The organism is Cyclobacterium jeungdonense, assembly GCF_010994275.1.
Taxonomy (GTDB): Bacteria; Bacteroidota; Bacteroidia; order Cytophagales; family Cyclobacteriaceae; genus Cyclobacterium; species Cyclobacterium jeungdonense.
This window is the reverse complement of record NZ_WMCD01000010.1, coordinates 1-57,671: the sequence shown is the minus strand read 5'-3', so window position 1 is coordinate 57,671 and position 57,671 is coordinate 1. Positions and strand designations below refer to the sequence as shown.

32 protein-coding genes and 1 tRNA gene (1 of these 33 running past the window's edge) are annotated in these 57,671 nt (G+C 45.2%); 21 read left to right on the top strand and 12 right to left on the bottom strand.

The genetic code is table 11. From position 1 onward, the window contains the following. The 13 genes from GKS34_RS18075 to GKS34_RS18015 form a co-directional block, all read left to right on the top strand. Window positions 1-346: the 3' portion of a polysaccharide deacetylase family protein gene (locus GKS34_RS18075; RefSeq protein ID WP_163386391.1), read on the top strand. 281 nt of this gene lie to the left of the window's left edge; the window shows 346 of its 627 coding nt (coding positions 282-627); the start codon falls outside the window, past its left edge; it ends in the stop codon at window positions 344-346. 1 nt (window position 347) lies between these two features. Then, window positions 348-1,451, top strand: a complete 1,104-nt coding sequence (locus GKS34_RS18070) for a glycosyltransferase (protein ID WP_163386390.1) — start codon at window positions 348-350, stop codon at window positions 1,449-1,451. A 127-nt stretch (window positions 1,452-1,578) separates the two neighbouring features. Then, complete coding sequence (locus tag GKS34_RS18065; protein ID WP_163386389.1) at window positions 1,579-2,361, top strand: TatD family hydrolase; 783 nt, start codon at window positions 1,579-1,581, stop codon at window positions 2,359-2,361. Further along, entirely contained in the window at window positions 2,351-3,427 is a 1,077-nt protein-coding gene (locus GKS34_RS18060; RefSeq protein WP_163386388.1) for an asparaginase, read from the top strand. Before GKS34_RS18065 ends, GKS34_RS18060 begins: the two co-directional genes overlap by 11 nt. Window positions 3,428-3,589: 162 nt before the next feature. Further along, a tRNA-Ser gene (locus GKS34_RS18055) sits at window positions 3,590-3,677 on the top strand. A gap of 304 nt (window positions 3,678-3,981) precedes the next feature. After that, window positions 3,982-4,800 (top strand): MotA/TolQ/ExbB proton channel family protein, encoded by an 819-nt coding sequence (locus tag GKS34_RS18050; protein ID WP_163386387.1) that lies wholly within the window; start codon window positions 3,982-3,984, stop codon window positions 4,798-4,800. 55 nt (window positions 4,801-4,855) lie between these two features. Beyond that, the gene (locus tag GKS34_RS18045; protein WP_163386386.1) at window positions 4,856-5,185 is read left to right on the top strand and encodes a hypothetical protein; all 330 of its coding nucleotides are present in this window, start codon (window positions 4,856-4,858) and stop codon (window positions 5,183-5,185) included. A gap of 2 nt (window positions 5,186-5,187) precedes the next feature. Then, the gene (locus GKS34_RS18040; RefSeq protein WP_163386385.1) at window positions 5,188-5,826 is read left to right on the top strand and encodes an ExbD/TolR family protein; all 639 of its coding nucleotides are present in this window, start codon (window positions 5,188-5,190) and stop codon (window positions 5,824-5,826) included. 2 nt (window positions 5,827-5,828) lie between these two features. After that, window positions 5,829-6,293, top strand: a complete 465-nt coding sequence (locus tag GKS34_RS18035) for an ExbD/TolR family protein (RefSeq protein WP_163386384.1) — start codon at window positions 5,829-5,831, stop codon at window positions 6,291-6,293. A 139-nt stretch (window positions 6,294-6,432) separates the two neighbouring features. Continuing rightward, on the top strand, window positions 6,433-6,759 hold the full coding sequence (locus tag GKS34_RS18030; protein ID WP_163386383.1) for a rhodanese-like domain-containing protein: 327 nt from the start codon (window positions 6,433-6,435) through the stop codon (window positions 6,757-6,759). Window positions 6,760-6,839: 80 nt separating this feature from the next. Then, window positions 6,840-8,261 carry an MBL fold metallo-hydrolase gene (locus tag GKS34_RS18025; RefSeq protein WP_163386382.1) on the top strand — a complete coding sequence of 474 codons (1,422 nt, stop codon included), beginning with the start codon at window positions 6,840-6,842 and terminating at the stop codon, window positions 8,259-8,261. A 126-nt stretch (window positions 8,262-8,387) separates the two neighbouring features. Continuing rightward, window positions 8,388-8,969, top strand: a complete 582-nt coding sequence (locus GKS34_RS18020) for a YeeE/YedE family protein (RefSeq protein WP_163386381.1) — start codon at window positions 8,388-8,390, stop codon at window positions 8,967-8,969. A 42-nt stretch (window positions 8,970-9,011) separates the two neighbouring features. Beyond that, on the top strand, window positions 9,012-9,503 hold the full coding sequence (locus tag GKS34_RS18015; protein WP_163386380.1) for a DUF6691 family protein: 492 nt from the start codon (window positions 9,012-9,014) through the stop codon (window positions 9,501-9,503). A gap of 44 nt (window positions 9,504-9,547) precedes the next feature. Here GKS34_RS18015 and smc read toward each other — a convergent pair whose 3' ends face one another. Together smc and GKS34_RS18005 are read right to left on the bottom strand one after the other, a co-directional pair. Continuing rightward, window positions 9,548-13,108 carry a chromosome segregation protein SMC gene (smc, locus tag GKS34_RS18010; RefSeq protein WP_163386379.1) on the bottom strand — a complete coding sequence of 1,187 codons (3,561 nt, stop codon included), beginning with the start codon at window positions 13,106-13,108 and terminating at the stop codon, window positions 9,548-9,550. 138 nt (window positions 13,109-13,246) lie between these two features. Further along, complete coding sequence (locus tag GKS34_RS18005; protein ID WP_163386378.1) at window positions 13,247-13,675, bottom strand: response regulator; 429 nt, start codon at window positions 13,673-13,675, stop codon at window positions 13,247-13,249. Between the two features lie 651 nt (window positions 13,676-14,326). Here GKS34_RS18005 and GKS34_RS18000 point away from each other — a divergent pair. Next, window positions 14,327-14,797: a bactofilin family protein gene (locus GKS34_RS18000; protein ID WP_163386377.1), complete on the top strand. Its 471-nt coding sequence runs from the start codon at window positions 14,327-14,329 to the stop codon at window positions 14,795-14,797. Between the two features lie 37 nt (window positions 14,798-14,834). Here GKS34_RS18000 and GKS34_RS17995 read toward each other — a convergent pair whose 3' ends face one another. Next, complete coding sequence (locus GKS34_RS17995; RefSeq protein WP_163386376.1) at window positions 14,835-15,374, bottom strand: redoxin domain-containing protein; 540 nt, start codon at window positions 15,372-15,374, stop codon at window positions 14,835-14,837. Between the two features lie 353 nt (window positions 15,375-15,727). Between GKS34_RS17995 and GKS34_RS17990 the strand changes: the two genes are divergently transcribed. The 4 genes from GKS34_RS17990 to GKS34_RS17975 all read left to right on the top strand — a co-directional run bounded on the left by GKS34_RS17990 (window position 15,728) and on the right by GKS34_RS17975 (window position 19,644). Further along, window positions 15,728-16,228, top strand: coding sequence for a hypothetical protein (locus GKS34_RS17990; protein ID WP_205602099.1), 501 nt, complete (start codon window positions 15,728-15,730; stop codon window positions 16,226-16,228). Between the two features lie 60 nt (window positions 16,229-16,288). Next, a complete protein-coding gene (locus tag GKS34_RS17985) occupies window positions 16,289-17,479 on the top strand; it encodes an Nramp family divalent metal transporter (protein ID WP_240459358.1) in 1,191 nt (396 codons plus the stop codon). 80 nt (window positions 17,480-17,559) lie between these two features. Further along, window positions 17,560-18,576, top strand: a complete 1,017-nt coding sequence (locus GKS34_RS17980; protein ID WP_163386373.1) for an NAD-dependent epimerase/dehydratase family protein — start codon at window positions 17,560-17,562, stop codon at window positions 18,574-18,576. 6 nt (window positions 18,577-18,582) lie between these two features. Then, complete coding sequence (locus tag GKS34_RS17975) at window positions 18,583-19,644, top strand: dihydrodipicolinate synthase family protein (RefSeq protein WP_163386372.1); 1,062 nt, start codon at window positions 18,583-18,585, stop codon at window positions 19,642-19,644. 2 nt (window positions 19,645-19,646) lie between these two features. Here GKS34_RS17975 and GKS34_RS17970 read toward each other — a convergent pair whose 3' ends face one another. Further along, a complete protein-coding gene (locus tag GKS34_RS17970; RefSeq protein WP_163386371.1) occupies window positions 19,647-21,455 on the bottom strand; it encodes a GDSL-type esterase/lipase family protein in 1,809 nt (602 codons plus the stop codon). A 226-nt stretch (window positions 21,456-21,681) separates the two neighbouring features. Between GKS34_RS17970 and GKS34_RS17965 the strand changes: the two genes are divergently transcribed. Then, window positions 21,682-23,811 (top strand): hypothetical protein, encoded by a 2,130-nt coding sequence (locus GKS34_RS17965; protein ID WP_163386370.1) that lies wholly within the window; start codon window positions 21,682-21,684, stop codon window positions 23,809-23,811. A gap of 325 nt (window positions 23,812-24,136) precedes the next feature. Here GKS34_RS17965 and GKS34_RS17960 read toward each other — a convergent pair whose 3' ends face one another. The 8 genes from GKS34_RS17960 to rsgA all read right to left on the bottom strand — a co-directional run bounded on the left by GKS34_RS17960 (window position 24,137) and on the right by rsgA (window position 34,906). Continuing rightward, window positions 24,137-24,838, bottom strand: a complete 702-nt coding sequence (locus GKS34_RS17960) for a 3-keto-disaccharide hydrolase (RefSeq protein WP_163386369.1) — start codon at window positions 24,836-24,838, stop codon at window positions 24,137-24,139. A gap of 173 nt (window positions 24,839-25,011) precedes the next feature. Next, window positions 25,012-26,406: a neutral/alkaline non-lysosomal ceramidase N-terminal domain-containing protein gene (locus tag GKS34_RS17955; RefSeq protein ID WP_163386368.1), complete on the bottom strand. Its 1,395-nt coding sequence runs from the start codon at window positions 26,404-26,406 to the stop codon at window positions 25,012-25,014. Window positions 26,407-26,422: 16 nt separating this feature from the next. Next, window positions 26,423-26,545, bottom strand: a complete 123-nt coding sequence (locus GKS34_RS23630) for a hypothetical protein (protein WP_262888589.1) — start codon at window positions 26,543-26,545, stop codon at window positions 26,423-26,425. A 6-nt stretch (window positions 26,546-26,551) separates the two neighbouring features. After that, window positions 26,552-28,615: a BNR-4 repeat-containing protein gene (locus GKS34_RS17950; protein WP_163386367.1), complete on the bottom strand. Its 2,064-nt coding sequence runs from the start codon at window positions 28,613-28,615 to the stop codon at window positions 26,552-26,554. Window positions 28,616-28,953: 338 nt separating this feature from the next. Beyond that, complete coding sequence (locus GKS34_RS17945; RefSeq protein ID WP_163386366.1) at window positions 28,954-30,330, bottom strand: glycoside hydrolase family 140 protein; 1,377 nt, start codon at window positions 30,328-30,330, stop codon at window positions 28,954-28,956. A 264-nt stretch (window positions 30,331-30,594) separates the two neighbouring features. After that, window positions 30,595-32,235 (bottom strand): FAD-dependent oxidoreductase, encoded by a 1,641-nt coding sequence (locus GKS34_RS17940; protein WP_163386365.1) that lies wholly within the window; start codon window positions 32,233-32,235, stop codon window positions 30,595-30,597. A 177-nt stretch (window positions 32,236-32,412) separates the two neighbouring features. Continuing rightward, window positions 32,413-33,636 carry a permease gene (locus GKS34_RS17935; protein WP_163386364.1) on the bottom strand — a complete coding sequence of 408 codons (1,224 nt, stop codon included), beginning with the start codon at window positions 33,634-33,636 and terminating at the stop codon, window positions 32,413-32,415. Between the two features lie 202 nt (window positions 33,637-33,838). Continuing rightward, on the bottom strand, window positions 33,839-34,906 hold the full coding sequence (gene rsgA, locus GKS34_RS17930; protein WP_163386363.1) for a ribosome small subunit-dependent GTPase A: 1,068 nt from the start codon (window positions 34,904-34,906) through the stop codon (window positions 33,839-33,841). A 714-nt stretch (window positions 34,907-35,620) separates the two neighbouring features. Here rsgA and GKS34_RS17925 point away from each other — a divergent pair. Together GKS34_RS17925 and GKS34_RS17920 are read left to right on the top strand one after the other, a co-directional pair. Next, window positions 35,621-36,193: a TlpA family protein disulfide reductase gene (locus GKS34_RS17925; protein WP_163386362.1), complete on the top strand. Its 573-nt coding sequence runs from the start codon at window positions 35,621-35,623 to the stop codon at window positions 36,191-36,193. Between the two features lie 864 nt (window positions 36,194-37,057). Next, window positions 37,058-57,307, top strand: coding sequence for a malectin domain-containing carbohydrate-binding protein (locus GKS34_RS17920; protein WP_163386361.1), 20,250 nt, complete (start codon window positions 37,058-37,060; stop codon window positions 57,305-57,307). Window positions 57,308-57,671 lie beyond the last annotated feature (364 nt).

Sequence of the window (57,671 nt, the reverse complement as noted above, 5' to 3'; positions counted from 1 at the left end):
ACCCAATGAAGGCTACCTTCAAGATGTGGAACGATGCGAGGAAATCATTCGTGAAACGGTTGGGGTTGGTACACGGGTTTTTAGGCCGCCTTATGGGCGAATAAGTTGCAGGCAAAAGCGAGAGCTCAAAACGTCCTATGAAATCGTTTTGTGGGATCTTATTTCATGGGATTTTTTACCTGGCATGTCCCCGGCAAAATCCCTGGACAAACTAAAGGAGAATACCCATAACGGTTCCATTGTGCTTTTTCATGATCAGCAAAAATCCAGTCAGTTTCTTAGAAACATGTTGCCACACTACCTGGATCATTTAGCCGGTTCCGGCTTCACCACTAAGACTCTTTAGTATGGTGGGACAAGCAGCGTTATTAATACTTTTTTTGGTGATGCTGCAATACCTGATTCTTTGGTTTCGGATTACAAGGAATTTTAAAGCTTACCGCAATTATCCAGCCTTTTTGCCCGCCATTAGCGTTTTACTCCCCTGTCGCAACGAAGCAAAAAACCTTCCCGCATGTCTTAGGTCATTGGAGCAGTTGCGCTATCCGGATCATAAGATAAGGTTTCTTTTGGCAGACGACCACAGCGAAGATGAAACAGGTGGAATTCTGGCAGCATGGGCGAGCCTCAAAAATAACCGGCAATTGATTTCTCTGGACAAAAGGCCAGGAGATGGGGAAAACGGCAAAGCGCTTGCCCTGGCTGCCATGGCGACCAGGGTACCGGAGGGGGAGTTGATGGTCTTAACCGATGCTGACTGTGAGGTACCGGCTGGATGGGCGGAAAACATGGCCAAAGCTTATCGGGACACCTATGGAGCGGTCACCGGAATCACCACCATCTCCGGCAAAGGGATTTTTGCCAGGATGCAGGCCCTGGATTGGTGGCTTACGCTCGGAAAAGTAAAAGTAGTATCCGACTGGGGCTGTACGCTTACGGCAATGGGCAACAATATGTGTGTTGGCAAGCAAGCCTACGAGGAGGTGGGAGGTTTTTATGAAGTAAGGAAAGAAGTAACGGAAGACCTGGCACTGGCCAGAGCCCTCTTTCGGGATGGCAAGCGTCCCATTCATTTGGTGGATAAGGAAGTTCTGGTAAAGACCTTGCCTGAGCCAAGCTTCAGCCGGCTGATGAAGCAGCGAAAACGATGGATGCGCGGAGCCTTTTTATTGCCTTGGTATTGGCAACTGCTTTTGGGGCTTCAGGTGGGGTTTTATCTTGCCTTAGTCCCTGCATTATACCATTTCCCTCTATTGGGAGCGATGGCTTGGACAGGAAAAATCCTGGCTCAGTCCCTATTTATTGGTACATTTGCAGCAAAAACCGAAACTAAAATAAAGCCAGAAGAATTAATAGGCTTTGAAATTTATAACTGGATGGTAAGCTGGTCTACCGTATTGTATTATTTTTGGCCCGGTGCTATCCAATGGAAAAAACGCAGGTATCCATGAAATCGAGCCTGCCTGCGACAGACAGGCATGACGCAATCGACACACGGAGGGATGATTATAAAGCTTGCGAGATTCCACCCCGATAAATCGGGACAAGTTCTGACCGTTGAAAAAAAAATATAAACAGATGAAATTGATTGAAACGCACGCCCACTTGTACAGCAAAAAATTTGATTCTGACCGAAAGGAGGTCATTCAAAAGGCTATGGATGCAGGCATTGCTAAATTTTTTATGCCGAATATCGACCTGGAGTCCATTCCGGGAATGCTGGAAATTGAACGGGATTTTCCGGGGGTTTGCTATTCCATGCTGGGATTGCATCCCTGTGATGTGGGGCCGGATTTTGAAGAGCAACTTTCCCAAATGGAGGAATGGTGGGAAAAGCATCCATTCTGTGCGGTAGGGGAGACGGGGATCGACCTTTATTGGGACAAGACTTATTTTGAACAACAGCAGGAATCCTTGCGAAGGCACATTCACTGGGCAAAACAAAAAAGGCTTCCGCTGGTTTTACATTGCCGGTCCTCCCTGGATGAAACCATCGAGCTGGTGGAATCCATGCACGGGGAAGGTTTGACGGGTATCTTCCATTGCTTTTCTGGCAGTCTTTCACAAGCAAGGCAGGTCGTTGATATGGGTTTTTACCTGGGGATTGGGGGCACGCTTACTTATAAAAACAGCGGCCTGGGAGAAGTAGTGGCAGCGGTAGGCTTGGATCACTTGGTGTTGGAAACGGATAGTCCCTATTTGGCGCCTGTGCCTTTCAGAGGCAAGCGAAATTCACCGGAATACATTCCCTATATTGCCGAGAAGATGGCTGAGTTTGTCCAAACCTCAGTGGAGGAAGTGGCGACAAAAACCAGTAATAACGCGATGACAGTTTTCAAACAGCCTTCCAATGAATTATAAGATTGTCCGCTTAAACACGGCAGCCAAAACGGATATTGAATATGCGGTGTTGATTATTTACACCGGCGGAACCCTGGGAATGGCCTATGATGAGCAAGGGGCGCTGGTTCCGTTTAATTTTGGAAAAATTCTGGAAAAAATACCCAATCTAAACAGCCTGAACATTAGTATCACGGTGATTTCTTTTCCAGAACCCATTGATTCATCCAATATCAACCTGCAGCATTGGGTGGATATGGCTTACATTATTTATGAAAACTACGATACCTATGACGGGTTTGTCGTTTTACATGGGACGGATACCATGGCTTATAGTGCGTCCATGCTCAGTTACATGTTAGCAGGATTAAACAAACCGGTGATTTTTACGGGGGCCCAATTACCTATCAGTGCCATGCGTTCGGATGCCAGGGAAAACCTGATGACTGCCCTGGAAATAGCGATATCCAAGGCAAATGGCAAACCGGTGGTTCCAGAGGTATGTATTTTCTTCAATCACATGTTGCTACGGGGTAACCGGGCGAAAAAAGTGCAAAGTGTGCATTTTGATGCCTTTGAATCGGAAAACTACCCGGCCCTGGCAGAATCCGGGATTGTCATTGATTACAACTATGCATCTATCCGTCCTTATGAGGAAGGTAAAAAATTGAAATACCTGAACCGGTTGGATAATAACGTCATGGTGCTCAAGCTTTTTCCAGGTATTACCAAAAATGTGGTGCAGCATTGCCTGCAGATTAATGGTTTGAAGGGTATTGTACTGGAGACCTATGGATCTGGAAACAGTCCCAGTGAGGATTGGTTTATCCAATCCATGGAGGAAGCAGTGGATAAGGGCTTATTGATTTTTAACGTTTCCCAGTGCAATGGAGGAAGGGTAATTCAGGGCAGGTATCAGACCAGCAAAGATCTCAAAAGGGTAGGAGTTTTGAGTGGAGGAGACATGACCACGGAGGCAGCGATTACGAAGATGATGTTTATTTTGGCTAATGAGAGTGACGAAACCGAAATTAAAAGAAAAATGATGACCCCACTTGCAGGCGAGATGTCAGTATTAAGTCATTGAGCAGGTTCCAATCAATGGTTTGATCGTCAATCTCATAGCGTTTATAACCAAAAAAATCCGTTTAATGGGTAATTTTTTTACATAATAAAAGGAGGCTTTTATTTGCATGGGCTGAATTTTATAATTTTATTTGTTCCTGCATGAAATTTGAATTTCCGCAATAGAGAGGTGTCCGAGCGGTCGAAGGAGCACGCCTGGAAAGCGTGTATACCCCTAAAGGGTATCGAGGGTTCGAATCCCTTCCTCTCTACATTATAAATTAGCTGCTTGGATGCACTTGTTTTCTGTTCTTTGATGATTTCGGTAGCATATTGCAAAAGAAAACGATGGATTTCCTTCTTTTAAGGAGGTGTCTTTCATTGGCAGAAACTGATTTTCAGTTTCATTCCATCAAAATAGCCTGACATACTGCTCTTTCAAGTACCGCCTGAAAGGGTTTTCTCAGAAATTATAATGGAATCATTTGCAATTTGAGCCGAAAAAATTATAACTTTAAAAACTTAATTCGAATTTAGAAACCGTTCAACCTTTAAAAGTCTATTAAAAACTACATTATGAAAAAGTTAATCGCTTTGTTCATGCTTTTCGGAATTTTATTTTCTCCGATGATCACAAAAGCACAAGAAGAAACAGAAGAATCAGAAGCTGACACTACGGAAGAGGCTGCTGCCCCTGCCCCAACTCCTGAACCCGATCCCACTCCCGTCATGACTGACGATGAAATTGTTGTAGATGACCAATCTTTTCATCAGGTAATTAAGGATAAGTTTATAGAAGGGGATCCTACCTACATGACACCGGTATTATTGTGTTTGATTTTGGGTTTGGCTGTTGCGTTGGAAAGAATCATCACGCTGAACCTGTCCACTACAAATACCAAGAAACTATTGGCGAAAGTAGAAAGTGCTTTAGAAGAGGGTGGAATTGAAGCAGCAAAAGATGTAACCAAATCCACCAGAGGACCGGTAGCTTCTATCTTTACGCAAGGATTGATGCGTTATTCGGAAGGTATTGACATGGTCGAAAAGTCCATCATTGCTTACGGATCTGTAGAAATGGGTAGACTGGAAAAAGGTCTTGTTTGGATCTCCCTGTTTATTTCTCTGGCTCCAATGCTTGGTTTCATGGGTACAGTAATTGGTATGATTGGTGCTTTTGATTCCATTGAAGCAGCTGGTGATATCTCTCCGTCTCTTGTGGCAGGTGGTATTAAAATCGCCCTTTTGACGACAGTAGCAGGTTTGATTGTGGCAATTATCCTACAGTTATTCTACAACTACTGTATAGCTAAAATCGACTCTATCGTAAACGATATGGAAGATGCATCCATCAGCTTAGTAGACATTTTGGTGAAACACAAACTGACCAGGTAATTCTGGTCTTTATTTGTGTACATTTAATTGATTATTCACTTTAGATTAAGATATAATGGATACTACTGATATATTTTTATATGCAGGGTACTTGCTGATCGTCGTTGGAGCAGTATTTGCTATACTGATGCCACTGATCAACTCCTTTGGTGATCCCAAAAGTTTGTTAAAGACAGCTATTGGTGTGATTGTCATTGCAGCCTTATTTGGCATCGCTTACTCCAGTGCTAGTGGAGACGTAGCTGCCAAGTATATGGCGGATCCTTTCAATATTACTCCGGAAGGTGCCAAGATGGTAGGCGGAGTGTTACTCACCGTTTACGCCTTGTTTATTCTGGCCATTCTGGGTATTGTCGTTACAGAACTCAATAAATTAATTAAATAATTATGGCTGGCAAGAGAGGTAGAATGAGTCAGGAGGTAAATGCAGGGTCGATGGCGGACATCGCCTTCTTGCTTCTTATCTTCTTTCTCGTAACCACAACAATCGCTTCGGATAAAGGGATTATGAATATCCTTCCACCAAAGCAAGACCCGAATCAGCCACCCCCAGAGGTGGAATTGAATGAAAGGAATATATTTAATATTCTGATTAACGCAAACGACGACCTGTTGATTGAAAATGAATTTCGGAACAATACCGATGGTTTGGCCGATGAAATCAAACAATTCATTTTGAACTTCGGAAATCCAGATGAGGATGCAGTAGCTCTGTATAATAGTTTGCCCCCTTCCCTTCGAGGGATGGCTGATCAAAGCCCGGAATCATCGGATCACCCCATGTCTGGTGGAGCGGTAATTTCGATAAAAACGAACAGAGGTACCAGCTATGAAAAGTATCTGGAGGTATTAGACTTGGTAAAGCAAGCCTATTTCGAGATATATGGAGAACGTGTAGGACTATCCGGTGAAGAGTATCGGACCTTGTCAGGTCAGACTGCCGCTGAAAAGGAACTTATAGACCGTGGAAAAGAGGGTATTCCCATGGCGATTTCCATCGCTGAACCAGATAAAATCGGAAGCTAACTATGTCAAAGTTTAAAAAGAAAACCAAAGCGGAAACCAATATTCCCACGTCAGCATTGCCTGATATCATCTTTATGTTGTTGTTTTTCTTTATGGTTACAACCGTATTGAGAGAGCAGGAAATATTGGTTGAACAGAAGATTCCGCAGGCTACCCAACTTCAGAAAATACAAAAGAAGACCTTGATTTCTTATCTGTATGTTGGACAACCAAAGAATACGTCTTTGTACGGTTCGGAACCACGAATCCAGGCTAATGATGTATTGATTAACACTACAGACATTGTGCTTTGGGTAAACCAGCAAAAAGATGCCTTATCAGAAGCTGAAAGAGACCAGATTTGGATTTCTCTCAAAGCTGATAGGGATGTGAAAATGGGACCTATTAGCGATATACAATTTGAATTAAGGGAGGCAGATGCCCGAAAATTGATGTATGCTTCTGTAGGGAAAGTTGAGAATAACTAAATTCAGGAAACCTATAAAATCAACAAAGCTACCCTTTATGGGTAGCTTTTTTTTTTGCCTTTTTTTCTACTGTGATAAATATTACTTTTTGCTGCCTGAACAACGCTTACTTTTGTTAGGTAATTTAACAAAAGAAAAAATGTTTAATTTATTTCATAAAAAAGCAAAGCAATACACAGATCTGAATGCCGAAGATTTCTATAATGGCATGAGAGAAAAGGATGCGGTCGTCATTGATGTAAGAACCGCAGGTGAGTTTTCCGGGGGAAAACTACCCGGTGCCAGGAATATGGATATGATGTCCCCCGGTTTCAATAAACAAATCCAAAATTTACCCAAAGACAAGGCTTACTATCTGTATTGTCGAAGTGGGAATCGCAGCGGTCATGCCTGTGATACCATGGCAGATTTAGGCTTTGAAAAAGTTTATAACCTGGCGGGTGGTATTATATCCTGGCCCTATTAAGCTTCTTGTGTGACCAAAGTCCTATAACTGCAGGACAAGAGGTCCTATTTTGCATCATCAGTAATTAATCCATTATTCCAATGAAGATAGAACAAATTTATACCGGTTGTCTTGCCCAGGGGGCATATTATATTGAATCCAATGGTGAAGCTGCTATTGTGGATCCACTTCGGGAAGTGCAGCCTTATATAGAGAAAGCGGAACGAAACGGAGCCCGCATAAAATACATTTTTGAAACCCATTTTCATGCTGATTTCGTTTCCGGTCACCAGGATTTATCCGCTAAGACTGGCGCAGAGATTGTATTTGGCCCCACGGAGATGCCTATGGGTTTTGATGCCATTGTTGCCAAAGATAATCAGGAATTTCAAATAGGGGGTGCCACCGTTAAAGTAATTCATACTCCGGGTCATACGATGGAAAGCTCCGTCTTTTTATTGAAAGATGAAGAAGGTAAAGAAGTAGCCCTGTTTACCGGTGACACCTTGTTTATCGGGGATGTAGGAAGACCGGATCTTGCACAAAAGGTGATCAAAGACCTTACCCAAGAAAAGCTTGCAGCTCATCTGTACGATTCCCTACGTAAAAAAATCATGCCATTGGCGGACCATCTGATCGTATATCCTGCTCACGGTGCAGGCAGTGCCTGTGGTAAAAATATGAGTAAGGAGACCAGCGACACGCTGGGAAACCAAAAGAAAACCAATTATGCCTTGCAGGCAATGAGCAAGGAGGAATTTATTAAGGAAGTACTAACCGGATTGACTCCTCCCCCGGCTTATTTTCCTCAGAATGTATTGATGAATATTCAGGGGTACGATAGTATTGATGAAGTTTTGGATAGGGGACAACAAGCATTGTCTCCGGATGCTTTTGAAGCCGCAGCTAATGAAACGGGAGCTGTAGTTCTGGATACGCGATTACCCGAGGTATTTGCCAAAGGATTTATACCAAACTCCGTAAACATTGGTATCGATGGAAGTTTTGCCGTTTGGGTAGGAACGCTGATACCGGATGTGAAACAAGAAATACTGGTTGTTGCCGATGAAGGCAGGGAAGAAGAAATAATAACACGCTTGGCCAGAGTGGGCTATGATCATGCCTTGGGATATCTTAAAGGAGGCTTTGATGCCTGGAAGGCTTCCGGTAAAGAGGTGGATAGCATTCCCACGGTGTCTGTAGATGAGTTAGCAAATCTTAAGGAGGCAAATTCAGAAATAAAGATACTGGATGTCAGAAAGGCAAGTGAACACACAAGTGAACATCTGATTGGGGCGGAAAATTTACCTTTGGATTATATCAATGACACGTTGGCCGAAATTAACAAAGAGCAAACTTATTATGTGCATTGTGCGGGAGGTTATCGGTCCATGATCTTCAATTCTGTTTTGAGGGCGCGAGGTTATGAAAACCTGGTTGATATTCAGGGCGGATTTGATGCTATTAAAGCATCGGGAAAGTTTAAAGTAAGTGAATACGTTTGCCCCACTACGTTATTGTAATCTTAATTTTGGTTGATGTGTTGGTTCATGGCAGGGAAGCCTTCCCTGCCATTTTTATAGCTAACTTCCTTCGGTAACATTGATCACCGGAAAAATGTAAAAAAATAGATTTAAAAAGAAAGAAAAATGGAACAATTGATAGAATGGATCAAGCAACCCTGGCCCTGGTATGTGGCAGGTCCCTTGATTGGATTAACCGTGCCTGCATTATTGATAATTGGCAATAAATCCTTCGGTATATCCTCCTCGCTGAGGCATGCCTGCGCTGCCTGCATACCGGCAAAAATCCCCTTTTTCCAATACGATTGGAAAAAGGAAACCTGGAATATCCTGTTTGTGGTGGGTATATTTCTTGGAGGAGTGATCGCCTCCTTGTTCCTCTCTAATCCAGAGGCAGTAGTGGTGGCAGAAAGTACTCAACGGGATTTAGCCTTATTGGGGATCACTGATTTTACAAGTCTCTTACCGGCAGATATCTTTAACTGGTCCAACTTGTTTACGCTGAAAGGGCTTTTCTTTTTTGTCATTGGAGGTTTCCTGGTTGGTTTTGGTACCCGGTATGCCGGAGGCTGTACATCCGGTCATGCCATTATGGGTATCAGTAATCTGCAGTGGCCATCCATGGTCGCAACCGTCTTCTTCATGATTGGCGGGTTCGTTATGACACACCTGATCCTTCCTTATATCATGGCTTTAGTTGGGTTTTAAAGTTAGGGCAAAGGGAATTAAAACAATTCAAAAAACGACAAAATGAAAGTAAAAGAAAATATACCACAAGCCAATCCAGTGGAATGTGAAGCCCCTAATATGGGGAAGTCCGGAGAGTCGGGATGGAAGCTATTGAGATACCTGATAGTAGGTGTTTTATTTGGGATTGTATTTGTGAAAGCGGAGGTTATTTCCTGGTTTCGAATTCAGGAAATGTTCCGTTTGCAGTCCTTTTTTATGTATGGGGTGATAGGGTCTGCCATTCTGGTAGGGCTGGTTTCCATACAACTCATCAAGAGGTTTGGTGTGAAAACACTAAGCGGTGAACCGATTAAGATTGCTGATAAGGAATTCAGGAAAGGCCAGGTAATCGGAGGGTTTATATTTGGACTTGGTTGGGCACTAACCGGTGCGTGCCCAGGACCATTGTTTGCCCAAATAGGCTTTGGCTACTCGGTGATAGTAGTAACCCTGCTCAGTGCTATAGCTGGCACCTGGGTGTATGGGAAATTTGCCGATAAATTACCTAATTGAGAGGATCTAAGCCGGGCCATTTTAGGTGGCCCGGCTTTTTCAATTTAGAGTTCTTCTCCATCCTCTTCTACCAATTCTCTTAGATCTACGGGTACTACTCTGGATACTCCCGCCTCTATCATGGTAATGCCATAAATAATATCCGTGCTGGCCATAGTCCGTTTATTGTGAGTCACAATAATGAACTGGGATTCGTTGGAAAAGGTCTGGATAATTTGATTGAATTTATCAATGTTTGCGTCATCCAAGGGCGCATCCACCTCATCAAAAATGCAGAAGGGGGCTGGTTTAAGCAGATAGATAGAGAATAGAAGCGAGGTAGCCGTAAGGGTCTTTTCCCCTCCTGAAAGCTGATTGATGGAAAGGGGTCTTTTGCCTTTAGGCTTGGCAATAATCTCAATGCTGCTTTCCAAGGGCATGTCCGGGTCGGTTAATTTTAAATCACAGTCGTCCTCTTCCGTAAAGAGCGACCGAAAGACTTTTACAAAGTTTTCTTTGATTTTCCCGAAAGCATCTAAAAATGTTTCTCTAGCTACCTGGTCGATTTCACTAATGGTGGTGATCAGGGATTCTTTGGCTTTGATCAGATCCTCTTTTTGTTCTGTGATAAATTCGTGCCTTTCCTTGATCTCATCAAAGGCCTCCATGGCCATGGGATTGATCGGACCCATTTTCTCCAACTTGCTTTTTGCCTGCTGCACTTCTTCTTTTAGTGTCGCCTCATCTCTTCCTGCAAATTCTTCACTTTCCTCGGGATCTTCCTGCATAAGCTGATCCAGGTCCAGTTCAAATTCCACATTTAGCCGTTCTTTTATCGCATTTAGTTTCAGATTGATTTCGTTGGCGGCCTGCTTGAACTCCATGATCAGTCCATCCATACGTTCTTTGTTTTGCTGAATTTCACGTATGGATTTATCGGACTGGTCTATTTCTCCTCTGAGGGCATAATAGGCCTTTTCCGCTTCACTGACGCCAGCTTCTATCTGCTCCTTTTCCGTATACATTTCAATGAGTTCATCATCCTTCACTTCATTGTTATCTATCAGGCCCCTAATCTCTTGATCGGTTTGCGTCAGTTCTTTTTGGGACTTTTCTATGCGCTCCCGGCTGCTGTCAAAAGTGCTTTGCTTAAAGCCAATCTCCTGCTCAATGTTTTGGAGTTTATTTTCATGCTGGTGAAAGCGTATGTTTTCTTCATTGTATTGGGAAGAACAACGGGAAAGTTCCTCTCCCGCTTCCAGTAAGTTTTGGTTGATTTCTTGAATTTCCTCCTCCAACGCTGAGAAGACCTGTTTTTCCGTTTGTAACCGTGGACCTAGTTCGTCTAGTTCTTCTGACAGCTCATGGATTTTTTCCTGTATATCCTCTTTTTTATTGGCATTGGAAGTAAGCATCTCAGCCAATTGCTCTTTTTTTGTTTTCACAGAAACGTATTCCTGATTCAATTCATTTACTACCGATTGTTTTTCTTCCAGTACTGATTTGAAGCTGATGGCTTTCAATTTGGAAAGATCAGCCGTTTTCTTGTCCAGGTTGGTTTTAATTTCATTGATGGTTTTTTGAAGGTTTTTGATTTCCTTTTCAAGTTTTTCCAGGTTTTTCGCCCGGCCAATTCGCTTTCCTTCAAAAAGACCTACAGAGCCTCCGGAAATCGTAAAACGCCTATCAATAAACTTTCCGCTTTCAGTAATAAAAATGGCTTCCTGTGTTTTTGGTACCTGGTGAATGTCCCCGTTAAAAATATAGACATCATCCAGAAGGTATCCTACCAATCTGGCGTACTTGCTGTCATATTCGATGATTTCAGTTGCTGGTACAGCTTCCGAAAAAAGTTTGTTTTGGGTGGGACGGAATTTTTCAAACCTCTCCAGAATAAAGAAATTGGCCTTTCCTTTTCCGGCATCACTTAATAATTTTACTGCCTCTATGGCTTCTTTTTCCTGCTCTACCACATAATAATTCATGTAGGTTTCCAGAAAATTCTCTATCGTTACCCTGTATTTTTCATCGGTCGTCAGGATGTCGGATAATAAAGGAGTGTTTTTTCCCCAGCTACTGTTTTTCTTTAGAAATTTGATGGCTTCCGGAAAGCCCTCCAGGTTATCTACCAGGGATTTGGTCAGTTGGTACTCGTTGCTTTTAGCATCTAATTTCCGATTGACCTGAGTGAGTTCCTCGCGTATAAGTTCCTGAGTTCGGGTGGTTGCCTCCAGTTTTTGCTGGTGGGCTTCTTCCTCGGCTTTTATCCGGTGCAATTCCCGCTTCTCTGCTTCTAACTGGTTCTGAATTAGTTCCAGCTTTTCCTTGAAACCGGCGAGATTCTCAACCTGGCTGCTATCGTCGGTTGCGGTTTTTTCGAGTTCCTGCTTTAGTGTGGTGAGCTGGATCTGTTTTATTTCCTGGCTTTTCGAAAGCTGATACATTTCATCCCTTTTACCAGAATAGGTGCTTTGCAGGACCCGTTGCTTTTCCTGGGTAGCGGCATGCTGGGATTTTTTGTCCTCATAAATGGCCTTGAGGTCCTGCACCTGGTGTTCCTTCTCCGCAATCAGTTTTGCTGCAATGGCCTTTTCCTGTTCCAAAGAACGAATACTGAAGCCGGCCCTTTCGTTACTCTTTTTATCCTCATCGATTTGTTCCCGCAATTCCTGAGACTTATCCTGAAGAAAGCGTAACCGCTCATTTTTAATTTTTTTATCACTTTCAAATTGCCGTATTTTGAGCACGTGCTCGTTCAGCGTCTTTTGCCTGCTACCCAACAGTTTTTCCTTAGTTACCATTTCCGTTTTCAGGTTTTCCAGGGCAGCTTCCTTCGCAGCTATGGTAGCGTTTAACTGAACTTTACGGTCACTTTCTTCTTCCAACTTTTGATTCAATTGGATGAGGCCATCTCTGTGTTGGAGGACGCCTTTTTTTGCTAAAGCGATGCTGGAAGCTTTGTAGGCTTTTTTAATCTCGAAATATCGGGCAGCCTGGCGAGCTTGTTTTTCAAGGGATTTCAGGTTTTTTTCTATTTCGTAAAGCAGGTCTTCTACCCGATCCAGATCCGCATCGGTATCCTCCAATTTACGTAAGGTTTCCTTTTTACGAGTTTTGAATTTAGATATGCCTGCAGCTTCTTCAAATAGCTCCCTTCTGGAATTGTTCTTGTCATTGAGCAATTCATCAATCATTTTCAACTCAATAATGGCATAGCTGTTGGAATTAATACCCGTATCCATGAAAAGGTTGGTAATGTCCTTTAGCCGGCAGGTCACGCCATTGAGCAGGTATTCACTATCTCCTGATCGGTAATACCTTCGGGAAATGGTGACATGGGTATATTCGGTAGGGAGCAGGTTTTTGGTATTTTCAAATGTCAACGATACCTCGGCCATGTTTAGGGGTTTCCTGTTTTTTGTACCGTTAAAAATGACATTTTCCATCTTGTCAGAGCGCAGCATACGGGTCTTTTGTTCTCCCAATACCCAACGGATGGCATCTACCACATTTGATTTACCGCAACCATTTGGACCTACGATCCCGGTAATGCCTTTATCAAAATGAATCAATACTTTGTCACCGAAACTCTTAAATCCCCTGATTTCTAATTTGGAAAGTTGCATGTAATAGGTAAGGTTATCGCTTAACAAATTTAACCTAAAGGTTCCAAATAGCAAGGAAGCCAGTGTCGGATATCAATCAAAAAGCCAGTTCAACGAGTGGTTGACTGGCTTTGATAAGTTAGTGGATTCCAGTTAGAATCAATTAATGGCACCTTTGTTTTTTGTGATGACGATGTTCTTGTCAAAAAGATTGTAAATTTCCGTAAATACCTGAGGGTATACGGGCTTTTCCAGGTAACCAATAACCTGCGGGTATTTGCCGGATTTGGCTTTGTCTTCCGGGTCGGTGGAGGAAGTGACCATTACTACCTGGATTTTGTCCTTATAGTCTTTATTTTGGAGGGTGTCCAAAAAGGACCAGCCATCCATTACTGGCATGTTGATATCCAGGAAGACCAAAATATTGTCAAATTCATCTTTTCGATTATCCAACACATCAAATGCAAGTTTACCATTTTCAGATGTATGAATCGGACCTCCAATAGGCGACGTTTTGACTATTTTGCGGATATAATGTAGCGTCAAAATATCGTCGTCCACTATTATGGTTTCAAGTTTTTCTTTCATTCGATTCCTTTTTTTTACTGATCCGGATGTCTCTTTTGCTAAATACTCCTTCTGTCTTCCGAATTTATCATTTTAAACAAGATAAACAAAATGGAAATTAAAAAAATGAGGTTAGGATTTAAATATCTAATTTATTGGGCTTATTATATGAATTTAATATTAATAAGTATTAATAAAAGTATTTTTATAATTTCTAAAAACCTTTCTTTTTCAGGAAATAGGCTTGTATTTGTATTTTGAATTTAGATTAGCTGATTTGATTAATTTGAGTGCTGGTTTTCCAAACGACTGGGTGCTGTTGGGAATAGTAGATTACCTTCTATTATTTTGCAGTTGAAGGCATGGATTTTGTGCTTGGTGTTTTCGGATGTAAATTTATGAAAAAAAATATAAAAAAAATCATAAGTTCCAAATCCCTATTTTTTTTGATCAGCAGATTCTGATTTATTTATGAACTAATATTGTGTCAAAAAAATAAGAACAAAAATATATACGGTAAATTTCACTTGAATTACGAAATATTGCTTTGTAAAGTTTTTTTTGCTCGTTCTTTTTTTTATCTCTATGTTTATACTATTGAAAGAGATACTTGTATTATTTAAATCGTCTACTTATTCAATTTACCATTAATTTTTAAAAAGAAACTTAGTCATGTGGAACGCAGAAAAAAAATCAACACAGTCTTCGATTGAGCCAAACACTACCTCATTTTTTGCTCCGGGATTCCGGATGATAGGAGACATTGAATCCAATAACGACGTTCGGGTAGAAGGGATTATTCAGGGAAACCTTATTACCAGCAAAAGGATCATTATCGGAAAGACAGGGCAGGTTATCGGTAATGTCAAAGGCTGCCATATATCTATTATGGGAGAAGTGGTAGGAGAAGTAATTGCCACTGATATTACAATTATTGGGGAAACCGGAGTGGTGCATGGTACCGTTCTGACTAACAAAATAAAAATTGACCCCGGTGCGGAAGTAGAGGCTTGTATCAAAAAACTCAAGAAGCCAATTGATGCTGAAAACAACCCAAAACATGCCGGTAAGGCTGAGGGAGGAAAAAGGAAAGAAAACATTGTAAATCAACCTGAACTGGCAAAGGTCAGCCTGGAAAATTGAAGCCGGTCGGGGGGCGTTTCCAGAAGTCGCTAAGGGATCAACTATCCCTTAGCGACTGGTTTTTCCCAAATGACTGATCGGCTAATACCAGTTTTGAGGCTTGCTCCAACATTGTCTCTAAATTTTCGCTCGCCGAATGGGAGCCATCCAGAATCATTCGCGTACAACCGTTTTTATCAAGTAAGTAAATGGGGGATTTTAGTGTGATTTTTTCCCCTAAATTCTTCTCCAGACATTCTTTGACGTTATTTTGAGGTTGGTAAAACACCGGGAAAACCAAATCCTCACTCAAATAGGAATTGAGCCAATTGAGCGATTTTAAATGTTCCTCAAAGGAGTTTCTATTGAACCCAATCAGATGGTAGTTCAGCTTTTTTAGTTTGCGTAAAGCATTAACCAATTCATTCGCTTTACTTTCACTGTCTGGAATCAGTTCGGATGGATTGGTATAAACAATGATTCGTTTATCCTGAATCAGCGATTTGAAGTGTACGTTACCATGATGGGTTTTTACGATCACATCTGGAAAAGCAATATCTGTAACTATCAAATAAGAGGTTTGTTTTTCAGTTGTCATTTTAGTGTAGGGTTTTTTAACTCTGTATGGGGGTATTATTTTGTAGTATGAATATACTAAAAATCAGTTGAAATATTACTAGGGTTTTTGACTTTCATAGGTAATACTGATTAAAATCATATACCTATCAAATCTTCATCAGCTACAGATTAGATAAAAAGCATTTTTAGTTTTAAATCGAATGCTAGTTGTCCCCGCACCTGAGTAGGGTATTACCGGAATACCTTCCGTAACATCGGTTGCCAAATGCGATCATCCCCATGGGGTATTCTTTACTTGGGATTGCTGCCCGAGAATAGTACCACAAAACCGATTTATTTTGTACATTCAACTTTCAAATGAAAGGGGAACCTATGGATTCAGGGACTATATTTTATATCATTGCCATTATCGTGTATTTTGTTTACACTTCGTTCATTCAGAAAAAGGCTGAAAAACCGAGTACAGGACAAGAAGATTCGGAAGGTAAGGCTCCTCAGAAGGGACCGTCTTTTGACGATTTGCTGAGGGAAATCCGAAACGAACAGGGGCAAAGGGAAAGAGATATGGATGCATCCCCGGAACCACAAGAGGTAGAGTTCTCTGAGAAAACCACATCAAAAAAAGCCGAGGCGGCGGAGTACCGGGCAGATAATCAAGAAGCATATAAAAACCCCTACCAGGACATCAAACAGCCTTTGGTCAAACTGGACGACCAGGTGGATATAGCAGACGATAAAAAATTACTGGGAGAAGTGGAAGATGTAGCAGACGAAAATCCTGGAACCAGCAAATATGCCCGCATGCTGAAAAACCCGGCATCTGCCAGAGATGCGGTTATTTTGACAGAAATTTTCAACAGGAGACATTTTTAATCTGAATATGCGTTTTATTCCCCCTTCTTATCAGCTACATTTCCCATTAATGCCATGTTGATGCGGTGGTTGAAATCCTTGGGACCGGGGCTGATCACAGCAGCTCTGGTATTTGGTCCTGGTAGCCTGACCATTACCTCCAAACTGGGAGCCATTTATGGTTTTCAATTGCTTTGGGTTGTTGGAATCGCCGTTGTTTTAATGATTACATTTACCGGTATGGGGGCACGAATTGGCCTTTCGTCCGATAGTTCACTAATAAGTTTATTCCGCCAAAAATGGGGAAATCTAGCTGCTTGGATTGCTGGATTGGGAATTTTCTTTGTTACGGCATCTTTTCAGGCCGGAAATACAGTAGGTGCTGGAATGGCATTGTCTGAATCCCTTGGCAGTTCAAATGCGGTTTGGATTTTGATCATTTCTTTTCTGGCTATTTCCCTGCTTTTTTTCAAATCTTTTTACCGCATTCTTGAGAAAGTGATGATTGTGATGGTGGCTATCATGGTAGTTTCATTCTTTTTTACCCTTATTTTGGCACCACCTTCTTTTGAAAATATTGTTTCTGGTTTTATACCTGCCATTCCGCAAGGGGCTTTCATTTTGGTAATAGCATTGGTCGCTTCCAGTTTTTCCATTGCGGGAGCATTTTACCAGGCTTATTTGGTGCAGGAAAAAGGATGGGAAAGAGAACAGAAAGGGGATGCCCTTCGGGAGAGTTTTATGGGTATAGTGGTACTGGGGTTAATTTCTTCGATGATCATGTTAAGTGCTGCGACGATTCTGTATCCTAAGGGCATCGGGGTCAATTCCGCTGCAGATATGGGTATGGCCCTGGAACCCGTTTATGGGAAGTTTTCCTTTATGGTTTTCATGGTAGGGTTGTTTGGTGCTTCTTTTTCATCACTTTTGGGTAATGCCACCATTGGCGGTACCTTGTTGGCAGATGCGCTATCAATGGGAAGGGACCTGAATAGTGTTCCTGTGAAAGTTTTAATCACCCTGGTTATAGTAATTGGGGCTGCTGTAGCCCTGATTTTTGGTCGCCTGCCTTTGGAATTGATCGTTTTTGCCCAGGGGATTACCATTTTTGCTGTCCCTTTTATTGGCCTTGGCATCTATCTGATCGGTAATGATGAAAAAATAATGGGCAACTTAAAAAATGGGATGGGGTCCACCATAATAGGAGCAATAGGTCTGCTGGTTTTATTGACATTGGCAGTCAGCAATGCTTACGTCCTGTTTTTTCAGTAAAAATGTTTCATTTGAGATAAAATGTTTAAAAATTGCAGCCGAAAAGGTAGTAAACCCGAAATAGCTGAACCAATGAATTCATGAAAACCATAGCAGAACTTGAAGAAAAATTAAGTAAGCCCTCTCCCGCATTGGTGAAAGATATCCAAAAAATCGATGGTGATATACTACTGTTGGGGGTGGCTGGTAAAATGGGCCCCAGTCTTGCCAGGTTGCTGTTACGAGCAATTCAGGAGGCAGGTCTCGCGAAACAAGTGATCGGCGTATCCCGATTTTCAGATGAAAGTATAAAACAGGAACTGGAAAACGAGGGTGTTCAGTGCATTAGCGCGGATCTCCTGAATGACGAGGAGCTACAGGCATTACCACTTGCAAAAAATGTGATCTACCTGGCTGGAAAAAAATTTGGTACTTCAGGTGATGCCCACACCACCTGGGCAATGAATACCTACCTGCCGGGCAGGGTTTCAGAAAAATTTAAAGAATCGCGGATGGTGGTGTTTTCAAGCGGAAATATATATCCCTTTGTGCATTACGCTTCGGGAGGTGCTACTGAAAGCACCCCACCCGAGCCCCTGGGAGAATACGCGCAGTCCTGTTTAGGCAGGGAACGGATTTTTGAATACTTTAGCCATCAATATCGGATTCCCATGCTCATTTATCGCTTGAATTATGCCATTGATATGCGATATGGAAACCTACTGGAAATTGGAAAAATGGTGCATATGGGAGAGCCCATTGATTTGAGAAGTGGCCACATGAATGTGATTTGGCAGGGAGATGCCAATGAAATAGCTATTCGTTCCCTACTCCATGTCAGCAGCCCCCCCAAGCTACTTAATGTAACGGGTCCGGAGACCGTAAGCATACGCCAGGTCGCAGAGAAATTTGGTGAACTGCTAAACAAATCGCCGGAATTTATTCATGAACCCGAGCCGATGGCCTTGCTAAGCAATGCCGCTCTTAGCCACCGCTTGTTTGGCTACCCTTCCGTTTCCCTACTGGAGATGATCGAAATGACCGCATCCTGGATACGGCAAGATGGTGCCACGTTAAACAAACCTACTCATTTTCAGGAAAGAGAAGGAAAATTTTAGATTCTTATGCATCAGTTAGACTCCCTAATAGAAAAGCAACTGCAGGAAGGCACCGTCATCCCTGCTCATCCATTGGCATTGACCGAACGCCGCAAGCTGGACGAAAGACACCAACGGGCTCTGACACGTTATTACCTGGCTTCCGGTGCCGGCGGTATGGCAGTGGGCGTACATAGTACCCAGTTTGAAATCCGCGACAAGAAATACGACCTTTTCAAACCAGTTTTGGAAATGGCCATGGAAGAAGTTAAGGCTGCGGAACTTGATAAGCCCTTTATTAAAGTGGCCGGAATCGTGGGGAACACGCAACAGGCCCTCGAAGAGGCAGCGTTAGCGAGGGACCTGGGCTACGATTTGGGTTTGCTAAGTGCGGGAGGTTTGGGCGACTGGTCAGAGAAGGACTTAATCGCCCGAGCGGAAAAAGTAGCAGAAGAAATTCCTCTCTTTGGATTTTACCTGCAGCCTTCCGCTGGCGGTAGGTTATTAAGCTATGACTTTTGGAAAGATTTTGCGCAGATTCCCAATGTGAAGGCAATAAAAATGGCTCCTTTTAATCGGTACCAAACACTGGACGTGGTGCGGGCGGTATGCGCTTCCGGAAGGCCGGACGAAATAGCCTTGTATACAGGAAACGACGATAATATCGTAGCCGATTTATTGACAGATTATACGGTTCTGGTAAACGGGCAAAAGGTAACCAAAAGAATAGTTGGTGGGTTATTAGGGCATTGGGCCGTATGGACTTCCCAGGCTGTATCCCTTCTCAAAGAAGTAAAAAGATGCCTGGAAAATGAGGGAGAAGGAATAAGTGAACTCCTTTCGTTAGGCGTGCAGATTACCGATGCCAATGCCGCCATTTTTGATCCCAAAAATCAATTTAAAGGTTGTATTTCCGGCATTCATGAAGTTTTGCGAAGGCAGGGATTGCTCTCAGGCATCTGGTGCCTGAGTGAGGAAGAACAATTGTCTCCCGGTCAACGGGAGGAGATCGACCGGATTTATGCCGATTATCCCTGGTTGCATGACGATGCATTTGTTCGGAAAAACCTAAACCGGTTTCTTACCTAGTCTCATGGAGCGAGGTAGTATTCGAAAAAAGAATAAATGATTTCATTGGATTCGGGATTGGGAGAATGGTCCGGACGGTTACTCATGCCAACCCTGTTTGTTACTCCAAAAAAATTGTTTGCTCTCAAGCTATAATTCAGCGGAACCCAACGGTCCTGTGAGTCTTCCGAGCCTCCTGAAACCAAAAAAGGCCTTGGAGCCATGAGTACATGCAATTCGTGTAGGTTCATGCCGTTTTTTACCAACTCCGGATACAGCCCTTTGGCAGGGTTTTCCTCGGTAGGAATGCCCCGGTTTCTCCAGGGTCTGGGATGGTAGCCAAGGTACCAGGGCTCCCAGTAGTTAATATCCGTTCTGGTTTCATCAAATACAATACCAGGATCCGACCAGGCAGCTGCGGCGTATTTTTCGAAGAGGCAGGAAGCAAACATTGCCCATTTACCACCGTAGGAATGGCCTGTGATTCCAATTTTTTCTTTGTCAACTTCGGGGAGGGAGGCAAGCAGGTGCCAGGCGTTGCCTGCTGCATAGGCCAGCATGGAGAGGGGTTGTACGGTAGCGCTGTCTATATGCGGATAGTAAATCGAATAGGTTTGATTCTCCGTCGTAGCAGTAGTTCCGAGGGAAAGGGTGACAAATCCCCTTTTGGCCAGCTGAAGGGCAAAATCTCGGTTGGGTTTTCCCTCGCCGATAGCCGTTTCCGGCTCGTAATAGACGGTAACCACCGCCGGCCGGTTTTTAGCTCCATAGGGCAGTAGTAAATATCCCTCAGTCCATTGCCCGGGAACCCATTCGAAACGAATCTTTTTCTGGACGAAGTATTCTTTCTCCTTGGTATCCAAAATTTCAAAAGTTGGCTGCGTATTCATTTCGGGCCATTTTCCCATCATTCCATGCCATTTTTGAAGGATTTCTTTTCGTCGTTCTTTCCAATCGGCCAGATCAGTTACCACATGGCCGTCATCGAAAACAAAAGGGTCGCTGAAATTCCCTTCTACTTCTTCGTATACATAAGGAATGGAAAAATAGGGTGCCAATTCATCCCACTGGACCATTTTTTTAAGATAGGCGGGAAAGGTTTGCCCTTGACTGGTACCACTTCCTTTCACCCCCTGGCCGAAGGTGATGCTATCACCGAAAAAAACCATGCTTTTCTTTTCTCTTATCTTTCCCTTAGCCACTAAAAAGTTAAAAATTTGTTCGGCGATGATTCTATTACCTTCACTGGTCGGATGGACCCCATCAGCTTTACCGGAATTGGCCAAGTTCCGGATAAGCGAGCTTTTCCCCGGGTTGGGGGATTTTCTTGAAACAAATTCCTGATATAGGTCAATCATCGGAAGTCCGTTCACTTTGGCAAGATCGGCGATGATTTCATTTGCCCTTTGAATTCGCGTAAGAGGGGGTGAATCAAAAAAAGATAATTCATACCGACCGGAAATGGCATTGGTATCTACTGGGGTAAGACTCATCAATACCGTTTCTATACCCTCGTCCTTAAGCTTGTTGATGATTTTTTGGTAAGACTTTCGAAAGGTGCCGTAATCCAAAAATTTATGCAGGTTGATCATGTCGTGCATGCCAGCCAAAATAAAAACCATGTCGGGGTTTTCACTCAATACATCGCGGTCCAGCCGTGCCAGAAGATCCAGGGAATTATTTCCACCAGCTCCCTTATTAATGATTCTCCAGGATCCCTCTTCGGGAGCACTTTCCCTAAGTATGGAATCTTTTACAGCAAGATCCGAAGCGGAGGTTGCATTTCCGCCAGAAAAAAGAAGAATCCATGCGAATAAGAATTTGAAATGCATTTTAATTGATTTAAAGAATGTTTTTTTAAATTTAAGAATTTCTATTCTTTTTCACTATTCCTTAGCGATTATTTCAGCTGGAGAGCTAAATAATTGCAGGTCAATGCATTATAATTCCTAAATTTTAGTAGTAAAATTCAATTTTCCTCCCATTTTTTGGTTTCAGATTCAGGGCTAATGCAGTATATTGGCTGTTGATTTTAATTAGAAACAGATCCCTTTCCTTATGCGTAAATCCTGCTTCCTTTTGCTGTTTTTTTTGGTTCTGAATGGTAGTTATAGTTTTGGACAAGTCATTTATGTGGTAGGATCGCCCGATACCGATCTGGTTGGCTGGCTTTCAGGCGAGGGCTTTGAGCTGGAGTTTTACCCGGACCCAGAAGCTGCTATGGAAGGGATTCCCCCCGAGGCCACACTGCTTTTGTTGGCAGACCAATACCCTAGCAGCAGGGTGCAGTTGCCAGAGGAGTTTTTTCAAGTGATGAACGATAAGCACATTCGCTATTACCTCGAGTATCCAGAGGATATTCCGGGTTTAAAAAGTCAGGGGCAAGTGATGCAAACACGCCTGGAAAGAGGGGTGGTGGCAGGCGACCATTTTGGAGAAAGCCTTCCGGCCATGCGCATTTTGGGTATCAATGATTGCCATGTGATTCCTGTGGAAAACGCGGATCCCTTGTTGGTTTTGGCAAAGGTGGCGGGGTTAGATATTGCTCCCTACGGATTGGAAGGGGTGCCGGTGCATCCATTGTTAGTTTCGAAAGGTTCGGGTTTTGTTTCGTTGACAAAACTTTCTGATTTTGCCAAAGGCCGGTATGGGCCTCAAGAGCATTGGAAAAAGGTTTGGGCGCACCTGATAACGCAGCTTACCGGAAAGCAGGAGTTTTCCTTTTCCAACTGGCCCCGCTACCTGGAGCCTGCCTTTGATCAGGGTACACTACTTACCAGGGCGGATAAAGAAAATAGTGTGAAAAACGGTGTGGACTGGTTTTCCAAAGGGAAATTTTTTATTCATCCCGACTGGAAAGACCGATGGCTACGCTACCAGGGAGATGGTACCAATCCCGTTGGTCCACCGGTTCCAAGGCATTTTCCCATTGGAGATGGTAGCGACGGCCTGCTGGAAGGACATTCCTCCAATATTTATTTCGATGGCAGCCAGCAATACCGCTATTGGATTAGAGCCGATGTGCAAGGAGAAGGGGCTTTTGCCCTTGCTGCCGCTGGGAGCCTGCTGGATCAGCCGGAGCATTTCTCCACGTCCAAAAACCTGGTAAACTTTATTTTTAACGAAAATTTAAGGAAGGGTCCCAGAAATCATCCCGATTCAGCCGCTTTCGGCCTGATAGGCTGGTCTCATACCCACCCCCATGTTTATTACGGCGACGATAATGCCCGCGCAATTCTGGGGATTTTGGGTGCGATGGCCTTTATGGAAAAAGATACCTGGAATCAGGAAATGGCCGAAGCCATTCTTGCCAATTTCAGAACCACGGGTAAGCAAGGTTTTCGTATCAACCGGATTGAAAATAAGGATTTGCAGCGCCTGGGCTGGAAGCATTACTGGAACAGGGATCTTGTCAATCCAGCACCTCATTTTGAATCCTGGATGTGGGCACTCTATCTGTGGCTTTATGACAAAACCGGCTACGAACCGCTTTTGGAAAAGGCAAAAAGTGCCATTAAAATTACGATGGAGGCCTATCCTGAGGAATGGTTGTGGACCAATGGCATTCAACAGGAAAGAGCCCGGATGATTTTGCCCCTGGCCTGGCTGGTTCGGGTGGAAGATACCGCCGAACACCGTGCCTGGCTGGACCGGATCGTAAGTAAGTTATTGGAAAACCAGATGGAAAGCGGGGCTATCCGGGAAGAATTGGGAGGCAACGATAAAGGAAGGTATGGCCGTACCCGCTCCAATCAGGAGTATGGCTTACACGAGGCTCCACTTATTTTTGAAAATGGTGACCCTATTGCTGACATGTTGTATACCAGTAATTTCGCTTTTTTTAGTTTGAATGAGGCAGCCCACGCCACGGGCAATCCGGAATATGAGGCAGCTTTGCTGAAATTGTCCGATTTTTTGACAAGGATTCAAGTAAAAAGCGATCGGTTTGAAGACATTGACGGTGCCTGGTTCCGGGCTTTTGACTTCGAACGATGGGAATTCTGGGCCTCCAATGCGGATGTGGGCTGGGGAGCTTGGGGCACCCTGACGGGTTGGACGCAAAGCTGGATCGTCGCGACTCAGGTTTTGGTTTTAAAGGATCAAAGCTATTGGGAATTGACCCAAGATTCGAAAATCAACCGTCACATGGAGGATAGGCTTGAGTTGATGCTGGAAGAGTATAAATAGACAAGATTTCTGTAAGGGGTTTCACGCAGCGGTTGCAGCGATGTCGCGGAGACCGCAGCGCGATGCAATCCAGAGGAAGTCGTTCTTACGATTAGCTGAATAGGAGAGAATGTCCCTGTGAACAGATGAAATCGAGCACGACCTACCGGTCACACACCGGGAAGATTATCAACTATGCGAGATTCCATATGGCCGCTTAAAGACAATTATAAACATAGGAAAGCACCCGCCGCGTCCGCTGCGCATTCTCCGCGCTCGCGGCGAGAAAAAAAGCGCATAGTATAGCGATTGATTGCTTTACATCAGACGAAGTGCAAATTCAGTTTTATAATTCTTTAATTTTGATATTCCGGAAATACACTTTATCACCATGGTCTGTTAGCAGTATATGGCCGCTTTCCAACTCCCCGTATTCAGTATCGTCTTTAAACTTAGTGGATGCTTTCCTTTTCAGAAAATCCCTGCTTCCACGCTGGTAACTGACCACCTTTTGACCATTCAGCCAGTGCGTTACTTTTTTTCCCTTGGCCACAATTTTGCCCGTATTCCATTCTCCCGCTGGATGCAGGGTTTTATTTTTTGGGGGATATAACAAATACGCAGCGGCAGTAGAACTCAGCCCGTTGGGATCCTCCTTAATGCCTGGGTAGTTGTAATCATCAATGATTTGATATTCAGGACCATTGACCATCATTTTTTCCGTATCGCCCTTGTACAGGGTGTCCACAAAGTATTTGATACCGCTATTGGCAGAGGGTGTCAGGTTAAATTCAAATACCAGTTCAAAGTCACCATATGTTTCCCTCGTGATGATATCCCCGCCTCCCTTGCTATCCAGGAAAAGCAAACCATTTTCTACCTTCCATCCTTTTTCCGGAAAAGTAGCGGATTGTTTTCCTCTCCACTTTTCCATGGACTTCCCGTCAAATAGTACCTCGTAATCGCTGCCCTGTGCCTTCAGCTGGGAATTTATTAAAAAGCAAAAGCAAGCCGTTCCAATCAGAAATAAGTGTTTGTGTAGTTTCATCTGTTTATATTTTTTTTTTCAGCGGTCATAACCTGTCCCGCACCGAAGGTCGGGATAGCCTGTCCCGATGATAAATCGGGAGAATCTCGCATGATTGATAATCATCCCAGTGTGTGACGTTTTCGTCATGCTCGATTTCATAAAAGCCATGTTAGATCTTGAAGGTGTTTGTATTAAGGATTTGCAGGAATAGTTAGTTGACGTGCCAGGGCGTCAAAGGTGGAGAGAATTTGCTCTTCCAGCCCGGCTTTCCAGGAGTTGTGCAGGCCATAAACCATTTGAGAGGAATAGCCTTCATAACCGCCTTCTTGCAGGATGATCTCAGTGGGAATGTAACCCATCACATCGTTACTATACGCCATTACGAAAACCTCCGGTCCATATTTGGCTTTCAGACGGTTGGCATATCCGATGGTGGATTCCCCACCCATCGAGAAAAGAACCTGCTCACCTAATTTCCAGACCTGAATGGGAAACGGGTAGGAGGAATCCGGGTTTAGTCCTTTTTTTTGTTCCTCAAGCATCCGTTCGGCCCATCGCTTCATATAGCCACTTTCTTCAGCAATCATTGTTTCCAAGGTTTCCCGGCTCATGGGAGGGTTCAGTGCCAGGTCTATTTCCTCATAGGCATAGCTTAGTTCGGGATCCAATGTTTTCATGTCTTCTTCCAATACCCTTTCTACTGCTGCGGCTAATTCTTTTCCGTACTGCCTGGCCAGGGGGACTGTTCGTCGGGGAAGTGGGTTTTGATCTCCGGCAGCTCCTTGAAAAAAGAGGGCCATGGCACCCGGATGATTTTCTTCAAGGGTTTCCTGCGCGTATCCCGGATAATCAGCAGACCAGGAGTACTGGCTTAGCACGGTAGGATGGCAGGCATATCCGAAAAGAACGGCCGTTATCCGGTCTTGTAAATCAGTAACCTTGATTACTGGAACCGCATGGTCAATGGGACCCTTTAATTCGGTGAGCAGGTGAATTTCACTCTCTTTATTATTTCGTCGGTTGACCTGAAAACGAGCCGTTCCGTTTGCAGCATATACTCTGGAAGGTGCCCTGTTTTCCAATGCCCTGCCCACGCTTTCCACGATGTCCTGCTCCAGTTGGCGGCTGTATTCCGAAATACGCTGCTGCTGTTGCTCATCCAGCGGATAGATATCGTAAAGTGCAGCCTCCAGAACCGGCCCGGAGTGAGTATGGGAACTGTTGAGGATCACCTGCGATTTGGTTAGCCCGTATTGTTGGTAAATCGCGGTACGGATTTTTTCAGACATTTTGCCTGGAAGCCCCAGTAAATCCGAAGTTAGCAGGACAGCGGTGTTTCCCTGTTGGTCCTCAAAAGCAATTACCTTGACCCAAAGTTCGCTGTATTTTCCCTGCGCTGGATGATCACGATGACCGTACCCAGCCATCCAAAGGGGAGTTTGTGGCGTGATTTTGAATTTATCTGTCCCGGTTTTCCAAACCATATTATTTTGCCCGTATAGCGGAAGACCCACCAACATTACCAGCAACAAAATGAGGATAGGCAAAGGGGAGAAAATGGGGATTTTTATTCGATCGTTTTTCATCTGTTTATAATTTTTTTTATTGGTCAGATAGCCTGTCCCGATCCTGAATCGGGAGAATCTCCCATGCTTTATAATCATCCCTCCGTGGGTCGCTTACGTCATGTTCGATTTCATGTGCGGATACCGTTTTTGATTTCATGACCTTTTATTTCAATGTCCATTGTATGGCATTTTTCATTAGTTGCAGGAAAAAGGGATGGGTAAAGTCGGTGGGATAACCCAACGAGGTGTAAAAAACCTTGCTCTTTCCTGCCTTTCGCCTGAAAGCAATTGGGTTGACCTGTCCGGATGAGTGGCCACGTAATAACTCCCTGGCCTTCGGGTCCAGGCTATTGCCAATCAAATATAAGTTGCCATCGCTCTTCCAGGTTTGCCGATCCATCCCTGTTAAAAGACCCTTGCCTGGCTTTTTCACAAATTGAATGTTGGTTTTTTCGGTGGCTGGCCCGTATCCCTTGTTTTCATGGCCCAAAACCTCCGGCACAAAGTCCCACCAATCCTCGTACCCGGAAGGAATTTCCTCTCGTACTGAAAAGGCATGGTTGGCAGTTCGGATACCGATTACCGGTTTTCCTTCCCGAAGATGATTTTTTATCAAGTCCATCTGATCCGTAGAAAGGGCTACCCTTCGAAGAAAAAACACCAGCAGATCACTATTCCTGCTATTTTCCAGATCAGGTAAGTGAAAGGCGGTCCTTTCTCCTTCCCCCAGAATGACCTGCGTTTGGTAACCATTTTCTTTAGCAAGTTTCATCGCAAAGTAAGGAACCGTAAGATCCGCTTCGTAATTATCCGGATCCTTACTAATCAGAAAGGTAATTTTTTTACCTTGCCCGATGCTGTTTTCTTCCTGTTTGGGCAGTATTTTGCCATATACTTTTAACTGGTAGTCTCTGTAAGTACTGTACCTTCCCGAAAGCCAAAGGACAACCTCCCGGTTGGCATCTGCGAGGACTATTGGACGAATGTTGTCCTCAGCCGATCCGAAGGTCACCGGGCTGAAATACCAGGGACTGTCTTCCGCCTGCCGTTCTGCCCGGAAGATTTCATACCTTCGTTCACCGTTTACCAGCAGTGGCTGCCCTGTATGAGGATGGACGTCAGCCGAAAAATAGAGAATGTTTTTATTGCTGGGATGAAGGCTGATCAATCCGGTGTATTCATTTTCCCCGGGATAAAGCCTGCTACCGGCATAAGCCATTTCCTCCGAAATCCAGTTTTTGCCGTCCCATCGGGCATCATGGTAGCGGTGATCAAAACCTCCCAGGGAAGTGTTCACTGTTTCGCCCCTGCTAATTGGGTCTTTGGTTACAGAAAAGGCAAAATACGGCATTCCTTCCTCGTCTAACTGTATATCGCTGGTCCATGCCACATCCGTGCGGGTTTGCAGGTCCCCATCATAGACCAGCGTAAAATCGGACGGCTTCAAATTACTGGTTTCGCCTGTACTCAATGGACCTACGAGCGTTCCGTCGGAACGGTATGCCCGACCATTCTCAAGGTAGCCATGATAAATATTGTTATTAAAATGCCGGGGATGGCCGTCGGTGGTTATAAAGTGAATCCGGCTTTTCCCATCCGAAACGTATTTCAGGTATGACCTACCCTCAAACTGGAACAGTCTGCCTCCGGATTCCCAGCTTTCGCCATGATCTTTGGAGACCAGGTAATGGGGGTTGTTTTCATTGCCCCGGAAAAAATTATAGGTTTTTCCTTCCTCTTCCAAGTGATAGAGGTTGGCATAGCAGACGCGACCCTGGTGATGAAATGTGGACTCTTCTTCCCAGGAACGGATGTCAAAGGGCTCTCGGGTGCTTCGGTACCGCACCAGACTATCGATGCTGTGACCGGCATAGACGGTCAGGATTTTTCCATCCGGCCGTAGCATCAGTGCCCCCACGTTGTGGTCGTCTGCAGGAAGGGTGCCCTCGGTTAAAACCTGGCTAATGGTTTGGTGATTGTTTAAGTTCCATTCGCTTACCGTATTATGTCCCTCTGAAGTAACACCGGTAAACCATACTTTGTCTCCGATCAGCAGGGCACGTTCATCCTGAAACCAGCACCAGCTTCCGTTTTCGGAAAGCAATACAGGACCATAGGGGTCCACCGGAGGATTCGGCGTCGGTTGAGCATGCGATAATGATGAATAATAGGTGATTGTTAGCAAAAAAGCCAGCGTAAGGGAAAAACACCGTGGGGGAGCTATCATGGGATATCTGAAAGGGTTCAAACAATTAATTATTGAACCAATTTAAGCGATATCGGTCAATCCTCCAGTAAAAAATAGATAAATTCCACAATTAACCTGATCGTCGGTAATTATTTTGACTGGGAGAGGTGGAGACTTAGGGGCTGGAAGATGAAGGAACTAGGGAAAACTTGGGATCTTTGTGCTTCTTTAGTGTTCTAGGTGACAATAAAATAGAAAAAGCATAGGCGAATTTCAGGAACAGAGCAATCTCTATTAACCTATCTTCAAACAAGTCCCCCTAATTACCTCTTTATCAGGTTCTTTTCGTCGATTAGTCCCTTTGAGTTCCTACCTCCCTAATCCATGAAATCCGAAAAATTGTAACTGGCATTTTTGTCCACAAGTAACAAGAGAAAATCACTTCCCCAACCATTGGCCCAGGGGGTAAATGTCCGGGATGCATTTGTTTCAACGTCTCCAATTGTCCGGACCTTACCGTTTCTGGGATTAAACCAATAAGCTTCAGCCGTTTTCGTATTTAGGCGGGTTAAGTCAACGGTTATCGGTGAGCCGGTAGGAGTGTAGACTAGTATCAGGTCGCTCATCTCCGTTCTGGAGGCCAGCATGTAGGATTCATCTTCCGGATTGTTTCCTAGAATCAGGCTTTGATCCATTTGCAACTGCTGCCAGGGCAGGGCCGAAAGGATTTTTTTAAGGTAACCCATTTGGGAGGAACCAGGCAGGTCCAGGGCAACCTGCCAACCGGTACGGGCGTTGATAACAGGGTCCCGATTGCTGTCATACATTTGCCAGATATCGTTGCAGCCATAGGTATAGCCCGCGGCTCCCGAAAGCATGCTCCAATAGCCCGCGATCCGGGCATCGGCATCGTCCAGCCATCCGTAATCACTGTTTTCCCAGAACCGGTCCCGGATATTTTCGTAGCGGGGCTCACCGTTAATGACCGGCCGGTTGGCGGATGCATTTCGGGCATCCAGCACGAATTGGTAATCTTTTGCCAGGCGGCTATGGCCACTTTGAAACATGTCCAGGTCCAGCCAGGTATCCTCACTAAAAAAATCAGTTGCCTTTTTGCCTCCAACGGGATGAAAGGTTAGTAATTTTTGCTCGTCAAAAGTCCGGATGCCACTGGCCATGGCGCGAATGATTTCGTAATGCGTTTCATTTTCGATGGGCCGGTCCCCGCCGAGAACCCAGATCAGGTTTGTATGGGACTGGTACCGCTTGGCCAGTAATTTTCCGTAGGTTTCTGCATTTTCCGGGGTAAATATTTCCGGACCAACACCCCATTTTTTGTTAAATTTATCTCCCCAGGTAGGCAGTAACCCCACGTACAGGCCCAGTTCAGCGGCCCTTTCCACCACGTAATCCACCAATTCAAAGTAGGCTTCATTCAGCTTTTCGGGATTGTTGTCAATTAATGGGGTATCCCCCTGGGCGTTTGGTGTATTCAACCCATCCAGTTCGGCCAGGATAACAGTTTGGATTAGGGTAAATCCCTTGTCGGCCCGGTCCTGCAGGTACCGATCAATTTCCGCTTTGTCCAGGCGGTGGATCAATTCCCAGGCCGTGTCTCCCAACCAAAAAAACGGTTGGTTGTCCTCAGTTACCAGGTACCGATTATCGGGGGAAATCTTTAGAAGCGGGAGTTCCTGCCCCTTGGCGAAAAAGGGAAGAATGAGTAAAGCTAAGAGAAGCGGGATACTTTTCATGTGTTTATAATTGTTTCTCAGTGGTCACATGGAATCTCGCATGATTGATAATCATCCCTCCGTGGGTCGCTTGCGTCATGCTCGATTTCATGTGGTCTTCTTTTTGGTTTGACTTGATTATTAAAATCTTAGGATCGGAAAAACAAGCCATTTGCTTCCTGCCTGGCGGAAGTGAAGTAAATATCCTTAGCTTAATCCTCGATAATTGGGTATGCAACAAGACAGCTTTTTCCATTAATTTTTGTGCTTGAAACTTTTATTTCTTTAATCTAATCCAATTCCGATAATTTGCTTTTTTTCTACTAACCGATTTTTTAAAGCGGTATATGGCAGGTTTTGAACGGTGCACTGTTTTTCAAGGCACAAGTCAGCAGCGATGCCGGCGGCTTCCCCAAGCAGCATAAAAGTCCATTCCAGCCGGATGGCTCCATAAGCGATATGGCTGGCGGACAGGCAGGTTGGGGTTAGCAAATTGGTACATTCAGACTCCCGGGGGACCAGGCTTCTATAGGGAATCTGGAAAGGTTTCCAATTATCCCCTCCAAATACAAAGCCTTCGTTATAGGCTTTCCCATCACGAACGATGCGTCGCACATGATGCACATCCGGCGGCCAGAAGGCAATGGCTACCGGATCTTCGATGTGGATGGAGGTGTCGTTTCGGGTATGATGTTCTGTAATCACATAGTCCGACTGCATTCTTCTTCCGTCCCGAATATAGAGCATTCGGGGCCATCCCTCATTATCGGTAAACTCGTCTTTCGTCGTGCCCCATTGGCCCCATTCCTGGCGGACGTTTTCTGGCACCTCTGGATCGTTGGCCAAAAACCAGAAGAGGCCACGGGTAAAGTCCAGGTGGTATTGGTAAATCTCCTGCCGTTTCTGGTAACCCCCTTCCGGGTATTCGTGGTTCATTCCGTAGAGGTTGTGCGAAAGGTCGTGCCAGGCGCCCAGATCGGTTTTGTTATTGGGAATGGAATAAGACGGTTTGTACAACTCACCACCTGCATCCAGGTAACGCAAGTAGATTTCGTACCAATCCCTTTTGTAATTTCCCGGTTTCACAAAGGGAACCCGATTGGAGGGGTCCTTGGTCAGGCAGGCCCGAAAGCAATAGGCTTGTATACGGTGATCCCCTGTGCCGGCTTCACCTAGTATTTCGTCTTGTATGGTGTGAATCAATCCGCTTTCCGGATTTCCGGGCTCCACATAGGGATTTACTGCCACTTCAAAGTTCCGGTAGGTGTTGGTTGTACGGATGCCATTTTTTGTTTCCCCATAAAGGCTATTAGGTTCCCTGCCTACGATGGTGGAAATGCCGGCATAATGCAGCAGGTCGCCTTCGTAAGAAGCGTCAATAAAGAGAGATGCACGAAAGGTTTTTCCATTAACCGTTTCAAAAGAGATAATCTGCTTGTTTTCTTTCTTTACGGCATCAAAATCAAGCCGCAAACCAGATTCCATGTAAACCGGAATATTGTAAGCTTCCAGCCAACGGTCAAAGATCGCTTTGGCCACGTGGGGTTCAAAGCGCCAGGTTTGGCGATCGCCTCTTGCCGAATCAAAGTTTGCTATTCCATAATGCCCGGCCACTTCTTTGTAAAATTCCAGGGTAAGGCCCCCGATCACAGAATCGTTTTTGAACCCCGCATGATTATTTATATCCGACCCACCCAGGCCCTCAATAGTCATGCCGCCTACGTATTTATCCGGACTTACTATCACCACCTCCCTGCCACGCTTTTTTAATTGTACAGCTGCCAGAATGGAAGCGCTGGAGTTGCCATAGATGCAAACATCCGATTGGATGAATTGCTCGTTCTTTTGGCAGGCTGCGAAAAGAAAAAAAGCCAGAAGAAAGCATTTCACCATTTTCCCGGAAAGGACCTTAACTCGTGGTTTCATGTGCAGGAGTTGTTTACCATCAAATTTATTATTTTTTCTTTCCCTTTAAGGAACTGAAGAAAGTTTACGATAAAAACTTCCAAAAAAAGATAGGGAATTTATGCTTCAGGGCCTATTATACGATTTGGGTGTTTTATTACTTCAATAACTTCTTGTTTTAGGTAAAGTAGGTTATTTTTATACCGTCAAGTATTTCAATACGATTCCTATAGCTAACCAAACGTAGCAGGTCAATGCGATCCACGTTAATATTTTTTCCAGAAGTGGGCTTTTTGGAGCCATTTCTTTATGATGCATTACCTCTTTTCCTTTGAAAAAACCGAGGTAAATCAATATTCCGGAAAGGGCCAAAAAAACCGCATTCAGAAAGAAGGTATAATCGATTGTAAAATGCTCTTTTTCTGTGATACTTTTTGCCGAAGATTCAGGGATCAGGCCAAAAAGATCAAAACTATAATGCAACAATAGGGAAGCGGCAATTAGAGAGGTAAACAATAGAAACAGGATAAAAAGAGACATCTTCCAGCCATAATACTTCGCATTGATGCGGAGAACGGGGAATACTACCAGATCGCTAAAAATGAACGCCATGACACCTGCAAAACTTACTCCCTTATCAAATAGCAGGGCTGCAAGAGGAATATTTCCCATAGAGCCAATAAAAGTTAGAAAAGCGGCTACCGGCCCCACCACTACATGCTCGAGTAGGGTAAAAAAGCCGAATGATTCCTGGCCTTCACCGGAGTTAATGAAGAGTGTTTGAAAGAAAGAATCGGGTATAAAGGCGGCAACGATCCCTGCGATGGTAAATCCTAACGTTACATCTTTCCATACCATTTTCCATTCCATGGCGTATTGTTTCCCAACCTTAGCCCATTTCTCTGGGGATTTAATTTTAGTTACCATGGCCGCCTCTTCTTTATGTTCTTCCTCTTTAGAGTTATCCAGCCGTTTACGCGCTTTTTCTATCATTTTTTTTGGATTGATAAGCCGGATCAGAAGCCAACTGAATAGAATGAGCAAAACACCCCCAATGTATTCGCCCACCACAAACTGCCAACCGAGAAAAATGGAAATAATGATTCCGAGTTCAATGACCAGGTTGGTGGACGCCAGCAAAAATGCAACGGATGAAACAAAACTGGCTCCTTTTTGAAACAAGGATTTTGAGGTGGCTAGAGCTGAAAAACTACAAGAGCTACTTATAAAACCAAAGAAGGTACCGAGAAGGACGCTCTTGCTTCCTTCATCGCCCATGGTTTTTTGCATTCGCTTTTCCGTAATAAAAATTTGAATTAGGGAACTGATAATATAGCCCAAAATAAATGCCCACAAGGCCATCCAGAAAAAACCTAAACTGGTATGCGCAGCATTACCCCATTGCTGGATAAATTGATTCATTGTAAATTGCACTTTTTCAGTATTTAAAACCAAGGATTAAATAATTGAAAAACCTTTGTTAATTTCCACTGGCTGGTGTCCGAACGATTTAATAGATGGTTAGTTGCGGAATTGGAAGCACCTCCCAACAAAGAGCGCCTTCATTGGGTACTTGGCGAAAGGCGTATATTCACTATACCTTGAAAATAATTAGACCAGGTAGCTAGTTTTTTTTATGGTTCATGTCTTTTTTATAGTTCTTTAGGCTTTTCCCAAACTTCTTGTCTTTTTTTCGTTTTTCAGCAATGGTAGAGTCAAAATGGGCATTCTCTTTCTCCAATTTCAGGTAATTTTCGTAGGAAGCTCGATCTATTTCTCCTTTTTCAATGGCTTCTAGTATTGAACAACCAATCTCATTTGTGTGAGTGCAGTCTTTAAACTTGCAATCTTGAGAAAGTTTGGTAATCATATCAAAAGTGATTTCTAATCCGGTAGTTGAATCGGCAATACCAACTTCTCTCATCCCAGGATTATCAATAAGTATTCCACCATTTTCAAGAATAAATAACTGCCTGTGACTGGTAATATGTCTCCCCTTATTTGTATTCCTGCTTATTGTATCTGTTTGCATTAGGGGTTTGCCAGAAAGGTTATTCAATAGAGTGGATTTTCCTACGCCTGAAGAGCCTAGCATACAGTAGGTTTTTCCTTTCTCAATATTCATTTTTATTTTTTCGTATCCTTCTTGTGTTTTATTACTTATTGCAATAATCGGAATAGCTTTAATCCGAGCGTTTAGTTTGTTCCCTATCTCAGAGATTCGATGCTCATTTATTAAATCAATCTTTGTTAGTACTATAATTGGACTAACCTTTGATGAACTACAAATAGCCAGGTATCTTTCTAGTCTGTTTATATTAAAGTCCCTATCAACAGCTTGCACCAATAACGCATAATCAATATTTGTTGCAATTATCTGCTTCTCTCCATATCTACCCACATTCCTTCTTGAAATAATTGAGTATCTTGGAAATACTTTCTGTATTAGGGAAAAACCTGAATCATAAATGGTCAGTGCAACCCAATCTCCAACTGCGGGAAAATCTTCTCGATGATTTGATGAAAAACGTAAGTTCCCTGTTATTTCAGCGTCGATATCTCCTTTTTCTGTTTTTACAACATACCTTTCTTTATGCTCGGAAACGACCCTTCCAATCTGAAAGTCATTCAGGTTATTCTCAATCCTGAACTTTTCAAGTTTATCATTATAACCAAATTCCTCTAATTTCATTTTTATGATTGATCGCGAGTTTTTAGCATGAAGCACAACGAATCTGGCCATGGAGTATCTGGAGTTTCGTAGCCGAATTCCTGTATGTCTACGGTCAGTTCGTTAGTTAAACCAACTTGTTGTTTACCGTTAAGCAAGAGCAATGCAAAAGCCGATAAGGGTGCTTAGAATATTAAATATAGTTCAAAAAGCTCAACCGTCCAAAGGATTAAAGTTTGGTACCATTGGCTATCAGTATCTCTTAAACATTATTGGAAGTAGGAGATCCGTACCCAGAACAGAAAATGATTCGGCGATAGGCTCGTAAAAATAACTTATCTTCTCCTTGGTTACGGTAATGGGCAGGGCCGGACACCCGAAGGGCAGCGCTTTCGCTTTTCCCGATAAATATCTCTAATAACATTAAAAACATTCGAGTACTGCTAATTTTGACCTGCTCGATTAAGGAGCGGCACTGTAAGGTATCCGTTATGGGCGGAAAATTAGATCGTAGGGAGTGCAGGGTTATCAAAACCCCTGACCCCTACTTTAGTCGACTATTTTTTTGTATAATTGATAGTCAGTAATAGGTGTTTTAATCAGTCATTTCGGATGTTACATCGCTTTCTGTTAAAGTAATAACTTATATTAATATCTTCGTTTTGAAGATATTAGGTATAAAAAGTCACAGTACTCTTTCACATAAACCTGTAGCTTTGTACAAAATTAGAATTTATGAATTGGAAAAAAGAAATCAAAAGTTGGGGGATTATGTTGGGGGTCTTTGCTTTCCTGTATTTTACCGGATTGATGACACCCATCATTGGAGGCGTTCAATCCCTGGTATTATCTACTGGGCTGATCAGGCCAAAGGTACTTTTGGAAGATAAAACAAAGGAAACGTTTGACTTTAGTGGCCAATTTTTGGATACAGATGGAGATCGGGTAGGGCTTTCCCAGTATCGGGGTAAAACCCTATTTATCAACCTTTGGGCCACCTGGTGTCCTCCCTGTCGGGCTGAAATGCCCCACATTTCCAGTTTGTACGACAAGGTTCAAAATGACGATTCCATTGAGTTTTTGATGATTGCGTTGGATGATGATTTCCGAAAAAGCATGGATTTTGTAGAGGATAAGGGTTTTTCTTTTCCTATTGTACATGCTGCATATGGGCTGAATCCTTCCCTGCAAAGCCAGGCCATACCTACTACCCTGGTAGTGAATCCTGAAGGAGAAATCGTGTTTTACCAGGAAGGGATGAGTAATTTTGATAATCAGGAATTTCAGGAGTTTCTGCAAGGTTTGTAAGGAATAATCGGGCTAAAATCAGCTCGGCTACTCCTCTGCCGAGGACAGATTTTATACCACATTGAAGGGCTGGCCGCCACCATCCAAAAGCCGCGTAGAGGGTGGCGCTTATTTGGTGCCCATGCATCCCACCATGTCTTCTCCGTTGCCCTTGCGGTCGCAGCTACCGGTATTGCAGTTTTAAAGGATGTCATCTTATTTTTTTGCGTTATTAAAAGGGTATGAAGTTTTACGCAGAGGGGAATAGCTCCCTGGAATAATACCGCCAGATAAGTTCGTTCCAAAGCTGATGGAAGCGGGTACATAGCCCGATTCTCATATTCGAATAAATCCCGAAATGCGTCCTGCAATCCCTGTGAGCCGGGGGCTGAAAAATTATTACTGAATAGAGCTCTTAAAGCTAAAAAAATATTGAAATAGTTTTATAGAAGCACTAAAGTTTCACTACCTCTCGGTGTCTTTTTGAAAGGATAGAAAATGACTCAAGATCTTCCTGCAATTATTTTATTCAAAACAACCTCTTAGAAAAAATATTTTTTTGATTTTTTTTTCCACTTTTCATTTAGCCGGGTTGTTTACAGACTTTAGAAATAGATTGGCAATATAATAGAAATATTTTTAGAATTTGAGATTTTTTTTCCAGTAAAATTATTGTGTAAAAATCGGACGAATTGTAGGTAAAATGGAACAAAAAAATTTTTTAAAATAAATAATTTGTTTTTTAAATACAGATATACGTCTTTTGAATTTGAAGTAGGTTTTAGTTTTTAGCGTAATTGGATTCTGTCGTGATCTTGTCAGGGTACAATTTCTATTTACGAATTTCTATTCAGAAAGTAGGTTTATCACATTATTTTCATTCTCATGAAACACCGTTACCTGTCCAAAGTACTCTTTTTCTTGCTGTTATTTTTTAACGCGGCAGAAATTTCAATCAACGTAGCTCGCTCCTATTCCCCTGAGTTTGATGACGTGCTTCCATTGGAAGATCCTCAGCCGGAAGTCCGGATTGACCTTACGGGCAAAGTCCGTTCCCTGGAAGCTCCCTGCCCTGGCATTAGTCCCCTGGATTGCAGCCAGATTCTACAGGGTTTGCCGGTAAATTTTGATTTTACCCAAAACCAGGGAGGTCTTTCGGAATCCGGATTTACCATGGTGCTGGAACCCAGTGCTCCTCTGACAACGCCCACCAATTCGGACGTACCTGGATACGAGCCTGGCCAGATTAGCAGGGATGTCAGCGGGCTGAGTATAATCAGCACCAAAGGGATCTTTTACAGCCAGCCATCTGGTACTCCTTCCAGTAACAATACCAATTCGCAGGTAAATGCGCTTGGTGTAGAACTGGCAGTTCCCACCGGAACGTTTAGCGTTTCCTCTACCCTGATCAATCCCAATTTTCAGGTAAGTAACGGAAACAGTTCCCAGCAAGCAGGAATCTGGTTTGGGAAAGACGAAGATCACTACGTCAAACTGGTGGTGGTGAAGAACGGTGATCCTAACCAGCGGAAAATCCAGCTACAGGTGGAAAATATGGATAACACTACCAGCCAGACTGCATTTTTGGAAATAAATACGGCTAATCTATCGACTGATACCGGCCCGATAACCCTGCGCCTGGAGTTTGACCCTGTAGCGAATACGGTACAGGGTTTTTACCGTTTGGGAGCAGGAGAAGAAGTGCTGGTTACCGGCCCTGAAGGAGACAGCCGGTCGGTTCCGGCATCTTATTTTTCAGGACAAACCTACTCCGGGATTTTTACTTCACACCGGAATGCAGCAGCGGGTGAACCTATTACGGGTTTGTTTACGGACTTTTCCATTGAGGAAGCCCCGGTAGCCGATCCAGGTTTGGTTGCCATCCCTTATCGGATGAATGTGGCCGGATTTGATTACTCCAAAGACGGAGATTTGTTTTTGGAGGAAAACATGGATTACCTGGTGGAAACCGAGGAAACTACTGCTTCCTTTACCTCCTACTCCCCTTACGAGGTCAGCGGAGGCCATCAAGACCTTTACTATCCCAGAAGATTTGGGGCTAATTTTGGCTACGACTTCCCTATAGCTAACGGGCAATATACTGTTCGGGTCCACATGGTGGAGAATTATCAAACCACTGCTGGCGCCCGCATTTTTGATATCCTTATGGAAGGAGAACTTGCTCAGGACAACCTTGACCTGTTTGAGCTATACGGAAAGGGCGTGTTGGGAATTACCCAAAACAACGTAACTGTTTCGGATGGAGAACTGAATTTGCAATTTATTGCTTCAGCCAATAATGCTCTTATCCAGGCCATAGAAATTTTACCATTGACCGCCAGTGCGGAAAAGGATATTCTTGGTTTTTCCGTAAATGACCAAATCAGTGCAGAGACAGATTTTGAGGCCGGAACCATCGAAGTAGTGATGCCTCCGGGAACGGATTTAAGTTCGTTAGCCCCAGACTTTACTCTATCGAATAATGCTGTGGTAACCCCTACCTCCGGTAGTACCCAGAATTTCACCAGTCCGGTTACCTACACCGTGACGGCAGAAGATGGTAGTACTCAAGATTGGACAGTAACGATCACGGCCCTCCCCTCAGATTTTTCCTTTATTGAGAATTTTGACAATTACGGGACAGGCAACCTACATGAAATTGCTCCCACGCAATGGCTGAAAGAAAATGCTGGAGATGCTTCCATTCCGGTTGTGAATGAAGGTTTAAGCGATAACACGAGCCATTACCTGGATTTTTCCCTGGGTAATCATGCGCATGACCTGATCCCATTGACTAACAATCCCGTAACTCTGACACCAAACGTTCCCTTCTATTTCGCTACCTATTTTCAGGTAAATAGCTTGGGAACCGGTGCAGGTGACAGAATACGAACGGCTATCCGAATCGACGAAAATTCAGGAGCTACCCCTTGGGTACGTTTACAAATGGCAAAAGGAGGCGGTACGGGCCTGATAGCGCGTGTCGGCCTGGCTGGTCCAGCTTCTGATAATGGTACCGAAGAAGTACCCTTTGGAGAAACCGTCCAATTTCTGGTGAAGGGAGTATGGGACGGAGCCTCCAGCATTGCCTACCAATGGACCCTGGCGCCTACCGTTTCTGAAGCGGCCAATACCTGGACGAATGCCGGAAACCAAACCGTCTCCGGGACCCCTCAGATCGGGCGCTTGTTTATCAGTTCTGCTTCTACCAACAATGCCAAAGTCGGCCCAGTCCGGTTAAGTACGGACTATTCTCAGGTGGTGACGGAAGATTTGAATGCAGTCCCACTTCTTTCAGGAAATGCGATAAGCTCTTTTTCGCTGGCCGAACAGGCTGAAGAAGCATTGATTGATGCCGAAAATCATACCGTATCCGTACTTGTGCCGTTTGGTACCGATCGTACCGCGCTATCCCCAACTTACATCCTCTCTGAAGCGGCTTCTGCCATACCTGCCAGTGGTGAAAGTCAGGATTTTACCAATCCAGTAGAATACACGGTTACAGCAGAAGATGGAACAGTTCAAGTTTGGACCGTCTCCGTAAGCGAAAAAGCTGAAGTAGCCAAAGGCTTTCAGACCTTTAGCCTTTCCGGAGGAATTGGAGAGGTAAACATCAATCAGGTTAATCAGGAAGTGACGATTCTTGTGCCCTTTGGCACTGATATTACGGCACTTACTCCGGAATTTACCTTTGATGGTTCAGAGGTAAGCCCAGCATCGGGTCTTGCTCAGGATTTCACCAATCCGGTTATTTACACCTTTATCGGTTCAGACGGGTCTAGTGCTGAATGGACTGTATCCGTAACAGTAGCTTCTGGTTTTGCGGCCAACATTAACTTCCAGGACCGAACTACAGTTCCTCCTGCGGGTTACCTGATCGATTATGGTAAGCAATTTGGCCACGCCTCCCTTGCCTTTAACGAAACGGATTACGCCTACGGGTGGAAGTTGAAATCAAGTGGAGCCCCTTTTGATGCTTCCGATGAAGCTGCTAATAACAGCACTGGAGTAGGCAGAAACCGTATAGTTGGCAGCTATAGCAGTGCTCCCGTTCAGGAACAATTGGAAGGTACTTTGGTTCATTTTCAGGGTGACAACATACTTAACGCAACTGGAGGAGTTCAGTCCTGGTCCGGGCAACCCAGAGGCAATGAACTATTCTGGGAAATGGAAGTTCCCAACGGCATCTATGAAGTGACTGTAGGATTGGGAGATGCCGGAACCGACCTGGATAGCCGCCACAGTGCAACGGTAGAAGGCTACACCGTAGTCCCTGCCTTTGTCCCGGAAGCTGGTGAAAACAGAAACGGAACCCTGATCGTGGAAGTGACAGATGGGTTGTTGACTATGAATGGGTTAGGAGGGTACAACTCAAAAATTAATTATATTAGGCTAATAGAAAGTTCGGGAACACCCGCATCCGGGCAGTTAAGTTTTGACCCGGCCCTGGTGAATTCCAGCCTTGCTCCCGGAGCCACCGGAGCATTCAGCAGTACCCTGACTGGTTCCGGTGCCGGCAATATAGGATTGGTGATTGATGACAATATTAATTCCGAAGATAAACTCATTACTGGAAGCAATGATTGGCTCAGCTTACCCCAAACTGCCGCGCTTGGCTCGATAGATTTTAGCATAGATGCCAGTGCATTGGCAGAGGGAGAGACTCGAAACAATACGATCATCGCCACTGCGCAAGGCTATCAACCAGCAGTGCTGGAGGCCGGATTATCAATAGCGACTCCATTATCGGCTGACAAATCCATTGAGACTTTTGCCTTGCAGGGTGGAATCGGTACGATTAGTATTGATGCAGAAAATGAAGCCGTAAACATTCAGGTGCCTTTTGGTACAGATGTTACTACATTGACTCCGGAATTTACCATTTCAGGAGCATCTGTTACTCCTGTTTCGGGAACATCCCAGGATTTTACGAATCCAGTTGTCTACACCGTGTTGGCAGCCGATGGAAGTGAATCGGATTGGACAGTGACGGTCCTTGTAGAGACGCCCGATCCTTGTTCTCCATGGAGCTTGTTGGATTGCAACGGAATTCCCAAGGCCCTTCCTTTGCGATTGGAATTTGATGGAACTGATGGTGGCCTGGAAGATGGGAGTGGGGTTGGTACAGGATTTACGATGGTAGATCCACATTCAGAATCCAGGCTGGCGGCTGATTTGCCGGTGACCTATCCAGAAGTCATTGGGTACGAGCCTTCAAAAATAGCTGTAAATGGAGGAAATCTGAGACTTACTGCCTCCAAAGGTATCGCCTACCTGAATCCAGGGCAGAGTGGCAATACGAATACGCAGGTTAATAGCCTGGGTGTAGGGATAGCCGATCTTTCGCAGCCATTGGTGATCGAAACCCAATTGCTTGGGATCGCTACCGGAGGCAATTCCGCACAGTCCGGTATTTGGTTCGGTTTGGACGAAGATAATTTTGTGAAACTGAATGTAAATGCGAATAACGTAGAACTACGCAAAGAACTTAATGCCCTATCAGTAAATGGAACCGATTCTCCGGATCAGATTCAAGTGACAGATGTGGGTGTTAACGGCCAGAACGTTACGTTACGCATGGTAGTGGATCCACAAGCCATGACCATTACCGGATATTACGCTATTGGCTCAGGCGATTTTGTGGAGTTGAGTAAGACCGGTTTGGAATCCATGAGTCTACCTCAGGATTACCTGAACGGTTTGACTGTTGGAGATGAGACAGGCCTGGCTTTTGCCGGTATTTATTCTTCCTACCGAAACGGAAGCACGGCATTTGATACGGACTTTGCCTATTTCTCAGTAGATCAGGAAACGCCACCGTTGAGCCTGGACTTCTCGGTTTCTCAATTGAATTTTTCAGGTGAAGAGGGGGCAACCATTGCAGCTCAGTCAGTGGAATTGACTTCCAGCACTGGAAATCCAACCATCGTTATTTCGGATGATCCGGATTCAGGCGAATGGTTGACGCTCCCCACCAACCCTGCTTTGGGAACACTTGAATTCAGCGTGAAGGAAGATTTAGAGCCAGGCACCTATTCCACCATGGTTATGGCAATAGACCAGCCGGATCTGGGATATAGCAATGCGGAAATGGAGGTAAGCCTGGTGATCACGGAAGCAAACGTCGATCCGGGTACACCTGATTTTGAAGCAAACATTAATTTTTCTGATCCCGAAACCGCAGCTCCATCCGGTTATTTGCGAGATGCAGGTGATGCTTATGGGGATAGGGGCAACGGCTTCAGCTATGGCTGGCTGGATGCAGCAGGAAATACCCTTGCTGACCTTACCCTTAACGGCAGAAACCGTGAAGTAGCCGGAGTATCAGTTTTAGAAAATACGCTTTCCCACATGCAATATGGGGATGTTTCAGACAATGCAGCCAATGGTTATTTGCCGGATGCCAAATGGGAATTAGCTGTTCCCAACGGCTCTTATAGTGTCACGGTAGGTGTGGGTGATCCGAATGTAGATGGTTCGGTAGAAGACACACCATCGCATACCATAAATGTGGAGGGTATTTCTGCCATAAACGCTTTTGTTCCCCAAGGAGAAACAGGAGCTCCAGGCCGATTTACTACCGGCACCGTACAAGTAGTCGTTGCGGACGGGCGTTTGACCCTGGATCCGGGAACCGGCTTCAATACCAAGATTAATTTTGTTCGCATTACCGCTACAGAAGGAGGGGTACAAACGCCTCGAATCCTGGGTGTGAATCCGGAAAACGGAGCCATTAACGTATCGGTTACTACCAGTGTTTCCGCCAATAACCTATTCTTGCCCAATCCGAATGAAAGCGGATTAACCAGTGTAGACAACAGCACCATTACCAATAGTACTGTGAGGTTATTTAAGCAAAGCAGTAATACTCCTATTGGCGCCAGCGTCAATGGAACCGGAGGCGGTGACGCCATCAACCTGGTGCCAAGTTTGCCATTAGAAGCAAATACAACTTATGTCTTTGAAGTAGATGGCGTGAAAGATCTTGCCGGTGAAGCGTTTGAGCCTTTTACTTCCTCCTTTACTACTGGTTCCGGAGGTTCTTCAGGACCCACTACTGACCTCGACAACGTGTCCTTCACGAAGCAGGGAGCAGTTGCTTCCGGGGCAGAATACACGACGCTTACCATAGGGCCTGAAAATAAACTGTACGGACTGACCATTGGAGGGGATATTCACCGCTGGACCATCAATGCAGATGGAACTCTATCTGGAAAGCAAACCCTTTCTGCATGGAAATCTGCTTACAACGGTCGCACAGCAGTCGGATTGGAATTTGATCCGAATGCGACCGCAGGAAATCTGATTGCATACGTATCGCACAATTCTGCTGGGCTAAACAGTGCCCCAGATTGGGATGGTAAGCTTTCGCGATTGACTGGAGCGAATCTGGAAAATGAAGAATTGCTGGTAACCAACCTGCCCAGATCCCTGAGAGATCACCTGACGAATAGCATCGCTTTCCGACCTGGTGAGCCTAATATGCTCTACTTTAACCAGGGTAGTAACAGTGCCGGAGGAGCACCGGATGGTGCCTGGGGTAACCGGGAAGAAAGCCTGCTTTCAGCGGCAACGCTGAAACTGGATCTGACAAAACTTCCAGCTACGCTTCCTTTGGACGCCATGACGACGCGTAATCAGTCGGCCATAAATAATGTGGATATCAATTCACCCACACTGGACGGCATGTACAACCCGTACTATGTGAATGCCCCACTTACCTTGTTTGCTACGGGAGTTAGAAACGCCTACGATTTGGTTTGGCATTCCAATGGTCAAATGTACGTGCCAGCCAACGGAACTGCAGGTGGAAGCAATTCCCCTGCCTCTGTAAGCGGTACCCGCAGACCGGATGGCACCATTTATGACCATTCCGATGCCGACTATCCGCCAATTTCTGCCTCAAATAATAACAATGTTCAGCGAGACTGGCTGTTCCGAATGAACCCTTCGGCAGGATTAGGTTATTACGGCCATCCAAATCCGTTCAGAGGGGAATTTGTTCTGAATCGCGGGGACGCAGATGTGGATAATTCTGTATATAATGGCGTGCAACCCGACGTGAATTATCGGGGTGCGGCCTTTGATTTTGAATTTAATAAATCTCCAAACGGAGTTATTGAATACCGAAGCAACGCCGAAAATGGAAACCTAACTGGTGCCTTATTGGTAGTCCGATACAGCGGAGGCAGTGATATCATTGCCCTGGTACCAGATGGACCGAATGGCGACATTTCCACCTTCAAGGAGGGCATACCCGGATTTACCGGATTTGGTGATCCGCTAGACCTGATAGAAGATGTTAGCACTGGAAATATCTACGTTTCAGATTATGCCAGAAGCGAGATTGTACTGCTCAAACCAAGCAACCAGGCTGCTCCGGCGCCATCCATTGCGGTTGGTACCGAAGAGGTAGTTGGTGATGCTGTTGTTGGAGGATCTATTTTCGAAGAAGAAATTTTGTTGTCCAATTTGGGTAATGCACCTCTGGAAGGAATTACGACCACGATAACCGGTACCCATAGCGACCAGTTTACCGTGACCGGGCTTCCTACGGTAGTCAATGCCCAAAATTCGGCTTCCTTTACCGTGGAATTTACCCCGGCGAGTACCGGTCCTAAGTTCGCGCTATTGACCATTTCAGGTCAGAATGCTGATCCGGTGCAGATAAGCCTGAGTGGATTGGGTAAAATTGGTACTGGCGGAAACGAAGAACCATCTCTGCAGTGGATCCTGGATAGCCAATTGGGACAAGGATTGATTGACGTGGGAGATACTGATCCGGCTACCAACCTAATCAATTTACCTGCGGGAAGTTCGTATAACAACCTGCTGGGAGATGAGCTCGACATTCAGTATTTCCAACGTGCTACAGATGCACCGGTAGAAATCGAAGTATTAAGCGTTTACGGACCGGAAGGCAACAATCCGATTACCGGATTTGGCTGGTACAGCAGTGGTGATGGTGGTTCTACCCAGGAATTGTTCACCGTTCAAAATAATATTTCCGGAAATGGACAAACCCTGAATCCGGTCATTACTGGAAGTACTTCCTTTGATCCGGGAACGGGAAGTTTCGGGTTCTATAACCGCTGGCCATTCTTCAGCAACCGCTTCCTTTACAGCGAAGATGCGTTGAATAGCTTTACCGGCGCCATCCCGCATCATATTCGGGTATATGCATTACCTGGTGAAGCAAATGCTTACATTATCGCGACAGAAGAACACGTAAGTGGATTTGACTACCAGGACATTGTGGTGATTGCCAGAAATGTAAGGCCATTCGATGGGGGATCGGATGGATGTTCACCCATCAGTTTACTGGATTGCAGTGAATTAGAAGCGGGATTACCGTTTAGCCTGCAGTTTACCGGTGATGAAGGCGGCTTGGGCAATACAGGCTTTACCATGGTGGACAATCCGTCGGCCCGCCTCGATATAGACGGAGCCGTATCCTATCCAAATGTACCCGGATACGAACCGGGTAGATTAAGCTTGTCAGGAGGAAACCTACTTGTGAATGCCGCAAACGGAATTGCTTACCGTACCAATGGCAGCACCAATACGACCAGCACGGATGTTAATTCCCAAATCAACACGCTGGGAGTCGGGATTGACGCCAATGGGAATGGTAATTTCAGTATTAGTACTACTGTTCTGAACCCTTACAGCGATGGCTCAGATAACTCTGAACAGGCTGGAATCTGGTTTGGATTGAATGAAGACAACTTCGTTAAGTTGGTTGTCGCCAATGGTGGAAAAGTGGAGATTCTGAGAGAAATCAATGGATTGGCTCCTGCAGACGTTGCAAATAATATTCAGGCGAACGGTGTTTCGGCCATTCATAGTAGTGCGGTCACCTTGCGATTGTATGTAGATGTAGAAAACAACCTACTCACTGGTTACTACAGTCTCAATGGAGGTGTAGAAATCGAATTGGGCTCAGTGGCGCTTCCTGCCACCTATCTCAATGGTAACCCTGCCCATCAGGACCTGACCTTTGCCGGCGTTTTTGCCAGCAAGCGAAGGGAGACCGTATCCGAGGTGGTGTACACATTTACTGAATTTGAGATTACTCCGGATCAACTGCCAGCAGGAGATTTTGATCCTATAAAAATCAACTTTTCCAGGGCCATAGACGATGTACCTGCCGGTTATATCAAAGACAGCGGGGCTCCTTATGGGGATCGTGGAAACGGATATGACTATGGCTGGTTGACCACGAATGGACAAACGCCGCTAAACCTGGCTGACAATACCCGTAACAGGGATTTGGCCGGAGTGAATTTAATCCAAAATACCCTAATACACATGCAGTATGGGGATGCAGGAGGCACCAATGGTGTCACAACTGAAGGAATATGGGAATTGGATGTACCTAATGGTACCTATGAGGTAACCATTGGTGTAGGAGACCCTGAAGTAGACGGGCAGGAAGGTACTACTCCTTCCCATACGATCAACGTAGAAGGAGTCAATGCCGTGGATGGCTTTGTGCCAACTGGAATTGACGGTGCTTCAAGCCGAATGACCTCTGTTTCAGTCACGGCAACCATACTTGATGGACGATTGACCATAGATGCCAGCGGTGGATTTAACACAAAGGTTCATTCTTTGGAAATCGTGCAAAAAACCGATTCCAATGTGCCGTTGTTTATCAATGTTACACCTGCGAATAATGCCACAAACGTTTCCCTAAATGACCTTCAGGTAAATGTAGAAATCCTGACTCCGGATGGTTACGAATTGGATAATGGTACGCTTGCTGGAAACATCAACTTGTACGAGTTGACGGTAGATGGAGAAGTTTTCGTGCCGAGTAACTCCAACGATACCGGTGGAGGAGATGCCATTACGCTTACCCCAATCGAGCAGTTAAAAGAGAACACAACCTATTTGTTCCGTATTTCGGGAGTGGAAGCAAATCGCACCGGTGATTTATCAGATCGGTTGACCTTTGCCACCTTTGAATCCAGATTTACTACAGGTACTGAAGATGATTTACCTGTTCCGGTTAGGGATCTGGAAGGGGTAGCCTTTACTGCCGTTCCTGGCGGAACGGATTTGGGAGAGGGTACTGTCAATGAACGGTTCTCAAGTTTGGTAATCGGACCTGACGGGAAGCTTTATGCCAGCACCGTGGGAGATTTCCAGTCTGACGGAAAGATTTTCCGCTGGGATATAGAGGCTGACGGTACCTTGATTAACCTGGAAGTATTGAGTCCGGAATTAAACGGTTCACCACATCCGGAGACCGGAATGATGGCTGGAAACAACCGTCTGATAATAGGTTTGGTATTTGACCCTGCATCGACTGCGGATAACCTGATCGCCTATGTGACGCATAGTGCTGCCTCGTTAACTAACGGGCCGGCATGGGACGGAAAACTGACCAAATTGACAGGTCCCGATTTGAATACCGTGCAGGATTTGGTAATTCACTTGCCGCGCTCTACCAAAGATCACCTGACCAATAGCCTGGCCTTTGATGAGGAGGGACTGATGTACATTGCTCAGGGAAGTAATTCTGCGGGTGGAGCCCCCGATCCTGCCTGGGGCAACCGGGCGGAGCGATTGCTTGCCGCTGCAGTACTGAGGGTAGATCTGGATAAATTGCCAGCGAATCTTCCGCTGAGCGTGTATACCACGGACGATATCGGAGTGATCAATGCAGCTCCTTCAAATGGACTATTGATGGGAGATGGGTCTACTTATAACCCCTATTCTGCAGATTCGCCGGTGACTATATTTGCCACCGGTATCCGGAATGCCTACGATTTGATTTGGCACTCCAATGGTTGGCTATATGTGCCGACGAATGGAACGGCCGGTAACAATAGCGATTCACCAAATTCTCCGTCAACGAATAACTACTCATTGGCAAGGAGAATTGATGGGCTGTCCAATATTCCTTTTGCGCCTGCACTCACAGGAGGAGAAACACAAAAGGACTGGTTGTTCAAAACCCAGGGTGGCAGTTATCACGGGCATCCTAATCCCTATAGGGGAGAGTTTATCCTGAACCATGGAGGAATGCCATATAGTGGTGTACCAGGCCAGGAAACCGAGCCTTACAGGGATGTGGCAAAGTACCCAACTACTTTGGGCCCTGATCCGAATTACAGAACCCCTGCCTATGACTTTGGAAAAAACAAGTCTCCAAACGGCGTGATTGAGTATAAAAGTGATGCCTTCGAAGGCAGGCTGCAGGGACTGTTGATGGTAGTAAGGTTCAGTGGACAGGACGATATCTTCGTCATGGAGCCGAACAACAATGGGAACATTGGTGAAGTATACAATCAGATACCTGGTCTGGGAGGATTTGATGATCCTCTGGATTTGGTGGAAGATCCCAATACTGGAAACATCTATGTATCAGAATATGACAGGGACAACAATGGCATCGCCAGACTGACCTTGTTGCGCGCGGCCATCCCGGCAACATTGAAGCCAGAACTGGTAGCTGCGCCTGAGGAATTGTTGTTTGAAACGACCAACAATACTGCGGGAGATCAGTCTCAGACCAAAGTGGTGGAAATCACCAATGAAGGAAACGAGGGAGTGACCATTACGGGTGTTTCGGTAGCCGGACCTTTTGCGGATCAGTACGACCCGGTAAGTCCTGTCGGTACGGCAACCCTGGCGCCTGGAGAATCGATCACATATTCGGTGACCTATGCGCCCGATCTGAATACCAGTAACCTGGGATATCAGGAAGCGGTATTGGAAATTGCTACCGATAATCCGGAGCAGCCAGTGCTGGAAGTAGGGCTGCATGGCTTGAAGAAAACCGGATTTGAAGGTGGAAACGAGCCTCCCCTGCAGGATGTGGTAGATGCCCTTGGTATTGGTATCAATGTAGGCTGGACATCCCTTTCGGATGGTACGCAGCCAGTATTGAAAGGAGATGAGGTGTTGGTACAGCAGTGGGTGAAAGCTGGTGCTGAGGACGTGAAAATCACACCGATTGGTAGGTATTCGCCAGATGAGGAAATTCCTTTTGGCTGGTATACCGAGGATGAATCGATTACGCTTAATGAAGTAGGGGTGATGTCCGGAGAATTTGGACAGCATCAAACCCTTTATCCCGAAATTTCTGAAGGTACGGATACATTTGATCCTCAGGGAGCTGTTTTTGGGGTCTACGTAACTTCTCAGGTATTTAACCGAACCAATTATACAGAAGACGATCTGAACACAGAAGTAGCCAGACGGGTGAGAACCTACCCTGTAAAGGACAGGGAAGGTAATCTTGTAGAAAACAGTTACCTCATCAATTTTGAAGATGCTTCCAATGGTGATTACCAGGATTACATGTTTGTCATTGAAAACGTGATTCCATTTGAAGACGGTACCCTGCGATTGGAATTTGATCCGGAGGTACTGGCATTGAACGGAACCGTAAACGATTCGGATCCTGTGGTACAGGAAGTAACCCTTTCAGCGAATGGAGGATTAACCGCAGGTGAAGTAAGCCTGAGCAGTTCGGACCCCAGGCTCAATCTGCCCGCGACCTTCGAATTGGGTACGCCATTTGAAATCAGCTTTGACAAGGCTGGCCTGGCGATAGGAAACTATACCGCCACGCTTACGGCGGATGCTCCAAATTACGAAGCGGCAACGCTGGAAGTTAGGGTGAATATTACCCAGGAAGCCGTCTATGTGTATCAGTTTAACTTCCAGACTCCGGAGCAAATTTCACAATCTCCAGAAGGCTATGTTGATGACCTGGGTGCTCCGTATGGCTTGCAAACCACCGATTTGGGACAATTGAATTTCGGATGGGTACTTCCAGGTACCGAGACACCGGCAGATGCCAGTGTCAATGGACGAAACCGAAATACGGTTGCAGACGAGGATCCCTTGTTAAATACCTTTACTATTATCGGTCACCGCACGACAGCCACCTATCCGCAAAGAGATTGGTTGGTGGAGCTTCCAAATGGATTGTACAATGTAAACATCAGTGTGGGGGATCCGGATTACACGGACAGCTACCATTCCCTGGATGTGAATGGAGTCCGGGTGATAGACTTCAATCAGGAAAGTAGCAATCCGGATAATTTGGTTCATTTCGAAAACACCGAGATGGTGGAAGTAACCGATGGCAAATTACGACTGAGCCTCGCTGCTCAGGGTGTGAATGCCAAGCCGAATTACATACGGATTGCACCTATCAATACAGCTGCTCTTCCGCCAACTCTTAGTGTTGAATTTGAAGGTTTGCAGGCAGCAGAGGGCGTTTACAGAGGTCCTGTTTCCATTAAACTGATTGCTGCAGATCAAAGTGAGAGCGGAGCTATCGAGCGATTGGAATACAGTATTAATGGAGCCGCCTTTGAGAGCTTTACAGAGCCGTTCGTTCTGGATGAAGCGGGTGATTTTGAATTGCTGGTAGAAGCAGAAGATGCCAATGGCAATATCACTTCCAGAAATTACTCCTTCAGCATAGAGGAACCAACCAATGCCCTGTTGGGAATGGAAAACATGACCAAAGTCCCAGGCACAGAGAGAGGCTTCCCTGCAGAAGATTACTTTACCTTCTACAGAATCAACAATACCGGTTCTACAGGAGCGAAATTCCATGACAATAATGTCATGAGACTGAACAACACGGGTACAGAACCTTTGGTAATTGATGAGATCATTATTTCCGATGAGAATCGGTTTATCTACAACATCGTTCCGCAAGGTATTGAATCCACTGAGTTACCTATGACTATACAGCCAGGTAGCTCCAGGGACCTTTCGATCACGTTCATTGGTGTAAATGGAAACAATACCACCATGATGAAAGAGACCCTTGAAATTGTTAGTAACGCCGATAATGGCGAAAATGCACTTGCAACGCTTCACGGTGGATATGTACCGGTACCGGAAGGGGGTAAGGAGATAGATGCCCAGCAGGTATTTGATGCCTTTGGTTTCAAGACCAGCATGCTGAGTATCGTGAATGACGAAGGCACTATTAATCCACCGAATACGATTACCTATCGACCGAGTTCGAATTATCCAATTCCGGAAAATATTGATGCCGGATATGAAGGAGACATGATCCTGTCCGATAACTTCGTGCAGGCAGACCCCACCAAACCGGTGATTGGCATTCAATTATCGGCCCTTCACGGAGGACCATCCAGCAATGGATCCCGGTTTGTAGAAGTGGACGGAACCGGCACGGTAGGAGGTATGAGCTTTAGCCATCAGGCCGATTGGTATCAGACCCTACTTCCAAAAGCAGGTGATAATGAGACCGTCAATTTCGATGTTTCCAACAGCATCTCTCAGGCCTTCCGAATTTCAGTTTCCAGTTACCTTTCTAGTGGAGGAAACAACATTAATGGGGACCGTCCGGACCTGCTCGGGTTGAGAATATACAAGGCAATTGACCGGGAGGGCAACATCATACCTAACGAATACATTGTCCTTCAGGATTTTGTTCAGAATGGATGCGGTGCCGGATCGGCCAACTGTGATTGGAATGATAATACCTTCTATTTCATCAATATCCGACCGGAAGCAGTACCTACTGCAACTGCCCTGGAAGATTACATGGCAGATCCTGGAGAGACCATCAGTATGGATCTATCCGGATTCTTTGACAAAGGATATCCAGGCAACAAGCTGCAATATAGTGCTACGCTTGTAGGAGGCGCTGCACTACCGGGCTGGTTAACCATATCCAGTGAAGGAGTGTTGTCCGGAACGGTGCCTGGAGATGAAGCCAACAATTACAACCTGCTGGTGACGGCAACCGATCTCAATGGATTGACGGCTGATTCCGAAATGAACCTGTCGATCAACCAGGCTCCGGAAGTGGTGTTGGAAGCAAATGTTACAGAAGGAAGGGTTCCGCTTACGGTGGCATTTAGTAGTGATAATTCCACAGATGAGGGTGAAATCGTATCCTACGCCTGGGACTTTGGAGATGGAAACAGTTCAGACGAGCCCAACCCATCACATACCTTTACCAGCATAGGTACCTATACTGTAGAGCTTACGCTTACGGATGATCGTGGCCTTGTAAATTCAGCCACCCAGCAGATTGAGGTAGTGGATTTGGTTGAACCTATCGCTGTGGCAATTGCAGATGTGCAGCAAGGAATTGCTCCATTGACAGTGCAATTTGACGGCAGCGAGTCTGAAGCTAACGGTAGCATCGTAGCCTATGCCTGGGATTTTGATGATGAGAGCAGCTCTACCTTGGTAAGTCCTGCGCATACCTTTGCCACTCCGGGTACCTATACGGTAAGCCTGATGGTAACGGATGATAACGGCGAAAGTGCACAAACAACTCTGGTAATTGAGGTGGATGAAAACCTGCCGCCAGTTGCTGTGCCGGATGCAAATGTTACCACCGGGAATGCACCGTTGACTGTTTCTTTCACGGGAGATGGTAGCAGTGATGATCTGGATGACGTGACCTACTTCTGGGATTTTGGAAATGGAGATACGTCTACCGAAGAAAACCCGGCATATACCTTTACACAGCCGGGAACCTACACAGTAGTACTGACGGTAACGGATGGAAACGGGAATGTCGACGAGCAACAGCTCGAAGTGGTGGTGACCGATCCGGGAGTACAACCTTCGTTCGAACTGCGCATAAACGCAGGTGGACCGGAAGTCTCCTTTGATGGAAAAGTGTTTGATGCCGACAACTACTTTGAAGGAGGTAAAACGTACACCAACACGAGCGCAACAGTACCGGCATTGTATCAGACAGAACGGAGTTCAACACCTAAAGTGTTTGGCTACAATGTACCGGTGCCGAATGGGACTTACGAAGTGATTTTGCACTTCGCTGAGATTTACCATGGAGCCACCGGAGGTGGAGGTAGTGGAACGGCAGGTCAGCGTGTATTTGACGTAAGCATTGAAGATGTGTTGCAACTAGATAATTACGACATCAATGCACTGGTTGGACCGCAAACTCCGGTAACAGAAGTGTTTGAAGTAGAAGTCATTGATGGCCAGTTGAACATGGATTTCTCAGCCCTATCAGAGGTTGGGGGAACAGATCAACCTAAGTTAGCTGCATTTGAAATTCTCAGTGTAAATGAGGAACCGGTGGCTCCTGACTTCACACTATATCTGAATACCGGGAGCGTAGCAGATGTAAGTCTGGAAGGCAAGACCTTTATAGGTGACATAAACTTACCAGATTATTTCGATACGGATCATACCTACACGAATGCCTCTGCAAGCACAGAACCCCTTTACCAGACGGAAAGAGGTTCGGGTGCAGATCTTGCGCCACTGAATCTAAGCATTGAAGTTCCAAATGGTACCTATACGGTAAGCACCTACCATAACGAACTTTATTTCGGGAAGGTAGTCGCTGGTGGTGCCGGAAGCAGGGTGTTTGATATCGTTATGGAAGGACAGCTTGTCAAAGACGATCTGGATCTTTTCCTTGAATCAGGTAATACCCCGGTTAAATTGACCTTTACCAATATAGAGGTAGCCGATGGATTGCTGGAGATTGCACTAAATCCAAGTGCGAACCGACCTAGTATTTCGGGTATAGCAATAGAGGGTGCAACCACGACAAATGAGCCTCCAGTTGCGGTAGCAGAAGCAAATGTTACCTCTGGCTTTGCTCCGTTGACGGTCAACTTTACGGGTACTAACAGCACGGATGCAGAAGGCGAAGTGACCTACCTTTGGGACTTTGGAACCGGTGTGACCACAACCCAGGCGAACCCTGAGTATACCTTTGCAACAGCGGGAACCTACGAGGTATCTCTGACGGTAACGGATGAGTCGGGTGCCAGCAATGTGGATGCCGTTAGCATAGAGGTGGCAGTAAATCAGCCTCCTGTAGCAGTGGCGGAAGCAGATATTACCTCCGGACTAGCGCCACTGACGGTTAACTTTACCGGTGCGAACAGCACGGATGCAGAAGGCGAAGTGACTTATCTCTGGGACTTTGGAACCGGTGTGACCACAACCCAGGCGAACCCTGAATATACCTTTGCAACAGCGGGGACCTACGAGGTATCTCTGACGGTAACGGATGAGTTGGGAGCCAGCAATGTGGATGCCGTTAGCATAGAGGTGGCAGCAAATCAGCCTCCTGTAGCAGTGGCGGAAGCAGATATTACCTCCGGACTAGCGCCACTGAGGGTCAACTTTACCGGTTTTAACAGCACGGATGCAGAAGGCGAAGTGACCTATCTCTGGGACTTTGGAACCGGTGTGACCACAACCCAGGCGAACCCTGAGTATACCTTTGCAACAGCAGGGACCTATGAAGTATCCCTGACAGTGACCGATGAATTGGGAGCCAGTGATGTGGCTACTGTAAGCATAGAGGTAGGCGCTAACCAGCCACCGGTAGCAGTAGCAATTGCTAACGTAACTTCCGGAACAGCACCATTAACGGTGAGCTTTACGGGAGATAACAGCAGTGATCCAGAGGGAGCGGTTAGTTATCAGTGGGACTTTGGAAATGGATTCACTTCCATCCAGCCCAATCCCGTTTTCACATTTAACCAGATAGGTAGCTATAATGTCACCTTGAAAGTAACGGATGCGCTAGGGGTTGAAGATACAGATGAATTAGTGGTCACAGTCTCGCCTGATATTGTGATACCGGTTGACCCTTCGTTCGAATTGCGGATCAATGCAGGCGGACCTGCGCTGAATCATGATGGTAAATTCTTTGCGGCCGATAATTATTTCATTGGCGGAAGTACGTACAGTAATACCAGCGCACCGGTGCCGGCCCTTTACCAGACGGAGCGAAGTTCTGCACCGAAAGTCTTTAACTATGCGGTACCTGTTCCGAATGGCACATACCAGGTAATCCTTCACTTTGCTGAGATTTACTGGGGAGCCAATGGCGGTGGTGCCGGGGGAGCCGGTAAGCGGGTGTTTGATGTGAGCCTGGAAGGAAATGTGGTATTGGACGACTTGGATATCAATGCAGAAGTGGGAACTCAAACAGTTTTCACAGAATCAGTCCAAGTGACAGTTACCGATGGAGAGCTGACTATGAATTTCACCTCTCTGGGTGGAGTCGACCAGCCGAAGCTATCGGGTTTTGAGATACTTGGATTGAACGAGCCGCCAGTAGCGGTAGCGACTTCGGATAACACATCCGGAACTGCACCATTGACGGTTAATTTCACCGGAGCAAACAGCAGCGATGCAGAAGGCGGCGTGACCTACCTATGGAATTTTGGTACTGGAGCCACTTCCACGGAAGCGAATCCGTCTTATACCTTTGTTGATGCAGGGGATTACGAAGTGACGCTGACCGTGACGGATGCTCAGGGAGCAACGGATAATGCCAGCATTCAGATAGCAGTGGAAGAAGCGGTAATGATACCGGTTGATCCTTCTTTCGAACTGCGTATCAATGCAGGCGGCCCGGCACTGAATCACAATGGCAACGCCTTTGCGGAAGACACCTACTTCATCGGAGGAAAAAGCTATACGAATACCAATGCAACGGTACCGGCTCTTTACCAGACCGAAAGGAGTTCCACCCCGAAAGTCTTTGATTATGGGGTACCAGTTCCAAATGGGACATACCAGGTAATCCTTCACTTTGCTGAGATATTCTGGGGAGCTAATGGTGGCGGTGCTGACGGAATTGGCAAGCGGGTGTTTGATGTGAGTTTGGAAGGTAATCTGGTTCTGGACGATCTGGATCTCAATGCCGAAGTAGGAACCCAGACCGTGCTGACCCAATCTTTTGAAGTGACGGTAAGTGATGGTGAATTGAACATGAACTTCACCTCCTTAGAGGGAGTCAATCAGCCGAAGCTATCGGCCTTTGAGATACTTGGATTGAACGAGCCGCCAGTAGCGGTAGCGACTTCGGATAACACATCCGGAACTGCACCATTGACGGTTAATTTCACCGGAGCAAACAGCGGCGATGTAGAAGGCGCCGTGACTTACCTCTGGGACTTTGGCACAGGAGCAATTTCCACGGAAGCGAATCCATCTTTCACCTTTGTTGATGCAGGGGATTACGAAGTGACGCTGACCGTGACGGATGCTCAGGGAGCAACGGATAATGCCAGCATTCAGATAGCAGTGGAAGAAGCGGTAGTGATACCGGAAGATCCCTCTTTCGAACTGCGTATCAATGCAGGCGGCCCGGCACTGAGTCACGATGGCAAAGCCTTTGCAGAGGACAATTACTTCATCGGAGGAAAAAGCTATACGAATACCAATGCAACGGTACCGGCTCTTTATCAGACCGAAAGGAGTTCTACACCGAAAGTTTTTGACTATGCGGTACCAGTTCCAAATGGTGCTTACCAGGTAATCCTTCACTTTGCTGAAATTTACTGGGGCGCCGATGGAGGCAGTACTGGAGGCAGCAGCAAACGGGTGTTTGATGTGAGTGTGGAAGGTGACCTGGTTCTGGACGACCTGGATATCAATGCCGAAGTCGGCCCCCAGACCGTGCTGACCCAATCTTTTGAAGTGACGGTAGCCGATGGTGAATTGAACATGAATTTCACTTCCCTATCGGGATTGAACCAGCCGAAACTATCCGCTTTTGAGATAATCAGCGTAAGCAGTGAAACTGTCAACTCTGAAGTTGGGTTACGTACCAATCAGGAAAACGCCCCCATGCTGGTAGCCAGTCCAATGGAAGGAACGGGACCATTGATGGTGAAATTCTCAGGAGATTTACTGGGCACCGCTGATCCGGAATTGAGTTACTATTGGGATTTTGGAAATGGAAATGCTTCCAAGAAAAAGAATCCGGTATCGATCTTTACCGAACCTGGGGTATATGAAGTTAAAGCCCGAATCAGTAAATACGGTGTACCACTTTATACCGAAACGGTGCAGATTACGGTTTTTGAAGACGTAGCAAGCCTGGAAAACGATTCGTCAACACCTGATCCGGTATTGATAAAAATGTATCCGAATCCGGCATCTACCTTCCTGAAACTTACTTTGGATCACGAGACAGAGCAAATCGCAGAAGTGCGTATATTTGATCTGAGAGGCAGGTTGGTAAATACCTTCGTGCCAGGTGACGGCAACTTTAGCAAGTCTTACGAAATCTCCGTAAATGACCTGCCAGCAGGGGTGTACTTTGTGAGTACTATCACCAATTCGGGTCACAGAGACATGCAGCGATTAATTGTGGTCCGTTAAAAGGAGCGCAGAGAATTGACTAAAGGGAGTCCGATTTTGGGCTCCCTTTTTTTTGACGTTAAAAAAGAAGCAGTAGTAGATCCGAAAAGTTTAAATACTTTTTGTTGCGTTTTTTTTTGAAAATGGTTAGCCCAATCATTTAAGATCCGAAAACCAGACATCTATACGATGATCCTATATATTTATTTGGGAATATCGAAAGGAAACAATTTGCTGGATAACAGAATTGTTGGATGGACTTACTTTGGAAAGTAAACCCAAGCTAAGGCTGATTGTAGCCCGGATTATGTTTACGAACTTTTCATTGAATTTGAGGAACAGTAACCTTTCTGTTATGAAAATGAATGCTTTATTTTTGATAATT

Bases quoted from the DNA above. Each gene is read 5' to 3' on its own strand.
- GKS34_RS17975 (WP_163386372.1), top strand. From the start codon at position 18,583: ATGCATCAGTTAGACTCCCTAATAGAAAAGCAACTGCAGGAAGGCACC.
- GKS34_RS18025 (WP_163386382.1), top strand. From the start codon at position 6,840: ATGAAGATAGAACAAATTTATACCGGTTGTCTTGCCCAGGGGGCATAT.
- GKS34_RS17955 (WP_163386368.1), bottom strand. From the start codon at position 26,406: ATGAAAAACGATCGAATAAAAATCCCCATTTTCTCCCCTTTGCCTATC.
- GKS34_RS23630 (WP_262888589.1), bottom strand. From the start codon at position 26,545: ATGAAATCAAAAACGGTATCCGCACATGAAATCGAACATGACGTAAGC.
- GKS34_RS17950 (WP_163386367.1), bottom strand. From the start codon at position 28,615: ATGATAGCTCCCCCACGGTGTTTTTCCCTTACGCTGGCTTTTTTGCTA.
- GKS34_RS17990 (WP_205602099.1), top strand. From the start codon at position 15,728: ATGGATTCAGGGACTATATTTTATATCATTGCCATTATCGTGTATTTT.
- GKS34_RS18035 (WP_163386384.1), top strand. From the start codon at position 5,829: ATGTCAAAGTTTAAAAAGAAAACCAAAGCGGAAACCAATATTCCCACG.
- GKS34_RS17940 (WP_163386365.1), bottom strand. From the start codon at position 32,235: ATGAAACCACGAGTTAAGGTCCTTTCCGGGAAAATGGTGAAATGCTTT.
- GKS34_RS18070 (WP_163386390.1), top strand. From the start codon at position 348: ATGGTGGGACAAGCAGCGTTATTAATACTTTTTTTGGTGATGCTGCAA.
- GKS34_RS18030 (WP_163386383.1), top strand. From the start codon at position 6,433: ATGTTTAATTTATTTCATAAAAAAGCAAAGCAATACACAGATCTGAAT.
- GKS34_RS17920 (WP_163386361.1), top strand. From the start codon at position 37,058: ATGAAACACCGTTACCTGTCCAAAGTACTCTTTTTCTTGCTGTTATTT.
- GKS34_RS17995 (WP_163386376.1), bottom strand. From the start codon at position 15,374: ATGACAACTGAAAAACAAACCTCTTATTTGATAGTTACAGATATTGCT.
- GKS34_RS17965 (WP_163386370.1), top strand. From the start codon at position 21,682: ATGCGTAAATCCTGCTTCCTTTTGCTGTTTTTTTTGGTTCTGAATGGT.
- GKS34_RS18050 (WP_163386387.1), top strand. From the start codon at position 3,982: ATGAAAAAGTTAATCGCTTTGTTCATGCTTTTCGGAATTTTATTTTCT.
- GKS34_RS18000 (WP_163386377.1), top strand. From the start codon at position 14,327: ATGTGGAACGCAGAAAAAAAATCAACACAGTCTTCGATTGAGCCAAAC.
- GKS34_RS17970 (WP_163386371.1), bottom strand. From the start codon at position 21,455: ATGCATTTCAAATTCTTATTCGCATGGATTCTTCTTTTTTCTGGCGGA.
- GKS34_RS17980 (WP_163386373.1), top strand. From the start codon at position 17,560: ATGAAAACCATAGCAGAACTTGAAGAAAAATTAAGTAAGCCCTCTCCC.
- GKS34_RS18065 (WP_163386389.1), top strand. From the start codon at position 1,579: ATGAAATTGATTGAAACGCACGCCCACTTGTACAGCAAAAAATTTGAT.
- GKS34_RS17960 (WP_163386369.1), bottom strand. From the start codon at position 24,838: ATGAAACTACACAAACACTTATTTCTGATTGGAACGGCTTGCTTTTGC.
- GKS34_RS17925 (WP_163386362.1), top strand. From the start codon at position 35,621: ATGAATTGGAAAAAAGAAATCAAAAGTTGGGGGATTATGTTGGGGGTC.
- GKS34_RS18015 (WP_163386380.1), top strand. From the start codon at position 9,012: ATGAAAGTAAAAGAAAATATACCACAAGCCAATCCAGTGGAATGTGAA.
- GKS34_RS18060 (WP_163386388.1), top strand. From the start codon at position 2,351: ATGAATTATAAGATTGTCCGCTTAAACACGGCAGCCAAAACGGATATT.
- GKS34_RS17985 (WP_240459358.1), top strand. From the start codon at position 16,289: ATGCGGTGGTTGAAATCCTTGGGACCGGGGCTGATCACAGCAGCTCTG.
- GKS34_RS17945 (WP_163386366.1), bottom strand. From the start codon at position 30,330: ATGAAAAGTATCCCGCTTCTCTTAGCTTTACTCATTCTTCCCTTTTTC.
- smc (WP_163386379.1), bottom strand. From the start codon at position 13,108: ATGCAACTTTCCAAATTAGAAATCAGGGGATTTAAGAGTTTCGGTGAC.
- GKS34_RS18045 (WP_163386386.1), top strand. From the start codon at position 4,856: ATGGATACTACTGATATATTTTTATATGCAGGGTACTTGCTGATCGTC.
- GKS34_RS18020 (WP_163386381.1), top strand. From the start codon at position 8,388: ATGGAACAATTGATAGAATGGATCAAGCAACCCTGGCCCTGGTATGTG.
- GKS34_RS18040 (WP_163386385.1), top strand. From the start codon at position 5,188: ATGGCTGGCAAGAGAGGTAGAATGAGTCAGGAGGTAAATGCAGGGTCG.
- rsgA (WP_163386363.1), bottom strand. From the start codon at position 34,906: ATGAAATTAGAGGAATTTGGTTATAATGATAAACTTGAAAAGTTCAGG.
- GKS34_RS17935 (WP_163386364.1), bottom strand. From the start codon at position 33,636: ATGAATCAATTTATCCAGCAATGGGGTAATGCTGCGCATACCAGTTTA.
- GKS34_RS18005 (WP_163386378.1), bottom strand. From the start codon at position 13,675: ATGAAAGAAAAACTTGAAACCATAATAGTGGACGACGATATTTTGACG.